Annotated in this window: 50 protein-coding genes (1 of these 50 cut by a window edge); 32 read left to right on the top strand and 18 right to left on the bottom strand. The window is 63.1% G+C overall.

Going from position 1 to position 56,488, the window contains the following annotated elements:
- From folK to pgi, 5 genes are all read left to right on the top strand, one after another.
- Window positions 1-76, top strand: partial view of a 2-amino-4-hydroxy-6-hydroxymethyldihydropteridine diphosphokinase gene (gene folK / locus ACVOLL_RS15635; RefSeq protein WP_481513721.1) — the 3' end only. 413 nt of this gene lie to the left of the window's left edge; the window shows 76 of its 489 coding nt (coding positions 414-489); its start codon lies off the left edge, out of view; its stop codon occupies window positions 74-76.
- Between the two features lie 31 nt (window positions 77-107).
- Window positions 108-923, top strand: a complete 816-nt coding sequence (panB, locus tag ACVOLL_RS15630; protein WP_481513720.1) for a 3-methyl-2-oxobutanoate hydroxymethyltransferase — start codon at window positions 108-110, stop codon at window positions 921-923.
- Window positions 920-1,762 carry a pantoate--beta-alanine ligase gene (panC, locus tag ACVOLL_RS15625; RefSeq protein WP_481513719.1) on the top strand — a complete coding sequence of 281 codons (843 nt, stop codon included), beginning with the start codon at window positions 920-922 and terminating at the stop codon, window positions 1,760-1,762. The genes panB and panC overlap by 4 nt, the downstream gene beginning before the upstream one ends.
- A gap of 195 nt (window positions 1,763-1,957) precedes the next feature.
- The gene (panD, locus tag ACVOLL_RS15620) at window positions 1,958-2,338 is read left to right on the top strand and encodes an aspartate 1-decarboxylase (RefSeq protein WP_481509636.1); all 381 of its coding nucleotides are present in this window, start codon (window positions 1,958-1,960) and stop codon (window positions 2,336-2,338) included.
- Window positions 2,335-3,846, top strand: coding sequence for a glucose-6-phosphate isomerase (pgi, locus tag ACVOLL_RS15615; protein ID WP_481513718.1), 1,512 nt, complete (start codon window positions 2,335-2,337; stop codon window positions 3,844-3,846). Before panD ends, pgi begins: the two co-directional genes overlap by 4 nt.
- A gap of 309 nt (window positions 3,847-4,155) precedes the next feature.
- Here pgi and ACVOLL_RS15610 read toward each other — a convergent pair whose 3' ends face one another.
- Complete coding sequence (locus ACVOLL_RS15610) at window positions 4,156-4,722, bottom strand: response regulator transcription factor (RefSeq protein ID WP_481513717.1); 567 nt, start codon at window positions 4,720-4,722, stop codon at window positions 4,156-4,158.
- Window positions 4,719-5,945 carry an ATP-binding protein gene (locus ACVOLL_RS15605; RefSeq protein ID WP_481513716.1) on the bottom strand — a complete coding sequence of 409 codons (1,227 nt, stop codon included), beginning with the start codon at window positions 5,943-5,945 and terminating at the stop codon, window positions 4,719-4,721. Before ACVOLL_RS15605 ends, ACVOLL_RS15610 begins: the two co-directional genes overlap by 4 nt.
- Window positions 5,946-6,027: 82 nt before the next feature.
- On the opposite strand from ACVOLL_RS15605, the gene ispG reads away from it, so the two are divergent.
- The 3 genes from ispG (at window position 6,028) to ACVOLL_RS15590 (ending at window position 8,927) form a co-directional block, all read left to right on the top strand.
- Complete coding sequence (gene ispG / locus ACVOLL_RS15600) at window positions 6,028-7,293, top strand: flavodoxin-dependent (E)-4-hydroxy-3-methylbut-2-enyl-diphosphate synthase (RefSeq protein WP_481513715.1); 1,266 nt, start codon at window positions 6,028-6,030, stop codon at window positions 7,291-7,293.
- Window positions 7,274-7,963, top strand: a complete 690-nt coding sequence (locus tag ACVOLL_RS15595; protein WP_481513714.1) for a phosphatase PAP2 family protein — start codon at window positions 7,274-7,276, stop codon at window positions 7,961-7,963. The genes ispG and ACVOLL_RS15595 overlap by 20 nt, the downstream gene beginning before the upstream one ends.
- Before the next feature lie 316 nt (window positions 7,964-8,279).
- Window positions 8,280-8,927 carry a response regulator gene (locus ACVOLL_RS15590; RefSeq protein WP_481513713.1) on the top strand — a complete coding sequence of 216 codons (648 nt, stop codon included), beginning with the start codon at window positions 8,280-8,282 and terminating at the stop codon, window positions 8,925-8,927.
- Between the two features lie 325 nt (window positions 8,928-9,252).
- Here the strand turns inward: ACVOLL_RS15590 and rne are convergent, their stop codons facing one another.
- Entirely contained in the window at window positions 9,253-12,453 is a 3,201-nt protein-coding gene (gene rne, locus ACVOLL_RS15585; RefSeq protein ID WP_481513712.1) for a ribonuclease E, read from the bottom strand.
- A gap of 411 nt (window positions 12,454-12,864) precedes the next feature.
- Here rne and ACVOLL_RS15580 point away from each other — a divergent pair, with 411 nt between their 5' ends.
- Window positions 12,865-13,836 carry an RluA family pseudouridine synthase gene (locus ACVOLL_RS15580; protein ID WP_481513711.1) on the top strand — a complete coding sequence of 324 codons (972 nt, stop codon included), beginning with the start codon at window positions 12,865-12,867 and terminating at the stop codon, window positions 13,834-13,836.
- 185 nt (window positions 13,837-14,021) lie between these two features.
- Here the strand turns inward: ACVOLL_RS15580 and zupT are convergent, their stop codons facing one another.
- Genes zupT through ACVOLL_RS15565 form a run of 3 tightly spaced genes read right to left on the bottom strand, consistent with a single transcriptional unit; the run spans window position 14,022 to window position 15,617 of the window.
- The gene (zupT, locus tag ACVOLL_RS15575; protein WP_481513710.1) at window positions 14,022-14,831 is read right to left on the bottom strand and encodes a zinc transporter ZupT; all 810 of its coding nucleotides are present in this window, start codon (window positions 14,829-14,831) and stop codon (window positions 14,022-14,024) included.
- A 20-nt stretch (window positions 14,832-14,851) separates the two neighbouring features.
- Window positions 14,852-15,268, bottom strand: coding sequence for an energy transducer TonB (locus ACVOLL_RS15570; RefSeq protein WP_481513709.1), 417 nt, complete (start codon window positions 15,266-15,268; stop codon window positions 14,852-14,854).
- Window position 15,269: 1 nt separating this feature from the next.
- Window positions 15,270-15,617 carry a 4a-hydroxytetrahydrobiopterin dehydratase gene (locus ACVOLL_RS15565; RefSeq protein WP_481513708.1) on the bottom strand — a complete coding sequence of 116 codons (348 nt, stop codon included), beginning with the start codon at window positions 15,615-15,617 and terminating at the stop codon, window positions 15,270-15,272.
- 88 nt (window positions 15,618-15,705) lie between these two features.
- Between ACVOLL_RS15565 and ACVOLL_RS15560 the strand changes: the two genes are divergently transcribed.
- Together ACVOLL_RS15560 and ACVOLL_RS15555 are read left to right on the top strand one after the other, a co-directional pair.
- A complete protein-coding gene (locus ACVOLL_RS15560; protein WP_481513707.1) occupies window positions 15,706-16,305 on the top strand; it encodes an NfuA family Fe-S biogenesis protein in 600 nt (199 codons plus the stop codon).
- 13 nt (window positions 16,306-16,318) lie between these two features.
- Window positions 16,319-18,091, top strand: coding sequence for a hypothetical protein (locus ACVOLL_RS15555; RefSeq protein ID WP_481513706.1), 1,773 nt, complete (start codon window positions 16,319-16,321; stop codon window positions 18,089-18,091).
- Between the two features lie 220 nt (window positions 18,092-18,311).
- Here the strand turns inward: ACVOLL_RS15555 and ACVOLL_RS15550 are convergent, their stop codons facing one another.
- Both ACVOLL_RS15550 and ACVOLL_RS15545 read right to left on the bottom strand, forming a co-directional pair.
- Complete coding sequence (locus tag ACVOLL_RS15550; protein ID WP_481513705.1) at window positions 18,312-18,773, bottom strand: c-type cytochrome; 462 nt, start codon at window positions 18,771-18,773, stop codon at window positions 18,312-18,314.
- A gap of 9 nt (window positions 18,774-18,782) precedes the next feature.
- Complete coding sequence (locus tag ACVOLL_RS15545; RefSeq protein WP_481513704.1) at window positions 18,783-19,160, bottom strand: c-type cytochrome; 378 nt, start codon at window positions 19,158-19,160, stop codon at window positions 18,783-18,785.
- 220 nt (window positions 19,161-19,380) lie between these two features.
- Here ACVOLL_RS15545 and ACVOLL_RS15540 point away from each other — a divergent pair, with 220 nt between their 5' ends.
- The 3 genes from ACVOLL_RS15540 to ACVOLL_RS15530 are packed head-to-tail and all read left to right on the top strand — an operon-like array spanning window position 19,381 to window position 27,057.
- Window positions 19,381-20,517, top strand: coding sequence for an efflux RND transporter periplasmic adaptor subunit (locus ACVOLL_RS15540; RefSeq protein WP_481513703.1), 1,137 nt, complete (start codon window positions 19,381-19,383; stop codon window positions 20,515-20,517).
- On the top strand, window positions 20,514-23,981 hold the full coding sequence (locus ACVOLL_RS15535; RefSeq protein WP_481513702.1) for an efflux RND transporter permease subunit: 3,468 nt from the start codon (window positions 20,514-20,516) through the stop codon (window positions 23,979-23,981). The genes ACVOLL_RS15540 and ACVOLL_RS15535 overlap by 4 nt, the downstream gene beginning before the upstream one ends.
- A 4-nt stretch (window positions 23,982-23,985) precedes the next feature.
- On the top strand, window positions 23,986-27,057 hold the full coding sequence (locus ACVOLL_RS15530) for an efflux RND transporter permease subunit (protein WP_481513731.1): 3,072 nt from the start codon (window positions 23,986-23,988) through the stop codon (window positions 27,055-27,057).
- Between the two features lie 358 nt (window positions 27,058-27,415).
- Here ACVOLL_RS15530 and ACVOLL_RS15525 read toward each other — a convergent pair whose 3' ends face one another.
- The 6 genes from ACVOLL_RS15525 to ykgO all read right to left on the bottom strand — a co-directional run bounded on the left by ACVOLL_RS15525 (window position 27,416) and on the right by ykgO (window position 32,034).
- Window positions 27,416-28,648, bottom strand: coding sequence for a TraB/GumN family protein (locus ACVOLL_RS15525; RefSeq protein WP_481513701.1), 1,233 nt, complete (start codon window positions 28,646-28,648; stop codon window positions 27,416-27,418).
- Window positions 28,641-29,171, bottom strand: coding sequence for an N-acetyltransferase family protein (locus ACVOLL_RS15520; RefSeq protein ID WP_481513700.1), 531 nt, complete (start codon window positions 29,169-29,171; stop codon window positions 28,641-28,643). Before ACVOLL_RS15520 ends, ACVOLL_RS15525 begins: the two co-directional genes overlap by 8 nt.
- Window positions 29,172-29,182: 11 nt before the next feature.
- Window positions 29,183-30,070, bottom strand: coding sequence for a carbon-nitrogen hydrolase (locus ACVOLL_RS15515; RefSeq protein WP_481513699.1), 888 nt, complete (start codon window positions 30,068-30,070; stop codon window positions 29,183-29,185).
- Window positions 30,071-30,274: 204 nt separating this feature from the next.
- Window positions 30,275-31,312, bottom strand: coding sequence for an agmatine deiminase family protein (locus tag ACVOLL_RS15510; RefSeq protein ID WP_481513698.1), 1,038 nt, complete (start codon window positions 31,310-31,312; stop codon window positions 30,275-30,277).
- Window positions 31,313-31,381: 69 nt separating this feature from the next.
- Window positions 31,382-31,711 (bottom strand): hypothetical protein, encoded by a 330-nt coding sequence (locus tag ACVOLL_RS15505; protein ID WP_481513697.1) that lies wholly within the window; start codon window positions 31,709-31,711, stop codon window positions 31,382-31,384.
- A 197-nt stretch (window positions 31,712-31,908) separates the two neighbouring features.
- Window positions 31,909-32,034: a type B 50S ribosomal protein L36 gene (gene ykgO, locus ACVOLL_RS15500; RefSeq protein WP_057628212.1), complete on the bottom strand. Its 126-nt coding sequence runs from the start codon at window positions 32,032-32,034 to the stop codon at window positions 31,909-31,911.
- Window positions 32,035-32,225: 191 nt separating this feature from the next.
- On the opposite strand from ykgO, the gene cmk reads away from it, so the two are divergent.
- From cmk to galU, 8 genes are all read left to right on the top strand, one after another.
- Window positions 32,226-32,900: a (d)CMP kinase gene (gene cmk / locus ACVOLL_RS15495; protein WP_481513696.1), complete on the top strand. Its 675-nt coding sequence runs from the start codon at window positions 32,226-32,228 to the stop codon at window positions 32,898-32,900.
- Between the two features lie 193 nt (window positions 32,901-33,093).
- Window positions 33,094-34,779: a 30S ribosomal protein S1 gene (gene rpsA / locus ACVOLL_RS15490; protein WP_481508286.1), complete on the top strand. Its 1,686-nt coding sequence runs from the start codon at window positions 33,094-33,096 to the stop codon at window positions 34,777-34,779.
- An 87-nt stretch (window positions 34,780-34,866) separates the two neighbouring features.
- Window positions 34,867-35,172: an integration host factor subunit beta gene (locus tag ACVOLL_RS15485; RefSeq protein ID WP_057628209.1), complete on the top strand. Its 306-nt coding sequence runs from the start codon at window positions 34,867-34,869 to the stop codon at window positions 35,170-35,172.
- A gap of 82 nt (window positions 35,173-35,254) precedes the next feature.
- Entirely contained in the window at window positions 35,255-35,551 is a 297-nt protein-coding gene (locus ACVOLL_RS15480; protein WP_481513695.1) for a lipopolysaccharide assembly protein LapA domain-containing protein, read from the top strand.
- Window positions 35,552-35,557: 6 nt separating this feature from the next.
- Window positions 35,558-36,736 carry a lipopolysaccharide assembly protein LapB gene (gene lapB, locus ACVOLL_RS15475; protein ID WP_481513694.1) on the top strand — a complete coding sequence of 393 codons (1,179 nt, stop codon included), beginning with the start codon at window positions 35,558-35,560 and terminating at the stop codon, window positions 36,734-36,736.
- On the top strand, window positions 36,737-37,711 hold the full coding sequence (locus tag ACVOLL_RS15470; RefSeq protein ID WP_481513693.1) for an MraY family glycosyltransferase: 975 nt from the start codon (window positions 36,737-36,739) through the stop codon (window positions 37,709-37,711).
- 14 nt (window positions 37,712-37,725) lie between these two features.
- Entirely contained in the window at window positions 37,726-39,642 is a 1,917-nt protein-coding gene (locus ACVOLL_RS15465; RefSeq protein ID WP_481513692.1) for a polysaccharide biosynthesis protein, read from the top strand.
- Window positions 39,642-40,520, top strand: a complete 879-nt coding sequence (gene galU, locus ACVOLL_RS15460) for a UTP--glucose-1-phosphate uridylyltransferase GalU (RefSeq protein ID WP_481513691.1) — start codon at window positions 39,642-39,644, stop codon at window positions 40,518-40,520. The genes ACVOLL_RS15465 and galU overlap by 1 nt, the downstream gene beginning before the upstream one ends.
- Window positions 40,521-40,694: 174 nt before the next feature.
- Here galU and ACVOLL_RS15455 read toward each other — a convergent pair whose 3' ends face one another.
- From ACVOLL_RS15455 to ACVOLL_RS15445, 3 genes are all read right to left on the bottom strand, one after another.
- Entirely contained in the window at window positions 40,695-41,903 is a 1,209-nt protein-coding gene (locus ACVOLL_RS15455; protein ID WP_481513690.1) for an acetyl-CoA C-acyltransferase, read from the bottom strand.
- 79 nt (window positions 41,904-41,982) lie between these two features.
- Window positions 41,983-44,355 (bottom strand): 3-hydroxyacyl-CoA dehydrogenase/enoyl-CoA hydratase family protein, encoded by a 2,373-nt coding sequence (locus ACVOLL_RS15450; RefSeq protein WP_481513689.1) that lies wholly within the window; start codon window positions 44,353-44,355, stop codon window positions 41,983-41,985.
- A gap of 34 nt (window positions 44,356-44,389) precedes the next feature.
- Window positions 44,390-45,043 carry a TetR/AcrR family transcriptional regulator gene (locus ACVOLL_RS15445; RefSeq protein ID WP_282267645.1) on the bottom strand — a complete coding sequence of 218 codons (654 nt, stop codon included), beginning with the start codon at window positions 45,041-45,043 and terminating at the stop codon, window positions 44,390-44,392.
- Window positions 45,044-45,253: 210 nt separating this feature from the next.
- On the opposite strand from ACVOLL_RS15445, the gene ndk reads away from it, so the two are divergent.
- From ndk to der, 7 genes are read left to right on the top strand one after another with little or no spacing between them, the layout of a single operon-like run.
- A complete protein-coding gene (ndk, locus tag ACVOLL_RS15440; protein WP_057628193.1) occupies window positions 45,254-45,679 on the top strand; it encodes a nucleoside-diphosphate kinase in 426 nt (141 codons plus the stop codon).
- A 15-nt stretch (window positions 45,680-45,694) separates the two neighbouring features.
- Window positions 45,695-46,900, top strand: coding sequence for a dual-specificity RNA methyltransferase RlmN (gene rlmN / locus ACVOLL_RS15435; RefSeq protein ID WP_481513688.1), 1,206 nt, complete (start codon window positions 45,695-45,697; stop codon window positions 46,898-46,900).
- A 7-nt stretch (window positions 46,901-46,907) separates the two neighbouring features.
- Window positions 46,908-47,678 (top strand): type IV pilus biogenesis/stability protein PilW, encoded by a 771-nt coding sequence (locus ACVOLL_RS15430; RefSeq protein WP_481513730.1) that lies wholly within the window; start codon window positions 46,908-46,910, stop codon window positions 47,676-47,678.
- 6 nt (window positions 47,679-47,684) lie between these two features.
- Window positions 47,685-48,521: a helix-turn-helix domain-containing protein gene (locus ACVOLL_RS15425; RefSeq protein ID WP_481513687.1), complete on the top strand. Its 837-nt coding sequence runs from the start codon at window positions 47,685-47,687 to the stop codon at window positions 48,519-48,521.
- A 55-nt stretch (window positions 48,522-48,576) separates the two neighbouring features.
- The gene (locus ACVOLL_RS15420; protein ID WP_481513686.1) at window positions 48,577-49,218 is read left to right on the top strand and encodes a YfgM family protein; all 642 of its coding nucleotides are present in this window, start codon (window positions 48,577-48,579) and stop codon (window positions 49,216-49,218) included.
- A complete protein-coding gene (gene bamB / locus ACVOLL_RS15415) occupies window positions 49,218-50,414 on the top strand; it encodes an outer membrane protein assembly factor BamB (protein ID WP_481513685.1) in 1,197 nt (398 codons plus the stop codon). Before ACVOLL_RS15420 ends, bamB begins: the two co-directional genes overlap by 1 nt.
- Before the next feature lie 12 nt (window positions 50,415-50,426).
- The gene (der, locus tag ACVOLL_RS15410; RefSeq protein WP_481513684.1) at window positions 50,427-51,827 is read left to right on the top strand and encodes a ribosome biogenesis GTPase Der; all 1,401 of its coding nucleotides are present in this window, start codon (window positions 50,427-50,429) and stop codon (window positions 51,825-51,827) included.
- 70 nt (window positions 51,828-51,897) lie between these two features.
- Here the strand turns inward: der and ACVOLL_RS15405 are convergent, their stop codons facing one another.
- On the bottom strand, window positions 51,898-52,257 hold the full coding sequence (locus tag ACVOLL_RS15405; protein WP_481513683.1) for a hypothetical protein: 360 nt from the start codon (window positions 52,255-52,257) through the stop codon (window positions 51,898-51,900).
- Here ACVOLL_RS15405 and moeB point away from each other — a divergent pair.
- The 3 genes from moeB to folD all read left to right on the top strand — a co-directional run bounded on the left by moeB (window position 52,250) and on the right by folD (window position 56,291).
- Window positions 52,250-53,389: a molybdopterin-synthase adenylyltransferase MoeB gene (gene moeB, locus ACVOLL_RS15400; protein ID WP_481513682.1), complete on the top strand. Its 1,140-nt coding sequence runs from the start codon at window positions 52,250-52,252 to the stop codon at window positions 53,387-53,389. The genes ACVOLL_RS15405 and moeB overlap by 8 nt on opposite strands.
- Window positions 53,390-53,469: 80 nt before the next feature.
- A complete protein-coding gene (locus ACVOLL_RS15395; RefSeq protein ID WP_481513681.1) occupies window positions 53,470-55,329 on the top strand; it encodes a monovalent cation:proton antiporter-2 (CPA2) family protein in 1,860 nt (619 codons plus the stop codon).
- Window positions 55,330-55,391: 62 nt separating this feature from the next.
- Window positions 55,392-56,291 (top strand): bifunctional methylenetetrahydrofolate dehydrogenase/methenyltetrahydrofolate cyclohydrolase FolD, encoded by a 900-nt coding sequence (folD, locus tag ACVOLL_RS15390; protein ID WP_481513680.1) that lies wholly within the window; start codon window positions 55,392-55,394, stop codon window positions 56,289-56,291.
- The last annotated feature ends 197 nt before the right edge of the window (window positions 56,292-56,488 follow it).

Genomic DNA, 56,488 nt, shown 5'->3' with positions numbered 1-56,488 from the left:
GATTCCGGGCCATGGAACAGTGCGGGACGTATTGGTAGGCATCAATACCTGCGGTATCGACCCGATAGGGGGATAATGGTCGGCTCATAAGCCACCGTTATGACCACATGAGCACACACGCAGATAGCAAGCCCTGGACCGTCCCCGCATTGGCCGAGGCCAAGCGCAATGGCCAGAAGCTGGTCATGTTGACCGCTTACGACGCCGGCTTTGCCCGTGCCTTCGACGCCAATGGCGTGGACCTGATCCTGGTCGGCGACTCGTTGGGCATGGTGGTGCAGGGGCACGATTCGACGCTGCCGGTCAGCGTTGACGATGTGGTCTATCACACCCGCGCGGTCGCTGGTGTACTGGAACGCGCACTGTTGATCTCTGATCTGCCGTTCGGCGCCGATGCCACCGCCGAGCGCGCGCTGGATGCCTCGCTCAAGCTGCTGCAGGCCGGCGCGGAGATGGTCAAGATTGAAGGTGCTGGCTTCAAGCTGGACATCATCCGTCACCTGGTCGAGCGCGAAATCCCGGTTTGCTCGCACCTGGGCCTGACCCCGCAGTCGGTGCTGCGCCTGGGCGGGTACCGCGTGCAGGGCCGTGGCGATGCTGCCAAGCAGCTGCTGGACGATTCCAAGGCCGTGGCCGAGGCCGGCGCCAGCCTGCTGGTGCTGGAGTGCGTGCCGACCCCGATTGCCGGCCGCGTCACCGCCGAAATCACGATTCCCACCATCGGTATTGGCGCCGGTCCGGATTGCGACGGACAGGTGCTGGTGCTGCATGACTTCCTCGGTCTGGACAGCGGTCACCGACGTCCCAAGTTCGTCAAGGATTTCCTTGCCGAAGGCGGCTCGGTGGCCGGTGCCGTCCGTGCCTATGCCGACGCCGTGCGCGCTGGCATCTTCCCCGACGCAGAACACGCTTACGCATCATGATCGAAACCGTTACCGAACTTTCCCGGCTGCGCGCCATTGTCAGCGGCTGGAAGCGCGAGGGCCTGCGCGTTGCGCTGGTGCCGACCATGGGCAATCTGCACGCTGGCCACTACTCGCTGGTGAAGCTGGCGCGTGAACACGCAGACAAGGTGGTCTCCAGCGTCTTCGTCAACCCGACCCAGTTCGGTCCGAACGAGGATTTCACCCGTTACCCGCGTACGCCCGAGGCTGACACCAGCGGCCTGGAGAAGGCCGGCTGTGACGTGCTGTGGCTGCCCACGGTGGAATCCATGTACCCGTTTGGCGTCGACTTGGCTGCCAACGTGCATGTGCCCGGTGTCAGTTCACTGCTGGAGGGCGCGCATCGCCCGGGGCACTTCGATGGCGTCTGCACGGTGGTGAGCCGGCTGTTCAACCAGGTGCAGCCGGATGTGGCCGCGTTTGGGCGCAAGGACTACCAGCAGCTGGCGGTTATCCAGCAGATGGTGGCCGACCTGGCGTTCCCGATCCAGATCCTCGGTGGCGAGATCGTGCGCGAGACCGATGGTCTGGCGATGAGCTCGCGCAACCAGTACCTGACCGCCGATGTACGGCCGCAGGCCACGCTGATTCGCAAGGTGTTGCTGGCCGCGCGTGATGCCTATCTGGGTGGTGCCGAGCGGGTGACGGTGGAGCAGCAGGCGGCGGCGCAGTTGGAAGCTGGTGGCTACCTGGTGGATTACGCAGTGGTGCGCATGCCCGATCTGAGCGAGCCCGGCGCAAGCCATGAAGGTGCCCGTGTGGCGCTGGTGGCGGCCAAGCTGGGCAATACCCGTTTGATCGACAACATTGAGTTCTGAATCCGCGGGTTCTGAATAGGGCAGCTGGCGGACTTTGTTTGTCCATCAGCAAGCCTCTGTATGACAGCCAATGGCGCCCTTGTGGCGCCATTGCTGTATCCGGGCAAACGCCACGGGAAAGGTCATGTTGCGGTGCGGGCAAGGGCGCGTGCCGGTGCTAGACTGCGCCCTTTCTCACGCAGTTTCGGCATTGTCATGCAACTCACCCTGCTCAAGACCAAGATTCACCGCGCCACCGTCACCCATTCGGAGCTGAACTACGAAGGCTCCATCGCGATCGACGACAACCTGCTGCAGGCCACCGGCATCCGCGAATTCGAACAGGTGCACATCTGGGACGTGACCAACGGTGCCCGTTTCACCACCTACGCTCTGCGCGCGGAAGCCGGCAGCGGCGTGATCTCGCTCAACGGTGGCGCTGCGCGCCACGTGCAGGTGGGCGACATCATCATCATCGCTGCCTTCGCCGGCATGAGCGAAGAAGAAGCCAGCACGTTCAAGCCCAAGCTTGTCTACGTTGACGGCGACAACCGCATTTCCCACACCAACGACAGTATCCCCACACAGGCCGCATGATCACCAACAACGGATTCGACGTATTGCACGCCCACGCCCAGCGTCTGCAGGGCACCGGCATTCCCTCGCTGATGGCCGCAGAGCCTGACCGGGTGCAGCGCTTGGCGCTGAAAGTCGGTCCGTTGTATGTGAACTTCGCGCGGCAGAAATACGACCGCGCGGCCTTGGCTGCCTTGTTGGAACTGGCCGCCGCGCGCGATGTCGCCGGCGGTTTCCAGCGTCTGTTCGCTGGCCAGAAGATCAACCACACCGAAGATCGCGCGGTGCTGCACAGCGCGCTGCGCGGCGATGCCAGCGATGCGTCGGTCGCTGTGGCTGCGCGCGCTGAAGCGGTGGCGGTACAGGCGCAGATGGGTGGCTTGATCAAGGCGCTGGAAGCCAGCAATGTCACCGACATCGTCAGTGTCGGCATCGGCGGTTCGGATCTGGGCCCGCGTCTTGTCGCCGATGCGCTGCGTCCGGCGTCCGGCGCACGTTTCCGTGTGCATTTCGTCTCCAATGTCGACGGCGCGGCAATGCAGCGCACCTTGGCGACGCTGGACCCGGCGACCACCGCCGGCATCCTGATTTCCAAGACTTTCGGTACCCAGGAAACCCTGCTCAACGGCCGCATCCTGTGTGATTGGCTGGGTGGCAGCGAGCGTCTATACGCCGTCAGTGCCAACCCCGAGCGCGCCGCCAAGGCCTTCGACATCGCCGCCGAGCGCGTGCTGCCGATGTGGGACTGGGTGGGCGGCCGTTACTCGCTGTGGTCGGCGGTGGGCTTCCCGATTGCCTTGGCAATCGGTTTCGAGCGCTTCGGCCAGCTGCTGGAGGGCGCTGCGCAGATGGACGCGCACGCGGCCAGTGCACCGCTGGCAAGCAACCTGCCGGTGCTGCACGCGCTGACCGATATCTGGAACCGCAATGTGCTGGGTTACGCCACCCATGCAGTGATGACCTACGACCAGCGCATGGCGCTGTTGCCGGCCTATCTGCAGCAGCTGGTGATGGAAAGCCTGGGCAAGCGGGTCAAGCGCGACGGCAGTCCGGTCGATGGCGACACCGTTTCGGTGTGGTGGGGTGGTGCTGGTACCGACGTGCAGCATAGCTTCTTCCAGGCGCTGCACCAGGGCACGAGCATCGTGCCGGCCGATTTCATCGGCTGCGTGCGCAATGATGATCCCTACGAGATCAACCACCAGGCCTTGTTGGCCAACCTGCTGGCGCAGACCGAAGCGCTGGCCAACGGTCAGGACAGCGAAGATCCGCACCGCCAGTATCCGGGCGGACGCCCGAGCACGATGATCCTGCTGGATGCGCTGACCCCGCAGTCGCTGGGCGCGTTGATCGCCATGTACGAACACGCGGTCTACGTGCAGTCGCTGATCTGGGACATCAACGCCTTCGATCAGTTCGGTGTTGAACTGGGCAAGCAGTTGGCCAGCCAGTTGTTGCCGGCAGTGCAGGGTGAGGCTGTGGAGATTGCTGACCCGATGACCCGGGAGTTGTTGGCGCGGCTGCGCTGAGAGCAGATTGTTGTTTGCAACAAAAAAAGCCGCGCAGAGATGCGCGGCTTTTGCTTTGCCCCCTCCCTTTGCCGAAGGCAAGGGGAGGGTTGGGGAGGGGTAGCTCTTGCTGTTCAAGCGAACGTCAACAGCTGCCCTCACCCCAACCCCTCTCCCGCAGGCGGGAGAGGGGCTCTGTTTTGCTCCCACCCTTTGCCGAAGTCAAGGGGAGGGTTGGGGAGGGGTGAGCCTTTGCTGTTCAAGCAAACGTCAGAAGCTGCCCTCACCCCAACCCCTCTCCCGCAGGCGGGAGAGGGGCTTCAAGCGGGGTTACCTGTTCGGGTCGCGTTCCGGGCTTGGCCGCTTGGTGAGCTTGCGCTGCAGCGAGCGCCTATGCATGCCGAGCAATCGTGCGGCTGCGGACACATTGCCGCCTGTTTCATGCAGCGCCTGCTGGATGTGCTCCCACTGCAGGCGGCTGATCGGCGTCATCGCATCCGGCGGTTCAACATCCTCGGGCTCCTCGCCGGCCTCATCTTCCTCGCCAAGCGCGCGCAGGATCATCTGCACGGTTGCCGGCTTCGGCAGGTAGTCATCGGCGCCCAGCTTGATCGCTTCCACCGCGGTGGCGATGGAGGCATAGCCGGTGACCAGCAGGATGCGCATGTCCTGACGCAGCTCGCGCAGCGGCTGGATCAGGTTCAAGCCGGATTCGCTGCCCAACTTCAGGTCGATCAATGCGAACGCTGGCGGCGTCTGTGTGGCCAGCTGCATGGCGCTGGAGATGTCGGTGGCGATGATGGTTTCAATGCCGCGGCGGGCCAGGGTGCGCTGCAGGGTGCGCAGATAGAGCGGGTCGTCATCGACCAGCAGGCCGTGGGTGGCAGCAGCATTCATGAACTTACCTCGATGTTGTTCAACGGCAGGCGAAAGCCGACGCGTGCTCCCTGGCCTTCGGCCGGGCGCATCCACAATTCGCCGTGCAGACGCTCAATGGTGGCATGCGACAGTGCCAGGCCGACACCCATGCCATTGCTTTTGCCGCTGTTGAACAAGGTGCCGGGCAGGGCGGCATCATTGGCGTTGAAGCCTGGGCCGTAGTCACGGACTTCGCCGTAAAGCTGGCCCTCGTGGATGCGGATGTCCAGATCTATCTGTGCACGGCCTGCGTGTTCGCCCGCGTCGGCGGCATTGTTCAGCAGTACCTGCAGCAGATGGCCGATGCCGGGGTCCAGCTTCAGGTGCAGCGGCGCATCCGGGTTGCGTCGCAACTGGATGGTCGGACGCACCAGTCGCCATTGTTCCAGCACGCTGGCGATGGATACCGGTGCGCGACTGCCTGCGCCTTCGGCGGGGGCGGCCAGCGCCAGCACCTTTTCCCGGCATTGCACCAGCAGCTCGCGCAGGGTTTCCAGGTCGTCGCGCATCTCAGGGGTGGCGGCGCCCTGCTCGACGATGTCGTCGGTGAGCAGGGTCATGGTCGCCAACGGCGTGTTGAGCTCATGGGCGACAGAGGCGGCGTGCGTGGCCAGCGCAACAATGCCTTCATTGCGGACGAAGCGCTCGCGCAGCATCGCCAGCTGGTTCTCTCGCTCGCGCAGTGCAGCCGCCAGGCGGGTCGAGAACACCAGGACCACCACGCTTGAAAGCAGGAAGTTGGCCGCTGCGCCCCACAGGTGCAGGCTCATGGTGTCGAAATAACCGCCTTCCAACGGCAGGCCGAATACCGCACTCAGCGCATAACCACCCACGCAGGCGGCGGCCACGGCATGTGTCCAGCGCAGCGGCAGCGCCAACGCGGCCAGGGCGATCAGGATCAGGAACAGCGAGCCGAACGGATTGGCGATGCCGCCGCTCCAGCCCACCATCCAGGTCAGTACCGTGACATCGACCAGGATGTGGCCGAAGGCGGTGACCGGGGCGGGATCGGTGTCATGCACACGCAGCTGCACGTACAGGTTGAACAGAGCCAGCACGGCGACGCCGGCCCATAGTGGTTCCTGCGGCAGTTCCAGTCCCAGCAGCCAGGTGGCTACAAGAATCGTGGCAGCCTGGCCTGCGGTGGCCAGCCAGCGCAGGCTGCACAGGGTGCGAAGAAAAGAGGTGTCTCGGGTTTCCATGGCGCAATCGTATGCTGTCGCGGCGGCTACCACGCAATCCAAGGTTCATGCCGTACGGGTGGCTGGCGCGCTAAAATGGGCAATGCATGACGCCGTGACCCGCCCAACACCGCCCACCGACGCTACCGCGTGGCCCCGCCGCATCACCCAATCCGTCGCCATCGGCGGTGTAAAGGTGGGCGGAGGCAATCCCGTGGTGGTGCAGTCGATGACCAATACCGATACCGCCGATGTGGCTGCCAGCGTCAAGCAGGTGGCTGAACTCTGGCGCGCGGGCTCGGAGATGGTGCGACTGACCGTCAACAATCCCGAATCGGCTGCGGCCATTCCGCGCATCGTCGAGAAGTTGGCGATGATGGGCATCGAGGTGCCGCTGATCGGTGACTTCCATTACAACGGCCATCAGTTGCTGACCGGCGAACCGGCCTGCGCCGAGGCACTGGCCAAGTACCGCATCAATCCGGGCAATGTCGGCTTCGGCAAGAAGAAAGACACCCAGTTCGCGCAGTTGATCGAATTCGCCATCAAGTACAACAAGCCGGTGCGCATTGGCGCCAACTGGGGCTCGTTGGACCAGGCGCTTGCCGCCAAGCTGATGGACGAGAACAGCCAGCGTTCGCAGCCTTGGGATGCCGGCCGCGTGCTGCGCGAGGCCTTGATCCGCTCGGCGCTGGATTCGGCCGAGACCGCGGTTGAGCTCGGCCTGCCGCGCGATCGCATCGTGCTGTCGGCCAAGGTCAGCGGCGTGCAGGAATTGATTGCCGTCTACCGCGATCTGGCGCTGCGCTCGGATTTCGCATTGCACCTTGGCCTGACCGAGGCCGGCATCGGCAGCAAGGGCATCGTCGCTTCGTCGGCGGCGCTGGCGGTGCTGATGCAGGAAGGCATCGGCGACACCATCCGCATCTCGCTGACACCCGAGCCGGGCCAGTCGCGCACGCAGGAAGTCATCGTCGCCCAGGAGTTGCTGCAGACCACCGGTCAGCGCGCCTTCACGCCGATGGTCACGGCTTGCCCGGGCTGCGGCCGTACCACCTCCGAGTTCTTCCAGGAGCTGGCCAAGGTGGTGCAGAACCACGTGCGCGAAAAGATGCCGGTGTGGCGCGTCAGCCATCCCGGTGCGGAGAACATGACGCTCGCGGTGATGGGCTGCATCGTCAACGGTCCGGGCGAGTCGCGTCACGCCAATATCGGTATTTCGCTGCCGGGTACCGGCGAAACCCCGGCAGCGCCGGTGTTTGTTGACGGTGAGAAGAAGATCACCTTGCGCGGTGACAACATCGCCCATGAGTTCGTCGCCTTGATTGATGACTATGTCGAGACCCGGTATGCCCGAAGCTCCGGTTGATTCCCGGAGCGAAGCTGCCGGTCTGCGCCGCTGGCTCGCCCACAATGCGTGGCGGCTGGTGGTGTTGTTCATCGGTGTGCTGCTGCCGCTGGCCGGCTTCGTGGCCTTGGCCGACGAGATCCATGAGGCTGAAGCCTTCCATTTCGACGCGGTTCTGCTGTTGCGCATGCATGCGATGGCCACGCCTGGCCTGAATGATTTCTTCGTGTTGATGTCCGAGCTGGGCTATCAGTGGGGCGTCATTCCCGTGGATATCCTTATCGTGGCCGTGCTGCTGTTGCAGCGACATTGGCGCAAGGCTGCATTCGCGGCGACGGCGTTCATCGGCTCGGCGCTGTTGAACCTGGGCAGCAAGCAGATCTTCCAGCGCGAACGCCCGAGTCTATGGGAGTCGATTGCACCGGAAAGCACGTTCAGCTTCCCCAGCGGGCACGCAATGGGCTCGATGACGCTCGCACTGACCCTGGTGTTTTTGACCTGGCGCACGCGCTGGCGGTGGCCGGTGGTGGCGGTTGTCAGCGGTTTTGTTGTTTCGGTCGGCCTGTCACGGGTCTACCTGGGGGTGCATTACCCCTCGGACATCCTTGGCGGCTGGTGTGCCGCAACGATCTGGGTAACAGGCGTGTATATGATGATGTTCCGTCGGCGCTGGTCCTTGCCCGCGCCTTGAGGTGCACTGCAATTGGTAGTGTCCAAAAGGTAAGAGAAGTCCTAAGTCATTGGACGAATTGACCTGATGGATACAGTATTGGCTGCGACGGCATAGTGAGCTCGCCAGCCGCAGGCACATAAACCGCATCATCCTGATGCTCAAAACAACAGATACATTTCCTGCGAGCGGGTGTCCGATAGAGCCCAGTTGGGTCACTTCTGCTTGATAATACACATGGCCTTGCCATGAGGGACGGGGGAGGGCCGTCGCCTCGCATGCTCGGATTTTGCCGCGCCCAAGGCTTCAACTGTCACCTCGCCGCGAGGAATCCTTCATGACCATCAGCGTTTTTCTTATCGATGACCACGCACTAGTGCGCACGGGCATTCGGATGATTCTTTCGGGGCAAACCGGGATAGAAGTCGTCGGCGAAGCGGACAGCGGCGATGTCGCGCTGCCGCAGATCCGCCGCCTCAAGCCTGACGTCGTACTGTGCGATCTGCATCTGCCGGGCCTGAGTGGGCTGGAGATCACCGAGCGCATCGTCAAGGGCGACCACGGCACCAAGGTAATCATTGTTTCCGTGCTGGAAGATGGGCCAATGCCCAAGCGCTTGTTGGAGGCTGGTGCTTCCGGCTACGTGGGCAAGGGTGGGGACTCGAAAGAGCTGATCCGTGCCGTGCATGACGTTGCCATCGGCAAGCGTTATCTGGCCACCAGCATTGCGCAGAATCTGGCGCTGTCCAATCTGGAAGGCGGCGAATCGCCGTTCGACCTGCTCTCGCCGCGTGAGCTGGAAGTGGCGTTGCTGTTGATCCAGGGCCACCGCCAGGAAGAGATCGCCCGTCGCCTGAGCCTCAGCGCCAAGACCGTGAACACCCACAAGGCGCGTCTGTTCCAGAAGTTGGGTGTGCAGGACAACATCGCGCTGGCCAGGCTTGCCGCGCAGTACGGCGTGGGCGATCCCAGCAAGGCGATCTGAGGCCAGAAGAGCTTCTGCCAGGCTTTTTCTGCAGAATGGGCCTTCGAGTGCAGTTGAATCAGAAGAGCGCAGCGGCAACGTTGCGCTCTTTTTGTTTTTTTGGCGTTGTGGGGCACGCCAGCCCAACCTTCGCCTGTGGGAGCGGCGTGAGCCGCGAAGCTGGCGTTGCTCAAGCCCCGGCGGCTGTGCCCTCTGATGATGTGCGTGTTTCGCGGCTGACGCCGCTCCCACAAGAAGCTTGAAGCGCAGCCGCTGCGGTTACGTGGTCCAGAAACGCAGAAAGCGGCCCGAAGGCCGCTTTCCGTTTTTGCACAAACTTGACGGATCAGCCGTTACGCGGCTGGTCGTCTTCCTGCTTCTCGGCCTCAGCTTCGGTCACGACGCTGTCGGCATGCACGGCCGGAGCCGCGACGACGACGGGTGCCGGCGCTACGGTCTCGACGACCGGCTTTTCAGCGCTTTCCTCAACAACCGCGGTCTGGGCGAACAACTGCCCGTTCTCCGGTGCTGCGGGCTCCGGTGCTGCAACTACGGCCGGTTCCGGCTGCAGGGTGCTGACGGGGGTCGGCACTGTGTTGACCGGTGCAACAGGCGCGGCCTGCTCGCTCGGTGCAGCGGCAACTACCGGTGCACTGACAACCACCGGAGCTTCGACCACAGCGACAACCGGGGCAGTGATGACCGCTTCGACGACAGCTTCTGCCGGGGCGGTGGTTGCCTGCTCGGCCTTGACCACTGCTGGTTCGGCGGTAGCAGGCACTTCGACGGCAGCGACCGGTGCAGGTGCGGCAACTTCGACAACGGTTGCTTCAACAGCAAGCACTTCGACATCAGCGGCAGGTGCTGCGGCAGCAACCGCAACAACGGCTGCAGCAGCTTGCACCGGTGCAGCAACAGCCGGCTTGGCTGCTACTGGAGCGGAAGCCGGAGCGGCCGGAGTTGCGGGTTCGTCATCGAACTCGAACTCGGGCTGGCTGCTGGCGGGCTTGGCCGAAGCTTCATTGACGTCGCCATCGGCGTCATCAAAAGCGTCCAGACCATCCTCGTCACCGCCCAGGTTTTCACCGCCGGCGGCACCTTCACCGTTGCCACGACGGCGGCGACGGCCGCCGCGGCGACCGCGACGACGACGACCACCGGCTTCGCCGGCACCGTCTTCGGCTGCTGCAACCGGGTTGCCGTTCTCGTCGACGACCACAGCCATTGCTGGCTGCTCCTCGGAGACGACCGCTGGCTTGGCGATCTCGGCAGCAATGGTGTTTTCCTTCACCACGGCATCGGTGTTGGCAACGGCTTCGTTTGCCACAATCGCTGCCGCGGCAACCACCGGTGCCGCAACGGCCGGTGCAGCTGCGCGAGCGGCTTCCTGCTGTGGCTGCTGCTGGCGTGCGGGTTTCTCGCCTTGCACGTTCTGCTGCTGGACCTGCTTGTCGCTGTCCTGCTGCGGCTTGGGCTGCTTGGGCTGCTTCGGCTGCTTGCCCTGCTGCTGCTCGTTGTTGCGCGGCTGCTTGGGCTGCTGCTGGGCCTGCTCACCGCGCTGCTGTTCATTGCGCTGCTTGGGCTGCTGCTGGGCGTTGTTCTGTGCCTGCTGCTGGCCCTGTTGCTGCGGCTTGTCAGCGTTCTGGCGGCGATCTTCGCGGCGCTGCTCATCACGGCGGTTGCCATTGGCGTTGCCGCCAGCATTTGCATTGGCGTTGCCGCCGCGGCCCTGCTGGCCGTTGCGGCCGTCACGGCGCTGGTTGCCGCGCTCGTTGCGGTTGTTGCGGCCGTTGTCCTGACGCTGCGGCTGTGCAGGCTGTGCGGCCGGGGTCGGCTCGCCGCCGAACACGCGCTTCAGCCAACCCATCACGCCGCCTGCGGCGGGCGCGACAGGTGCGGCAACCGGTGCCGGAGCCGGTGCGGCTTCGACGACTTCACGGATCGGCGCAGGCTGGCTGTGCTTGACGTGGGTTACGGCCGGTGCCGGGATGTTCAACTGTGCCTTGGTCAATGCATGCACCGGCAGCTTGCGCGGGGTGCCGCGCTGGTAGCTGGGCTTGTTCGACTCTTCACCCAGCTCGTTGTCGCGCAGGCGCGTGACTTCGTAGTGCGGGGTGTGCAGCTGCTCGTCGGCAACGATGACGATGGGTGCGTCATGGCGCTGCTCGATTTCACGCAGGGCGCTGCGCTTCTCGTTGAGCAGGTAGTTGGCGATCTCGACCGGGGCCTGGACCAACACCTGTCCGGTGTTCTCCTTCATCGCATGCTCTTCGGCAACGCGGATGATGGACAGCGACAGCGACTCGATGCTGCGCATGCGGCCCTGACCGTCACAACGCGGGCAGACGATCTGGCTGGATTCGCCCAGGCTCGGACGCAGGCGCTGACGGCTCATTTCCATCAGGCCGAAGCGCGAGATGCGGCCCAGCTGGACGCGGGCACGGTCGTACTTCAGCGCATTCTGCAGGCGGTTTTCGACTTCGCGCTGGTGCTTGCTGGAGGACATGTCGATGAAATCGATGACCACCAGGCCGCCCAGGTCGCGCAGGCGCAGCTGGCGGGCAACTTCTTCGGCCGCTTCCAGATTGGTCTGGAAGGCGGTGTCTTCGATGTCGCTGCCCTTGGTGGAGCGGGCGGAGTTGACGTCGACCGCGGTCAGCGCTTCGGTCTGGTCAACCACGATCGAGCCGCCGGACGGCAGGCGCACGTTGCGCTCGTAGATCGCCTCGATCTGCGATTCGATCTGGAAGCGGTTGAACAGCGGGATGTCGTCCTTGTAATGCTTGAGCTTGCGCAGGGTCTGCGGCATCACCTGCTGCATGAAGTCGCGTGCGGTCTCGTACAGCTCTTCGGTGTCGACCAGGATCTCGCCGACGTCCGAGCGCAGGTAGTCGCGCAGGGCGCGCACGATCAGGCGCGATTCCTGGTAGATCAGGAACGGGGCCGGCTTGGTCAGTGCGGCTTCGGCGATCGAGCGCCATACCTGCAACAGATAGTCCAGATCCCACTGCAGCTCTTCAGCATCGCGGCCGACGCCGGCGGTGCGGATGATCACGCCCATGTCGTCGGGGATGTTCAGCTTGTCCAGCGCTTCCTTCAGGGCGGCGCGGTCTTCACCCTCGATGCGACGGGACACGCCGCCGGCAGAGGGGGAGTTCGGCATCAGCACCATGTAGCGGCCGGCCAGGGAGATGAAGGTGGTCAGGGCCGCGCCCTTGTTGCCACGCTCTTCCTTGTCGACCTGCACGACGATTTCCTGGCCTTCGCGTAGGAGTTCCTTGATGCCGGCTTTGTTGTGGTCCACGCCCGCCTGGAAGTAATCGCGGGAGATTTCCTTGAGCGGCAGGAAGCCATGGCGGTCGCCGCCGTACTCGACAAAGGCAGCCTCGAGCGACGGCTCAAGGCGGGTGATGCGGCCCTTGTAGATGTTGGACTTCTTCTGTTCCTTGGACGGTTGCTCGATGTCGATGTCGTACAGGTTTTGCCCGTCGACGATGGCCACGCGCAGTTCTTCAGCCTGCGTGGCATTGATCAGCATTCGCTTCATTGTGCGTTCCTCGCGCGCTGCTACCGCGCGGAACGCCATGGGGTTTCGCCTCTGGACACGGTTCGCCGCCCATTCGCGCAGGCGCGGGCAGGGCGGCTTGGGTTTCCAGCGCTACGACACCACGGCAGGCCGCGGGAGCGCTTCTTTCTTGTTTTAGGTGTTTCAGGGCCGGCGGCCGCCCGCGGCCGTAGCCGATGGCGTCGCGCGGGACATGGGTTTCGTCCAGCTCGGATGCTTTTTTGGCATCCGGCGATGGCCGGGAACGCCGACGAGCCGCTAACATGGCCGCCCCGGGGGCGGTGGCCGCGCACTGTGCCGGATTCGTAGGGAGCGGGGCTTCTGGCCCTGACCAACTTCCAACGAAATCAAACCCTTATATCGCCCCCCGAGTGTAGCAGAATAAATAGGCCGATGACTGATTCCGACAAGCCCCAAGCACCGCCTGCCGCCAAGAGCAGCGTGCGCATGATCAAAGTGCCCGAAGACAGGGCAGGACAGCGACTGGACAACTTTTTGTTGGGTCAGCTGAAGGGCGCGCCACGCAGCCTGGTCTATAAATTGGTCCGCAGTGGCCAGGTCCGGGTGAATGGCGGCCGTGCCAAGGCCGACCGCAAGCTGGATGGTGGTGAAGAGGTCCGTATCCCGCCGGTCAATCTCAATGAGATTGGAGACAAGGCGCCGCCGCCGAGCAGCTTCCTGCAGCGTATGGAAGAAGCCATCGTCTTCGAGGACGCCAAGCTGTTGGTGATCAACAAGCCGACCGGCGTGGCAAGCCATGGTGGTAGCGGTATCAGCCACGGTGCGATCGAGACCATGCGTGCGCTGCGGCCGAACATGAACCTGGAACTGGTGCACCGGCTGGACCGGGACACCTCCGGCCTGCTGATCCTGGCCAAGAAGCGCTCAGCTCTGGTCGAGCTGCAGGCCTTGCTGCGTGAAGACCATGGCGGCATCCAGAAGCGCTACCTGACCTTGCTGGCCGGGCGCATGCCGGACGGTGTAATGAGTGTCGATGCACCGCTGCATGTCGGCCTGCGTCAGGGCGGCGAGCGCCATGTTCAGGTGAATGCGATCGGCAAGCCGTCGCTGAGTCATTTCAAGGTATTGGAGCGTCGCGGCGGGCAGTCGTACTGCGAAGTCCGGATTGAAACCGGCCGCACCCACCAGATCCGCGTACACGCCCAGCATATTGGCCATCCGGTCGCAGGTGACGACAAATACGGCGATCCTGTAGTCAACAAGCGCTTTCGCGAGCAGATCGGGCTTAAACGCCTGTTCCTGCACGCAGCCTCGCTGGAGTTCGCGCTGGATGGCGGCAAGACACCTTATGTATTGAATGCGCCGTTGCCGCAGGATCTGGTGGATGCGCTGAACAAGCTTTGAAGGTTTGAAGCCGGGAGTGGGGGTATGGTGATGCGGGGTTTGCTGGAGCGGCATAAGCCGCGAAGCTGACCTTGCTTGGGCCCTGCATCCCGGCCATCTGATGATGTGCGAGCTTCGCGGCTTACTCCGTTCCCACAAGGGATCCGATTTCTGGCTTGGCAGGGCAGGCTATCAGCCCGAGCTTCCTACCACTTGAACAGCACCAGGCTCACCGCAATCGTCGCCATGCCAATCACCAGCCCGTAAACGGTCTCGTGGCCTTGGGCGTAACGCTTGGCGGCGGGTAGCAGTTCATCCAATGCCAGAAACACCATGATGCCGGCGATCAGCCCGAACACGGCGCCAAAGGTGGCCGGGGACAGGGCGTCCGCCAGCAGGAAGTAGCCAATGGCCGCGCCTACCGGTTCGGCCAGGCCCGACAGCAGGCTGGCAGCGAAGGCGTAGGACTTGCGGCCAGTGGCCAGATACACCGGCACGGCGATGGCGATGCCTTCGGGGATGTTGTGGATGGCGATGGCGAAAGCCAGCGGCAGCCCGACCGAGGGACTTTCCAGGGTGGCGAAGAAGGTCGCCAGGCCTTCGGGGAAATTGTGTGCGGTGATGGCAATTGCACTGAGCAGGCCGACCCGACGAATCTGTTTGTGGCTGTGGTCGTGAAAGGCCGGGTCCTGCTTGTCCAGGCTGTCGTGCGGGTTCGGGACCAGGTGGTCGATCAGCACCACCAACAGCACGCCGCCCAGGAACCATAAGGTGCCGTAGGTATAGCCGAGGCGGTCGCCATAAGCCTGGGCGAACGAACCGATCGACTTGTTCAGGATCTCCGACAGCGAGACGTAGACCATCGCGCCGCCGGCAAAGGTGAGTCCGAACGCCAGCAGGCGCGGGTTCGGGCGCTTGGAGAACAGGACCAGCAGGCTGCCGACGGCGGTGGCCAGGCCGGCAGCGAAGGTCAGGCCGAACGCAAGCCAGAGGTTGTCAGTGGAGAACGCATGCATGCGTGCAGGCCGTTACCGGCTCAGCCGCCGCGGCGTGCGCGTTCTTCGATGGCAAAGCACTCGTTTGGCTTGGGATCCGGCGGGTTGAAGCTGACCGGTACCTGGATGGTGGTGGGCACCGGCTGGCCGTTGCGGGTGGCCGGGTTGAACTTCCACTCGCGCACGCGGCGCGCGGCGGAGTCGTCCAGCTGGCTGTTGCCGCTGCTGGTGACCAGCGAGACCTCGGTAGGCGTGCCCTGCGGGCCAACCACCACGCGCAGCACGCTCTTGCCGCCGACGCCGGTGCAGGCCAGTTCGGCCGGGTAGTCCGGCGGCGGGGTCTGCACGGCAGCCACTTCGGTCGGGGCGATGACCGGCGCATCGGGTTGATTGGAGGAGTTGCAGGCGCTCAGTGCAGCCACGGTACCCATTGCAGCGAACAGCAGACGCAGTTTCATGTCATTGCTCCGTTAGTGCGGATGCCTTGGCGGCACAGATGAAGTCGTTTTCGCTCAGCCCGCCCACATCGTGGGTGGAAAAGCGCACAACGGCGCGGTCGTAGTGCACGCCCAGGTCGGGATGGTGGTCTTCGCGATGCGCAACCCAGGCCAAAGCGTTCACGAACGCCATGGTGCCGTGGTAGTTGTCAAAGCGGAATGTACGGGTCAGGGCCTGGCCGTTCTCGGCCAGCTCCCAGCCCGGGATCTGCCGTAGCAGCTCGGCGACGCGGGCCTGACCGAGGCGATATTCGCTGCCCCGGCGCGGGCTGCAGTGCGCTTGTGCCAGCGGGATGAGATCAGGGGCCATGCATACCTCCATAACAGGTGACTGAACTGTGCCGACCTTGGAATCACTGTCCCATCGGTGGCAACCAAGACACGGCTAGAATACCCGCATGATCCAGATCTCAGATACCGCCCAAACGCATTTCCGCAAGTTGATCGAACGCGAGGCCGTGCCCGGGATGGGCGTGCGCCTGAGCGCGATGGACCCCGGAACCCCGAGCGCAGACGCGCGCCTTGAATTTGCCGAGCCCGCTGACCTGCTCGGTGATGAGTGGGCCGTGGACTGCGATGGCTTCACCTTGTACATCGCCGCCACCAGCGTGGCGTGGTTGGACGGCGCCGAGATCGACATCGTCACCCAGGCTGCCGGTACCCAGCAGCTGACCATCAAGGCGCCCAAGATCAAGGGCGAAGCCCCGGGTGATGCAGCGTCCATCGTCGAGCGTGTGCGTTGGGTGATTGAAAACGAAATCAATCCGCAGCTGGCTTCGCATGGCGGCCGCGTCGCCGTGCAGGAAGTGTCGGCCGACGGCGTGGTGTTGCTGCGTTTCGGCGGTGGCTGCCATGGTTGTGGCATGGCCGATGTGACCTTGAAGCAGGGGATCGAGAAGACCTTGATGGGCCGGGTGCCGGGCATCACCGCCGTGCGTGACGCCACCGACCACGAAACCGGTCAGGCCCCGTATATTCCGCGCGACGGCGCGGGCTGAGCCGCTACCACGCATGCCGGTGACATCGGTTACCGAGCTGATCAATCTGCTGGCCTCGCGCCGGCAGACCAGCATCCTGCACGATCGCCGCACCGGCATGCCGTACAGCTGGAGCAACTGGCTGCGCACGCGTGTGTCCAAAGGGCTGTCCGCCTTTGTTGATGCTGATGCCGCCGAAGCCATGGCGGCGCGGCCGCCGCGACCTCGCGAGGCTGCAGCTGCGCCCTTGCCTTTGTGGCAACACATCGTGTTGCTGTTCTGGAATGGTGGCGAAGCGCCGCCGCGCGATCAGCGTGGCCTGCGCTGGTTCGCGGGTTTCTTCAGTGCAGGCCTGCACGTGCTGTTCGCGCTGCTGTTGCTGTGGGTGGCGCTGGTGCGCAGCAATGTGCCGGAACAGGACGCCGAAGAAGGCGAGCGCGTGCAGGTGGAGTTCATTGGCGATGGCACCGCCAAGGATGAAGGCGGTGGTACACCGGATGCCGAGGCTGGTGCGGGCATTGCTGCTGCGGAGCCGGTTGCAGGCGCTGCGCAGACCCCGGCTTCTTTGCCCGCCGCAAGCGCAGCCGCTGCGCCCATCGAGCAGCAGGCCGAGCAACCCTCTGCGACGCAAGCGATGCAGGAAGTTCCTGCGCTGCCTGAGCCGGTAACACCCGAACCCGCGCCGCCTGTCGAACAGCCTTTGCAGGCCACCGAAACGACTCGGCCAACCACTGATTTCATCGTGCCGCCGGTCGCGGTGGCTGCGCCGACACTTCGCACGCGGGAAACCCAGGTGCGTGAGCGTACTGTCGAAACGGCGGTTGATCGTCCGCAGCCGACTCCTTCGCCGCACCAGCCGGCTGAGGTCACCGTACAGCTGCGCCCCTCCCAGGTGCAGGTGCGAGAGCGCCAGATCGAAGTCGCCGAGCAACAAACGGTCACGCTTCCTCAGCCACGCGTGCGCGACGCGCAGGTGCAGGTGCGCACGCCGCAGTTGGGTGTGCGTGAGCGGCAGATCGAAACCGCGCCGCAGGAGTCGGTAGCGATGGCCGCGTTGCCCACGCGCGATGCCGAAGTGCAGGTGAGGACGCCGACAACGGCGGTGCGTGAGCGCTCGGTAGCAGGCGTGCCGGACAAACCGGCTACATCGGCTTCGACTGCTCCCGCTGCAGCCCAGACATCAGCCAGTACGGCGCAGGCCGGCGCCTCGACGAGCGCGGCGCGCCAGGCTGCTGCCGCAAATCCGAATCCGCGCCCGGGTACAAGCCCGGGAGCTGGACCAAAACCTGCCGACCGCAGCGGCGGTTGGGCTGCACCGACGCGTGGCGATGATTGGGGTGCTTCCCAGCGTCAGGTTGCTGGCAGCGCCGGCGGCCAGGCTGACAAGGGAGCAGGGCTCTTCAATGCTGATGGCAGCGTGAAGCTTGGTGGCAACGAGGGGCAGGCGCAGGACGCGGCCAAGCGTGGCGCGCCGGGCGGTGACGCCGACACCTGGAGCCGCGAGCGCATCGCCGAATCCGGCACCTGGCTCAAGCGCCCGCCGTACGACTACACACCAACCTCCTTCGACAAGTACTGGGCGCCGAACGAGTCCCTGCTGGCCGAGTGGGTGCGCAGGGGTATCAAGAGCGTGGAGATTCCGATCCCCGGCTCAAAGAGCAAGATTTCCTGCGTGGTATCGATGCTGCAGTTCGGTGGCGGTTGCGGCCTGACCAACCCGAACATGCAGGAGCAGCCGGCAGAAGCAAGACCGCCACCGGATATCCCCTTCAAGAAAGAGCTGCAGGAAGACAACGGTAGCCGCTGATGGCGCGCCATATGATTGGGTTCTTTGTAGGAGCGGCGTAAGCCGCGAAGCTAGTACCGAATCAGATGACGCAATTGCCTGAGGTTTCGGTCATGTCAGCTTCGCGGCTTACGCCGCTCCCACAAACAGGGCAAGGCGCATCGCGTGATAACTGCGCAATACGAACAAAGCCGCCCAAGGGCGGCTTTGTTGTGTCAGTGCGGTGCTGCGACGGTTGTCTTCAGTCCACGCCGTGCAGGTCGCGCAACTGGCTGGGGCGCGAGCCGAAGTAGGCGGCCAGATCAGCAATGTCCTGATCGCTCAGGTTCTGCGCCTGCGGCGTCATCAGCATGTGGTCGCGGGTGCTTGCACGGTAGGCCTGCAGTGCGTGGGCGAGGTAGTCGCCGTACTGACCGCCGAGTTTGGGATAGGTGGGGTCGATCGGGTTGTTGCCGTCGGCACCGTGGCAGTCGATGCAGCTCTGCCCGGTGGCCTTGCCCTTGGCGGCGGCCAGGTGCTCCCCGGCGGCGATGCGCCCAGTGGGCAAGCCTGCTGAGGACCTAGAACCGTGTTCACCGCTGGCGTGGCCCGGGTCGGCCGCGGATTTGCTGCTGGACTCGACCTCCGACTGCGTACAGGCGGCCAGACCCATGGCGGCGAACAGGGCGATGGACAAACGCAGTGCGTGCGTGGCTTTCGTCATGGTCGGCGCTTATTTGAGGGTGGACAGGTAGGCGGAGAGATCAGCAATGTCCTGCGGGCTGAAACTCATCGATTGCGCCTGCATCGTTGGATGCTTGCGCTTGCCTTCGCGGTACTCGGTCAGCGCCTGGGTCAGGTATTGCGGCGACTGCCCGCCGATCTTCGGCACGCGGTAGCTGGGGTAGGCGTTCTTGTAGCCGGTGATGCCGTGGCAGCCCTGGCAGGTATAGGCCAGGGTTCGGCCGGTAGCGGCATTGCCTGTGCTGGCCGGCGCCGGTGTGGCGGCGGGGGCGACGGCGGGTGTAGCAGACTGCGGATCAGCTTGGGCGGCCCCGAAGGTCAGGGCAAAAGCCAGAGCGAAACAAGCGGCGAGCGGCTGCGAGCGCATGGTTTCCTTGTCCGGTGAGCGGGTCTGGGGTTCCGCCGTGGGATACGGAACGGGCCGAGTATAGCCCGCGTATTTACCCGTTCGGAACAGGCGCTTGGATGCTGCATTGCGGTAGCCCATACCTACTAGTGGTACCCATGACTTTCGGGGCATGGTGTTGATGTGGGGTGGTGCAATACTTTGCTACAACACCTGCCTACGCATCCCCAGGGACAAGACGATGTCGCGACTTTTCACTCTGCACGCCCGCACCGGAAGCTGCGCTGCTGCACTCCTGATCACCACTTCCCTGTTGCTCGGCGGCTGCAAGGCCGGCGGCGAGGAAGCCAAGGCCAAGACGCCGGATGAGCAGAAGGCCAGTGACGCCGTGCCGGTGGAAGTGGCCAAGGCCGAGCGCCGTGCCATTGCTGCCAGCTATACCGGTACCGCGGCGCTGGAGCCGCGCGCTGAATCGCAGGTGGTCGCAAAGACCTCCGGCGTGGCGCTGGCGGTGCTGGTCGAAGAAGGCCAACTGGTGCGCGCTGGCCAACCGCTGGTCCGGCTGGACCCGGACCGCGCGCGTCTGAGCGTGGCTCAGAGCGAGGCCCAGATGCGCAAGCTGGAGAACAGCTATCACCGCGCCGAGAAGCTGGTGCAGCAGCAGCTGGTCAGCGCTGCCGACGTGGACCAGCTGCGCTATGACCTGGAGAACGCGCGCGCGATGTACCGGATGGCGACGCTGGAGTTGTCCTACACAACGGTGGTTGCACCTATCTCTGGCGTGATCGCTTCGCGCGACATCAAGCCGGGCAACTTCGTGCAGATCAACTCGCCGATCATCCGCATCGTCGACAGTGGCCAGCTCGAAGCCACCCTCAATGTGCCCGAGCGCGAAATCGCCAAGCTCAAGCCGGGCCAGGCAGTGACCTTGCAGGTTGATGCATTGCCGGGCAAGCCCTTCACCGGCAGCGTGGACCGCGTTGCGCCGGTGGTCGACAACGGCACCGGCACCTTCCGCGTGGTCACCACCTTCACTGGCGAAGACGCATTGCAGGCCGGCATGTTCGGCCGCCTGAGCATCAACTACGACCAGCGCGCCGATGCGTTGGTGGTGCCGCGTACCGCGCTGTTGGAAGACGGTGGCAAGCCGGCGGTCTATGTGGTGCGTGACGGCAAGGCCGTGCGTACCGAATTGGCCCTGGGTTACGACGATGCCGGCTTCATCGAGGTGCGCAACGGTCTGAAGCAGGGTGATGAAGTCGTCATCGCCGGCAAGGCTGCACTGCGCGAAGGCAGTGCGGTGCAGGTGATCGGCAAGGAGAAGGCGGTCGCAGCGGCGGCCAAGGCGCCGGCAGCCGCACAGGCGACCAAACAATGAGTGACCACGGACCGTCGGCTTCCGGCGGTGGCTTCGATCTGATCGAGTTCGCCACCCGCCGCCGCGTCACCATCGCGATGATGACGCTGACCCTGGTGTTGTTTGGCCTGATCTCGCTGTCCAGCCTGAAGGTCGAACTGCTGCCGGACCTGAGTTATCCCACCCTGACCGTGCGTACCGATTACGAAGGTGCGGCGCCGGCCGAAGTGGAAACACTGATTTCGCAGCCAGCCGAAGAAGCGCTGGGCATCGTCAAGGGCCTGCGCAAACTCAAGTCGATTTCCCGCACCGGTCAAAGCGACGTGGTGCTGGAATTCGCCTGGGGCACGGACATGCAGCAGGCCGGGCTGGACGTGCGCGACAAGATGGAGACGCTGCAGCTGCCGCTGGAGGCCAAGCCGCCGGTACTGCTGCGCTTCAATCCCTCGACCCAGCCGATCATGCGGCTGGCACTGTCGTCCAAGCAGGAAGCCGGCAACGACGCCGATGCCGTGCGCCGCCTGATGGAGCTGCGTCGCTATGCCGACGAAGACCTCAAGCGCAAGCTCGAGCCGGTCAGCGGTGTGGCCGCGGTCAAGGTTGGCGGTGGTCTGGAAGATGAGATCCAGGTCGATATCGACCAGCGCAAGCTGGCTGCTCTGGGGCTGTCGTTGGACACGGTGATCCAGCGCCTGCAGCAGGAGAACGTCAATCTTTCCGGCGGTCGACTGGAAGAAGGCTCGCAGCGTTACCTGGTGCGTACCGTCAACCAGTTCGCCACCGTTGAACAGATGCGCGAGATGCTGCTGACCACGGCCAGTGGCTCCAGCACTGCAAGCTCGGCCGGCGAAAACCGCCAGCTGATGTCGGCCATCCTCGGCAGCAGCGATCCCAATGTGATCGCGGCGATGCGCAGCGATGGCAGCAGCAGCGCGCCCAGCGTGCGCCTGAAAGATGTAGCACAGGTAAGCCAAGGCTATAAGGAACGCGAGGCGGTGATCCGCGCTGGCGGTCACGAGGCTGTTGAGCTGGCGGTCTATAAGGAAGGCGACGCCAATACCGTTTCCACCGCCGATGCGTTGGAAGCCAAGCTCGAAACCATCCGCAAGGAGATGCCCAAGGACATCGAGATGACGATGGTGGAGGACCAGTCGGTCTTCATCCGCCACGCCATCAAGGACGTCAAGATCGATGCGGTGATCGGTGGCCTGCTGTCGGTGCTGATCATCTTCCTGTTCCTGCGTGATGGCTGGAGCACCTTCGTGATCTCGCTGTCGCTGCCGATCTCGATCATCGCCACATTCTTCTTCATGGGCCAGCTCGGCCTGAGCTTGAACGTGATGTCGCTGGGCGGCCTGGCGCTGGCCACTGGTCTGGTGGTGGATGACTCGATCGTGGTGTTGGAATCCATCGCCAAGGCGCGTGAGCGCGGCATGGGCATTCTGGAAGCGGCGATCAAGGGCACCCGTGAAGTGTTCATGGCAGTGGTTGCCTCGACCCTGACCACCATTGCGGTGTTCCTGCCGCTGGTATTCGTCGAAGGCATCGCCGGCCAGTTGTTCCGCGACCAGGCCTTGACCGTGTCGATCGCCATTGCGGTGTCGCTGGTGGTGTCGATGACCTTGATCCCGATGCTGAGCGCGCTGAAGGGCCGTCCGCCGCTGGAGTTCCCGGCCGAGGATCCGCGTGAGCCGTGGCGCCCGGAGAGCCGTTGGAAGAAGCCGGCGGCCTATGCCGGCCGTGGCATCGGCGCGATGTTCCGCTATGGCTTCTATTTCCTGGCCTGGGGCGTGGTGCGGATCTTCCGTGGCATCGCTGCGGTGGTCGGTCCGGTGATGCGCAAGGCCAGTGATCTGGCGATGGCGCCGTATGGCCGCGCCGAGGCTGGCTATCTGCGCGCGCTGCCGGCGGCATTGAAGCGCCCGTGGCCGATCCTGGGTTTTGCAACGTTGGCCTTTGGCCTGACCCTGGCGGCGTTGCCGCTGCTGGGTGTGGACCTGCTGCCGCAGTTGGCCCAGGACCGCTTCGAGATGACCGCCAAGCTGCCGCCCGGCACGCCGCTGGCGCAGACCGATGCGCTGGTGCGCGAAGTGCAGCGCAAGCATGCGGACGAAGAAGGTGTGCGTCTGCTGTACGGCGTCTCCGGCACCGGTACGCGACTGGATGCCAGCCCTACCGAGAGCGGTGAGAACATCGGCAAGCTGTCGGTGGTGATGAATGACACCAAGCTCGAGCCGGCACTGACCGAGAAGCTGCGTGAAACCATGAAGGCCTGGCCGTCGGCGCAGGTGGATTTTGCCCGCCCGGAGCTGTTCGCGCTGTCGCCGCCGCTGGAAATCGAAATCGAGGGCAATAATCTCGAAGACATCCGTGTCGCCGGCAATCGTCTGGCCGGCATGCTGCGCGAGAATCCGCACTATGCTGACGTCAAGTCGACGGTGGAGCAGGGCTTCCCGGAAATCCAGGTGGTGTTCGACCAGGACCGCGCTGCAGCACTGGGCCTGACCACGCGTCAGATCGCCGATGCGGTGGTCAACAAGGTCAAGGGCAATGTCGCCACCCGCTACAGCTTCCGTGATCGCAAGATCGACGTGCTGGTGCGTGTGCAGGAGTCGGAGCGTTCTTCGGTGAACGACATCCGCCGCCTGATCGTCAACCCGACCGGCGCCAAGGCGATCGAACTGGGCTCGGTGGCTGACGTGATCGCCACCACCGGCCCGAGCGAAATCCACCGCGCCAACCAGCGCCGCGTGGCGATTGTCTCGGCCAACCTGCGCGATATCGACCTGGGCAAGGCCATCACCGAAGTGCAGAACATGGTGGCCAAGAACCCGCTGGGCACCGACGTAGGGATGCACATCGGTGGCCAGGGCCAGGAGCTGGGCGAATCGATCCGCTCGCTGCTGTTTGCCTTCGCCTTGGCGGTGTTCCTGGTCTACCTGGTGATGGCATCGCAGTTCGAATCGCTGCTGCATCCCTTCGTGATTCTGTTCACCATTCCGCTGGCGTTGGTTGGCGCGGTTGCGGCCTTGCTGCTGGCGCGTTCACCTGTCTCGGTGGTGGTGTTCATCGGCTTGATTCTATTGGTCGGTCTGGTGGTGAAGAACGCCATCATCCTGATCGACAAGGTCAACCAGCTGCGCGAGGAGGGTGTGGCCAAGCGTGAGGCCCTGGTTGAAGGCGCACGTTCGCGTCTGCGTCCGATCATGATGACCACGCTGTGCGCGGTGTTTGGCTTCCTGCCGCTGGCCCTGGCCTTCGGTGAAGGTGCCGAAGTGCGCTCGCCGATGGCGATCACCGTGATCGGCGGCTTGTTGGTCTCGACCATGCTGACCTTGCTGGTGATCCCGGTGGTGTACGACCTGTTGGACCGCAAGCCGGACGAGTACTACGCCGAGCGTGGCCGTCGTGCGCGTCAGGCGATGGCTCAGGCCGAGCAGGTGCTGAGCCATGAGCAGGACCCCATCGGCGGCATCAAGGACTGAGCGGATGAACATCACCGAGCTGTCCATCCGCCGCCCCGTCACCACCATCATGCTGTTCGTGTCGATGGTGGTGATCGGCCTGATTGCTGCGTTCAAGCTACCGCTGGAGTCGGAGCCGGAAGCATCGATTCCGTTCTTCTTCATTGCACTGCCGTACCCGGGGTCGACCCCGGAAGAAGTGGAGCGCAACCTGCTGCGGCCGGTTGAAGAGGCCATCGCCACGATGCCCGGCATCAAGACGATGAACTCGCGCGCCAACGCCGAGGGCGGCCAGATCCAGGTCGAATTCAGCGATTGGAACCGCGACATCGCCATGGCCGCATCCGAAGCGCGTGAGCGCATCGACGCGGTGCGTGACGAGTTGCCGGACGACTTCCGCCGCTATTACGTGCAGCGCTGGAGCACCAGCGACCAGGAAGCGATCAGCCTGCGCCTGAACAGTGCCGAGGACCTGACCGCGCGCGCTGACATGATCGAGCGCGCCATCAAGCAGCGGCTGGAGCGCCTGCCCGGCGTGGCCCGCGTCGAAGTGGAAGGCGTTGCCAAGCAGGAAGTGCTGATCGCGCTGGACAAGGATCGGATCAGTGCCCACGGCGTGGCCTTGAATGACCTTGTGCAGAAGCTGCAGGCGGCCAACTTCGCGGTATCGGCTGGACAGATCACCGAGGACGGCCGCCGCCTGCGCGTGCAACCCAGGGGTGAGCTGCTGGAAGTGCAGGAGCTGCGCGACCTGCCGGTCAACAACCGCGGTACCCGCCTGTCCGATATCGCCGAGGTCAGCCTGCAGCCGCAGCGCATGAGCTATGTGCGGCGCATGGAAGGCAAGCCCAGCGTGGGCGTGGACATCTATAAGGAGCGCTCGGCGAACCTGGTGGACCTGTCGCGCGCTGTGACCAAGGAAGTCGCGTTGTTGGGCGAGGATCCGGCCCTGCGCGGTGTCGATATCGAGATTGCGTGGGATTCCGGCAAAGCGGTCACCAGTTCGCTGCTGGCCCTGGCTGAGGCCGGTGCGATCGGTCTGCTGCTGTCGGTGATCGTGCTGTACGCCTTCCTGCGCCATTGGCCATCGACGCTGATGGTGTCGATGGCGATCCCGATCTGTTTCATCATGACCTTGGGCTTCATGTACTTCACCGGCATCAGCCTGAACATCATCTCGATGATGGGCTTGTTGCTGGCGGTGGGCATGTTGGTGGACAACGCCGTGGTGGTGGTGGAGAGCATCTACCAGGAGCGCGAGAAATACCCCGGCAAACCGGAGATGGCATCCATCATCGGTACCCGCCATGTGGCGATCGCACTGTCGGCCGGCACCTTGTGCCACTGCGTGGTGTTCCTGCCGATGATGTTCGGCGAGAAGAACATCATCACCATCTACCTGACCCAGCTGGCGTTGACCATCTCGTTCTCGTTGCTGGCCTCGTGGCTGGTGGCGGTGAGCCTGATTCCGATGCTGTCTGCGCGGATGAAGACGCCGCCGGCCTTGAAGTCGCCGTTCATCAGCCGTCTGCAGGAGCGTTATGCGCGGATACTGCGCTGGACCCTGCAGAACCGTGGCTGGAGCGTGGCCGGTATCGTGCTGGTGTCGGTGCTCAGCGTGTGGCCGATGACCCACACCACCGGCGGCGGTGACGACAACGATCCGGACGAGATCAATATCTTCTACCAATGGAAGGGTTCCTATTCCAAGGAAGAGATGGGCAAGGAAGTGCAGCGGGTCGAGGACTTCGTCAACGCCAACCGCGACGAGTTCAAGATCAAGCGCGTCTACAGCCGCTTTGCTGAGCAGGGCTGGGCGCAGACGCGCCTGTACCTGACCGTGGACGACCGCGAGCAGAGCAAGAAGATCGAGGAAGAGGTGCGCAAGGGGCTGCCGCAGTCGGCGCGCGCCAAGATCGGTATTGGCTGGCCGGGTGGCATGGGCAGCGAGGGGGGAGGACTGCGTTTCAGTCTGGTGGGTGATTCAAGCCAGACCTTGCGCGAGCTTGCCGATGACATCGTGCCGATCCTTGCGCGTGACCCCAAGCTGCGCGACGTGCGTGTGGACGTGGGTGATGCCAATGCCGAGCTGGCGGTGCGGGTCAACCGCGAACGAGCAGCTTCGTATGGCTTCAGTGCCCAGCAGGTGGCGCAGTTCGTGGGCATGGCGCTGCGTGGTTCATCGCTGCGTGACTTCCACCGTGATGACGTTGAGATCCCGGTCAACGTGCGCTTCTCAGGCTCGGAGAACTACAGCATCGAGGACTTGTCTTCGTTCATGGTGCGCAGCTCCAGTGGCAAGGAGATTCCGTTGCTGGCGATGGTGGACGTGAACGTCAATCCGGCGGCCAACTCCATCCAGCGCTTGAACCGGCAGACCATGTTGCGTATCGAGGCCGGCCTGGCCAAGGACGTGCCGATGGATCAGGCCCGCAAGTCGGTCGAGGAGACCCTGGACCGCGTGCAGTTCCCGCCGGGCTATGGCTATACGTTCAATGGTGCGGGTTTCAACATCAACTTCGATGGCATGGACCAGATGGTGACGGCGATCTTCATTGCCCTGATCTTGATGGTGGTGATCATGGCGGCGGTGTTCGAGTCGTTGTTGTTCCCGGCGGCGATCATGTCCTGCGTGCTGTTCTCGATCTATGGCGTGTACTGGCTGTTCTGGCTGACCGGCACCGAGATGAACATCATGGCGGTAATCGGCATCCTGGTGCTGATGGGCGTGGTGGTGAACAACGGCATCGTGATGATCGAGCACATCAACAATCTGCGCCGACGCGGCGTGTCGCGTACCGAGGCTTTGATCGAGGGTAGTCGCGAGCGTCTGCGGCCGATCATGATGACGATGGGTACGGCGATCCTGGCGATGGTGCCGATTGCCTTGAACACGACCACGGCCGATGGCATGCCGCCGTACTACCCGATGGCGCGTGCGATTGCGGGTGGATTGGCGTTCTCCACCGTGGTGAGCTTGCTGTTCCTGCCGACCATCTACGCGCTGCTGGATGATCTGCGTACTGGAACGGCGCGGTTGGTGCGGCGCGCGCGTGGGCTGCCTGCGTTGGAGCGGGGCGCCGTTGCAGAGAGTTGATCAGTTGGAGGGCAGGGCTGCTGTAGCTGCGTCGACGACCAGCAGCGAAGGCAAGAGCAACAGCTGAAGCAAGAGCTGCCCTCACCCCTACCCCTCTCCCGCATGCGGGAGAGGGGACAGCTGGAGCAAGGGCGGAAGCCGAAGCCAAAACCGAGGCTAAAGCCAAAACCGAGGCCAAAACCGAAGCACAAGCTAGTGCTTGAGATATGGCTTTGGCTACCGCAAGCCGGGGAGGCTGCAGTAGAAGAAAATGCATGAAATCAAATCCCCTCTCCCGCTTGCGGGAGAGGGGTAGGGGTGAGGGCGCTTCTACGCTTTTTGCGCTCTACAGCCTCAAAGCTTCAAAGCCCCAAAGGCCTCACCCAGCCAACTTCCCATAAACACTGAAGCCGGTAAGCCACAGCCCCAACATGCTGCCCAGATTGGTCAGCATGAAAGTCAGCACGATGCGGGTGACACGATTCCGGTACCAACCTTTCACGCTCTGCGCATCGTCACGCAGTTGCAGGAAGTCCTGATACGTGGGCTTGCGCAGCCGCGTCTCTACCAGCGCCGAAAACGCACCGGTGGGAATGCTCAAACGGAAGGGCTTGAACGGCGCAACCACAATCGCGGTCAGAATGCTCAGCGGATGGCTGGCAGCGAGCAGCGCGCCCAAGCCAGCCAGGCCGCCGGTGAACATCGCCCAGGTCAGCAGCATGTCGGCACCCATGCCCATGCCGCCCTTCCAGAAGCCAAAGCCAATGCCGCCCAGCACGATGGCCAGGATGCCCAGAGTGATCCACGGGATGTTGCGCTTCTTCGGCACCGACTCCAACTGCTCGCGAAGCGGGCCGGGTGCCTCGGTATCGGTTTCCAGATAGCGGGCCAACCCCGCAAGGTGACCCGCGCCAACAACTGCCAGCACATTGCGTTGCTCGCTGTTGTGTTCCTCCCGCAGACGCGTGGCCATGTAGCGGTCGCGCTCGCCGATGATGGCCTGGTACAGCGCCGGGCTTTCGTTGGCGAACTCGCCGAAGCTCGATTCCAGCATGTCGCCTTGCTTGAGCTTCTCGATTTCTTCTTCGCCCACATCCTCGGACGAGAACAGGCCGGCACCCAGACCCATCACCAGCTTGACCTTGCCGAAGAAGCCAAGGCTCTGCGAAGCGCGGCGGAAGGTGAGGCCGACATCGCGGTCGATCAGGTGTACCGGCAGATCATTGGCCTTGGCCAGTTCCACCGCGCGCTTCAGCTCAGCACCGGGTTCGATGCCCAGTTGCTCGGCAAGGCGACGCTGATAGGCGGCCAGCGCGAGGTTGGCGGCGAACAGCGCCACGCGACCCTTGCGGATCACTTCGACCAGATCCAGCTGGGCAAGCGCTTTGGGATTGGTCAGTGCCTGCAGGCGCTGCGGGTCCAGCTCAACCGCGACCGCGTCGTACTGACCGCTGGCGATAGCCTGCTCAACCGCTTGTACGCTGGCTGCAGAGACATGGGCAGTACCCAGCAAGGTGTAACGCACGCCGTCGCGTTCAACCACGCGCACGGGCTGACCGGCCAGCAGGTCGCCGCCGGTTTCAATAGAGGAGTCAGTCATTGCTTCATTCATTGGAAGGAGTGCTGTCGGCACCGTCGCCGAGTGCGCGTTGCATCTGTACCGTGTCCAGCCAGCGCCCGTGCTTGCGGCCAAGGCCGCGGAAAACGCCAACCAGCTCGAAGCCAAAGCGTTCGTGCAGCTTGATCGAAGCGGTATTGGTCGGCTCGCCGATCACCGCGATCATCTGCCGGTAACCGCGCGCGGTGCATTCATCGATCAAGGCCTGCATCAAGGCCTTGCCAACGCCTTGGCCCTGGAAACGACCATCGACATAGACCGAGTTCTCCACGGTCCATTGATAGGCGATGCGGGCACGGTAACTGTTGGCATAGGCGTAACCGGCTACCTCGTCGTCAATGGTGGCGACGAGGTAGGGAAAGCCGCGTGCAGTGATGTCCTGCATGCGCTGCGCCATGTCCGCTGCGCTGGGCACCTCGTATTCGTAGGTGTTGACCAGCTCGCGCACCTCCACCGCGTAGATCGCGGTGATGGCCGGGATATCAGCAGGTGTTGCGGGGCGCAGTTGCAGGCTCATGTCAGGTCCGGTCAGTCGATGTAGCGCTTGAGCAGGTCGCCGTAAGCATCGATGCGGCGGTCACGCAGGAACGGCCAGATGCGGCGCACGTGCTCACTGCGCTGCAGGTCGACGTCGCAGACCAGCAGGGTTGCATCGGTGCCGGCTTCGGCAATGAACTCGCCCTGCGGGCCCAGCACGTGGCTGTTGCCCCAGAAGTTGATGCCGGACGCGCCCAGCGGCGAGGCTTCGTGGCCGACGCGGTTGCAGCTCAGCACCGGCACGCCGTTGGCAACGGCGTGACCGCGGTGGCTGAGTACCCAGGCATCGCGCTGGCGGTTCTTCTCGTCCTGCACGTCGTCCGGGTCCCAGCCGATCGCGGTCGGGTAGAGCAGTAGTTCGGCACCGGCCAGCGCCATCAGGCGGGCGGCTTCCGGATACCACTGGTCCCAGCAGACCAGCACACCGAGGCGACCTACCGAAGTCTCGATCGGCTTGAAGCCGATGTCGCCCGGGGTGAAGTAGAACTTCTCGTAGAAGCCCGGGTCGTCGGGGATGTGCATCTTGCGGTACTTGCCCAGCAAGCTGCCGTCTTTCTCGAAGACCACGGCGGTGTTGTGGTACAGGCCGGCGGCGCGGCGTTCGAACAGCGAGCCGACGATGACCACACCATGCTTCTTGGCCAGTGCGCCGAGGTGTTCGGTGCTGGGGCCGGGAATCGGCTCGGCCAGGTCGAATTCGTCCACCGATTCGTGCTGGCAGAAATACGCGCCGTTATGCAGTTCCTGCAGCAGCACCAGTTTCGCGCCCTGCGCGGCAGCCTCGGCTACGCGTGCGTCGATCACGGCCAGGTTGGCGGCGGCATCACCATGGTTTCGTTCCTGCACCAGGGCGACGGTAAGAGGGCTGCGCGAGTTCATGCTGCGATCCTGCGGGGGAAAACGCGCATGTTAACGCGGATGCGCGTTGACAATGCGGTCTGGGCTGAACGGAGGGGCTGCGGAGATGGCGCCTTTCCGGTAGAGCCGAGCCATGCTCGGCTGCTGTTCGTTCCGGCGCCATGAAGCACGGATACGCGACGTGCTGCTCAGCCGAGCATGGCTCGGCTCTACAGGCGAATCAGCTCAGTTCTTCAGCAGGCCGGCGGGCAGCTGCATGGTGATGCAATGCAGGCTGCCGTTCTGCCAGATCAGCGAGCGGCAGGGGACCTGCACGATTTCGCGGCCAGGGAAGGCCTGTGCCAGTACGTCACGTGCAGCGTCATCGGCGGCGTCGCCATAGGCCGGCATCAGCACCGCGCCGTTGACGATCAGGAAGTTGGCATACGAGGCTGCCAGGCGGCGGCCTTCATCCAGGACCGGTTCGGCCCACGGCAACGGGAACAGGCGATAAGGCTTGCCCTCGCTGGTGCGCAGCGCGGCCAGTTCGGCGCCCATGGCCTGCAGCTCGGCGTAATGTGAGTCCTGTGGATCGTCGCAGTTCTGGTAGACGATGCTGTCGACCGAGGCAAAGCGGGCGAGGGTATCGATATGAGCGTCGGTGTCGTCGCCTTCCAGATAGCCGTGGTCCAGCCACAGCACGCGGTCCTGCTGCATCCAGGCGGCCATGTCGGCGCTGAGGGATTCGCGGTCGCGTTCCGGGTGGCGTTCGTGCAGGCACTTCCAGGTGGTCAGCAAGGTGCCGGCACCGTCGGTGTCGATGGCGCCGCCTTCCAATGCGAACGGAATGCTGCGGACCTGCGCGTTGTTGAACACCTGCGCCTGGTCGAGCACGCCAACCAGTTGGTCATCAAGGCTGGCCTCGAACTTGCCGCCCCAGCCGGTGAAACGGAAGTCCAGCAGCTGGAAGCTGCCGTCGGCGCGCTTGAGGGTGATCGGGCCGGAGTCGCGCAGCCAGGTGTCGTCGTAAGGCGCGGTGACGAACTGCACGCGATCCATGTCCACGCGATTCGAGCGCAGGCGCATTTCCGCGTAGGTCTCGATGTCGTCATCGGCCACGCAGATCAGCACAGGCTGGTAGCGGGTGATGGCGCTGACCAGCGCGATGTAGGTTTCCTCAACCTCAGCCAGGCGCTCGGCCCAGTCGGTGTCGGCGTTAGGCCAGGCGATCAATACGCCGGACTGGGTTTCCCATTCGGCTGGAAAGCGGAGCGTTTCGTTCATTCTTCTCGGATACATTCGGCCCGTCAGGGCGTTGGTGCAGCAGGCCGGGGCCTGCTGCCTGGAAAGGGTTCAGCGGATCGGCGGCTTGGGCCCGACTTCATCCGGGCTGGCCTGGCGGGCCACCACATCGATCACGCGCTGCTTTTCGAAGTACACGGTAAACGCCGGGTAGACCCAGCGGTTGATGGTCGGCCATTGACGCTTCTGGCCGCCGCGCGGGTCCATGCGTTCGCTGGGCGCACCGAAGCGAGCTTCCACCTCGGCCATGCTCTGGCCGCGGGCCGGAATGGCTTGGGCTGGCTTTTCCTGTGCGCGTTCAATCAACAAGGTGTCAGCGTGCACTGCCGGTGCGCTAGCCAGAACGGCGATCAGGCTCAAAATCTTGAATGCGTGCTTCATGGTCACATCTCCCCAGAGGACAGGCTGCGATTACAGCAAAAAATGGCGACGAAAGTGCAGTCCTGCGCCGTTATTGCTGCACGCAGTCAGCAATGCATCATCACGGCGCTTGGCCCGGTACGCAAAAAGCCGCCCAAGGGCGGCTTTTTGGCGTTGCTCGATCCTCGCGGACCAAGCGCTGGCTTGCGCCAGTTGGCTCAGCGCTGGCGAGCCTTGAAGCGCGGGTTCGACTTGCAGATCACGAAGATCTTGCCGCGACGGCGCACAACTTTGCAATCACGGTGACGGGTCTTCGCCGACTTCAGGGAGGACAGAACTTTCATGACATACCTCGGCGGATACTGGTAAGGAGATCTTAGGAGCGTGGCCGCGGATATGCAGGATAACGCCCGTTCAAGCCCGCCATTCTACTGGGTATTTCTGCGCCAGTTCAAGTGCTTGCATGCAAACGGGTGCAGGCAGGGCGGTGCGGGGCGTTAGAATAGCCCGATTCTCGTTCCAGACAGGCCTTTAAATGAGCCAGCTGCCCCCCGTTCTTACCATTGATGGCCCGTCCGGGGCCGGCAAGGGTACCGTCAGTCGCATCGTTGCCCGCCAGCTGGGCTGGCACTATCTGGACTCTGGTGCGCTGTATCGCGCGGTGGGCGTAGCTGCCAGTTGGGCCGACATCGATACCTCCGATGCCTCGGCGCTGGTGCGCTGCACTTTTGATACCAAGGTGCAGTTCGTGGAGCAGGGTGAGAGCCTGCGGGTGCTGGTCAATGGTACCGATGCCACCGATGAGTTGCGCTTGGAGACCACGGGTGCCCTGGCCTCGGCCATTGCGGCCATCCCTGAGGTCCGCGCCGCGCTGAAGGAGCGTCAGCGCGCATTCAGGGTTTTGCCCGGATTGGTGGCCGACGGTCGCGACATGGGCACCGTCATCTTCCCTGACGCCCCATTCAAGGTTTTCCTGACTGCGAGCGCCGAGGAGCGGGCCGAGCGGCGGCATAAACAGTTGAAAGAAAAAGGGGTTTCGGTTAACTTTGAAGACCTCCTGCGTGAGATCATGGCCCGCGACGCCCGTGATGCACAGCGCGCAGTGGCGCCCCTGAGGCCGGCCGATGACGCCATCCTCATCGACACCAGCGGTATTGGCATCGACGACGTCGTTGCCAAGGTGCTGGATCTGGCTTCCAAGGAAGCCTGATCCTCGCGGCGTTGAGTGCGATCAGTTGATCGGTCGCAGTCGTAGCAAAGATGTTGCAACAACCCGCTGCGCAATGGTGCGTGGTGGGCTTTTTCATTCACATTCGGCCGCTGCCATGGGGTCGTCCAACAGGCTGGACAGTACGGGTTTTCGCAACAGATCCGCTGTCCATATGTTCAACTGAGTAAATCTAATGACCGAATCATTTGCAGAACTGTTTGAAGCCAGTCAGGCCAATCTGGCCAAGCTGAAGCCCGGTGCCATCGTTATCGGTACCGTCGTTGAAGTCCGCGGCGACGTGGTCGTGATCAACGCCGGCCTGAAGTCCGAAGGCATCGTGCCGATCGAACAGTTCCGTAACGACGCTGGTGAAATCGACGTGGGCGTGGGCGACCAGGTAAAGGTTGCACTGGACTCGATCGAAAACGGCTTCGGCGAAACCATCCTGTCGCGCGAGAAGGCAAAGCGCGCCATGGTGTGGGACGAGCTGGAAGAAGCGTTGGAAAAGAACGAAACCATCACCGGCCGCATCAGCGGCAAGGTCAAGGGTGGTTTCACCGTGGACATCAAGGATGTCCGCGCATTCCTGCCCGGTTCGCTGGTCGATGTGCGCCCCGTGCGCGACCCGGCCTACCTGGAAGGCAAGGAGCTGGAATTCAAGCTCATCAAGCTGGACCGCAAGCGTAACAACGTGGTCGTGTCGCGTCGTGCAGTTGTCGAGAGCGAGCACTCGGAAGAGCGCGAGCAGCTGATGGACAAGCTGCAGGAAGGCGCAATCCTGAAGGGTGTCGTCAAGAACCTGACCGATTACGGCGCATTCGTGGACCTGGGCGGTATCGACGGCCTGCTGCACATCACCGACATGGCATGGAAGCGCGTGCGCCATCCGTCCGAAGTCGTGAACGTCGGCGACGAGCTGGACGTGCGCGTGCTGAAGTTCGACCGCGAGCGCAACCGCGTTTCGCTGGGCCTGAAGCAGCTGGGCGAAGATCCGTGGGACAACATCGCACGTCGTTACCCGGCCAACAGCCGCGTGTTCGGCAAGGTCTCCAACGTGACCGATTACGGCGCGTTCGTTGAGATCGAGCCGGGCGTTGAAGGCCTGGTGCACGTGTCCGAGATGGATTGGACCAACAAGAACGTCAACCCGTCCAAGGTTGTCCAGGTTGGTGATGAAGTCGAAGTGATGGTGCTGGACGTTGATGAAGAGCGTCGTCGTATCTCGCTGGGCATGAAGCAGGTTGCTGCCAACCCGTGGGAAACCTTCGCCGCCATCTTCAAGAAGGGCGACAAGGTTTCCGGTCAGATCAAGTCGATCACCGATTTCGGTATCTTCATCGGTCTGGACGGCGGCATCGACGGCCTGGTTCACCTGTCGGACATCAGCTGGAACACCACCGGCGAAGACGTGGTTCGCAACTTCAAGAAGGGCGACACCCTGGACGCAGTGGTCCTGGCCGTCGATCCGGAGCGCGAGCGCATCTCGCTGGGCGTCAAGCAGCTTGAGCAGGACCCGTTCGGCCAGTACATGGCTGCCAACCCGAAGGGTTCGAAGGTCGAAGGCGTTGTCAAGGAAGTGGATGCCAAGGGCGCAACCATCGAGCTGGCTGACGGCATCGAAGGCTACGTCTCGGCACGTGACGTTGCCAACGAGCGCGTCGACGACGCGACCCAGTTCCTGAAGGTCGGCGACAAGGTCGAAGCCAAGTTCGTGGGCATGGACCGTAAGGGCCGTACCCTGCAGCTGTCGATCAAGGCCAAGGATGATGCCGAAATGCGCGAAGTGCTGGAGGAATACCAGTCCTCTTCGGCATCCAGCGGCACCACCCAGCTGGGCGCACTGCTGCGTGCACAGCTGAACGGCAACAAGTCCGAGTAATCGGCTTCCTGTTGTAGATTTGACCTGGCGGCCCGGACAACAGTCCGGGCCGTTTCAGGGTAAGACCCTGCCATTGACGAGTACGCAATGACCAAATCCGAATTGATCGAAATCCTCGCGCGCCATCAGGCGCACCTGAAGGCTGATGATGTCGATCTGGCGGTGAAGTCGTTGCTGGAAATGATGGGTGGGGCGCTGTCCTCCGGTGACCGCATCGAGATCCGCGGTTTCGGTAGTTTTTCCTTGCATTACCGCCCGCCGCGCTTGGGCCGTAACCCGAAGACGGGTGAGTCGGTTGCGCTGCCGGGCAAGCATGTGCCGCATTTCAAGCCGGGCAAGGAGCTGCGCGAGCGCGTGAGCTCGGTGGTTCCGCTGGAAAGCGACCCCGCCTGAGTGTTGCGCAGCGGATTGACTGCTGCCATTTTTTCCGCCGAACGGTAAGCTACGGGCTCTTGTAACAGGAGTAAGCCGGCGCATGAAGACCGTTCGATTAGTGATTCTGCTGGCGGTGTTGATAGGCGGCCTGGTGATCGGCTCGCTCAACTCGCAGCCCATCGAAATCAGCCTTGCGTTCTGGGTGCTCAAGACCACCTCGGGTATCGCAATCATTGCATCGCTGTTGCTCGGCGCCCTGGTAGGCGGTGGCATGGTGATGGCGGCGCTGGTGATCCCTATGTACACCAAGCTGCGTCGCGCCAATAAAGCCGCCATAACGGCATCCGAGCCTGCAGCGCCTGCCGCGCAGACACCTTCTCCTTTTGACGGACGCTGAGCAACGATGGCCTTCATCAGTGAGTGGTTCTGGTTCTTCCTGTGCCTGCCGGTTGCCGCGATCGGTGGCTGGGTGATTGGTCGCCGCAGTGGTCAACGCCATAGTGAGAATCAGGTCACCCGTCTTTCCAGTACCTATTTCCGTGGCTTGAACTATCTGCTCAACGAGCAGCCGGACAAGGCCATCGAGTTGTTCCTGCATATTGCAGAGCTGGACAAGGAAACCTTCGAGACACAGGTAGCGCTGGGGCATCTGTTCCGTCGTCGTGGCGAAGTGGATCGTGCGATCCGCCTGCATCAGGGCTTGGTCAATCGCAACGATCTGAGTGACGCGCAGCGGGTGCAGGCATTGCTGGCGCTGGGCGAGGACTATATGAAGTCCGGGCTGCTGGATCGCGCCGAAACCGTATTCACCGAGTTGGCGCAGCTCGACCAGCGTGCGCCGCAGGCCTTGAAGCACCTGATCGGGATCTATCAGGCTGAGCGCGATTGGGAAAAGGCCATCGAGAACGCGACGCGCTACGAAGCGGTCACCGACGAGCCGATGGGTAAATTGATTGGTCAGTTCGAATGCGAGTTGGCTGAACGTTATCGCGCAGCAGGGCGATTGGACGATGCGCGTGCAGCGATCAATCGAGCCAATGCCGCTGATGCGATGAGCGTACGTGCGGGCATTATTGAAGGCCGCCTGGAAAGCGATTTCGGCAATGACGAAGCGGCGGTGCGCGCGTTTGAACGTGCCGCACGCAACGACCCGGACTACCTGCCCGAGATCCTGCCGCAGCTGCTGAAGAACTATCGCAATGTCGGTGATCTCGCCGGCGCGCGCGCGTTCCTCGCTGAAATGACCGAGCACTACCGAGGCATCGCGCCGGTACTGGCGCTGACGCGTTTGATGGAAGAGCAGGAGGGGCCGGCGCCTGCGCGTGCCTATCTGGGGCGCCAGCTCAAGGACAGGCCATCGGTACGCGGCGAGTCCGCCTTGATCGACCTGACCTTGGCTGAAGGTGCCGATCCGGTTGCGACTTTGCAGGACCTGAAGCACATCACCGATCAGCTGCTGGTTCGCAACCCGGCCTATCGCTGCACGCGTTGCGGCTTTGGTGCACGCACGCACCACTGGCAATGCCCGAGTTGCAAGGAGTGGGGTACGGTCAAGCCGCTATTGAATTTCGCGGTGCTCTGAGTGCTGGAGCCGTATTACTGGGTGGTGCTGCTGGTATTGGCCACCGCAGCGGTGGTGACCTGGCTGGCGATCCGCTATGCGCGCTGGCAGCAGTTGATCGATCAGCCGGGCGAGCGACGCAGTCATTGTGTGTCGACGCCGCGCGGAGGCGGCATTGGCATCGTGGTCTCGCAAGTGCTGGCCTGCGTGTTGGGCGCTGTGCTGATGCCGGACCATGCTGTTGTACTGCTGGTGTTCGGGCTGGGCCTGTTGCTGGTGGCGGGGATTGGCTGGTGGGATGATCACCGCTCGCTGCCCGCGTTGCCGCGTCTATGTGTTCATCTTTTGGCTGGGCTGATGCTCGCGGTATTGGTGTGGTCAGGCAGTGGTAGCCTGATAAAGGCGGTGTTCTGTTTCGGGTTGGCCGTGTCGTTGGTGAACATCTGGAATTTCATGGATGGCATCAATGGGCTTGCCAGCACCCAGGCCATTCTGGTTGGAGTAGGTGCCGCGTGGTTGTTGCCTGCGCCTTTTGCGTTGGCGGGCTGGGTGCTGGCGGCTGGCTGCGCGGGGTTCTTGCCGTTCAATTTCCCCCGGGCTCGGATTTTCATGGGCGACGTCGGCAGCGGCGCGCTGGGTTATCTGGTGGCGGGCCTGCTGGCGCTCGGGCTGAGTGTTACCGATACCGTACCGGTACTGTGGCTGATGCTGCCCGCCGCGTTCCTGGCTGATTCGGGTTTCACGCTGCTGTCACGAATGCTCAAAGGTGAGCCTTGGATGCAGCCGCATACCCAGCACCTTTATCAGCGCTTCGTGAAACGTGAATACAGTCACGCGGTTGTTACGCTGGGCTATTCGCTCTTCGGCCTTGTGGGGCTTACACTTGCAGCGCAATTTTCAAGGCTTCCCCTAGGTTGGGGGTGGGCAGGGGGCGTTACCTGGCTAACTGCTACGGCAGTGGCTTGGATGTTCCTGCGTGCTAGGGCACTTAATTAAGGACAGAGTTTTCTATGGCGTCTTGGTTCGCGCGCTTTGTAGGCGGTGGTCCCCGCTACGCGGTAATGCTGCACGACCTGGTCATGGTGTGGTTGTGCTGGCAGTTGCTGCTGATGGCGCGCTTTGCGTTATTGGATGCCGGCCCGGTTCATCCGTGGTTCTCGCTTGATGTTGCGGTTGTCGTCGCAATACAGGCGCTCGCATTCTGGAAGGTTGGGTTGTACCGGGGGCTGTGGAGATTCGCTTCGGTTGCCGATCTGATCAATATCTTCAAGGCCAGTTTCATTGGGCTGCTTGCGATAGTTGTGGTTTTCTCCTCTCGCCGACTGGAAGGCATTCCTATTTCCGTACTTGTGGTCTACCCGTTTGCGCTGTCCGCGTTGTTGGGTGGTCCACGGTTGCTTTACCGTGCCTGGAAGGATTATCAGGCCCAGCACTCGGACGCCCGGGCGCGGCGCGTGCTGGTGCTTGGGGCAGGCCAAGCCGCCGAATCGCTGATCAAGGATCTGCGCCGTTCTGGAGACTATGAACCGGTGGGTTTGCTGGATGACTCACCGCATCTGCAGGGTGCCTGGTTGCATGGAGCGGCAATTCTCGGGACCTTGGACGAGGTTGCAGTTGTTGCCAGAGAGACGAGCGCAAAGCTGCTGGTGATTGCCATTCCTACGCTGGATGCGGCAGGAATGCAGCGTGTGGTTGCTTTGTGTGAAAGCACGGGCCTGCCATTTCGCACGGTACCGCGCCTGACCGACATCCTGGAGGGCAGTTCGCTGCCCGGCCAACTCAAGGAAGTGGCGATCGAAGACCTGCTTGGCCGTAAGCCAATCCTGCCGGACTGGGAGTTGCTGCGCAGTTGGTTGCGTGGGCGTACGGTGCTGGTTACAGGTGGTGGTGGTTCGATTGGCTCGGAATTGTGCCGGCAGTGCGCGCGGCATGGCATATCGCGCATTGTGGTGCTGGAGATCAGCGAATTGCTGATGATCAACATCCAGTCCGAGTTGCGCCGGAGCTTTCCAGACCTTGAGGTCCATGGGGTGTTGGGTGATTGTGGTGATCCGGCGGTGATTCGTCACGCGCTGCGCAGTTACAAGCCCGATACCGTGTTTCATGCGGCGGCCTACAAGCAGGTACCACTGCTGGAGGCGCAGTTGCGCGAAGCTGTGCGCAACAACACGTTGTCGACGGAGTGCGTCGCTACGGCCTGTATCGAATCGAGTGTTGAGAACTTCGTCTTCATCTCCACCGACAAGGCGGTTGACCCGGCCAACGCGCTTGGCGCGACCAAGCGCTATGCCGAGATGATCTGCCAGAGTCTGAACCGGCGCAGCGCCAAAACGCGGTTTGTCACCGTCAGATTCGGCAATGTACTGGGCTCGGTGGGTAGCGTGGTGCCGATGTTCCGCGAGCAGATCCGCAAGGGCGGCCCGATTACCGTCACTCATCCAGATGTAAGTCGCTATTTCATGACGATTCCGGAGGCCTGCCTTTTGATTCTGCAGGCGGCGGCATCGTCTTCACGCGGTGCCATCTACATGTTGGACATGGGTGAGCCGGTATTCATCCGCCACCTGGCCGAGCAGATGATCCGACTGGCAGGCAAGCAGCCGGGGATCGATATCCCGATCATCTACACCGGCCTGCGTCCGGGTGAGAAGTTGCACGAAAGCCTGTTCTACGCTGATGAGAATTGCCAGCCAACCGCACATCCGAAGGTGATGGCCGCCGGTGTTCGTGAGTTCTCTCCCGAACTGGTTTTGAACAATGTGGCGGCACTCAGGAAAGCTGTTGCCGCCTACGACGTAGAGACGATGCGCAATATCTTGGGGGCTACCATTCCCGAATTCATGCCTGCCAAGGATGTGGCGGCGCAGACGGGTACGGCTAACATCGTACCGTTCCCCACCTCCAAAGAAGCTGGAAGAAGCCACTGATGCAAGGTCGAATCAAGAAGGCAGTATTTCCCGTCGCTGGTCTTGGAACACGGTTCCTGCCTGCGACCAAGACCGTGCCGAAGGAAATGCTGCCGATCATTGATCGTCCGCTGATCCAGTACGCGGTGGATGAGGCGATCGAGGCGGGCTGCGACACGCTGATCTTCATCACCAACCGTTACAAGCATGCAGTGGCCGACTACTTCGACAAGGCCTACGAGCTGGAGCAGAAGCTCGAGCGTGCCGGTAAGCTCGAGCAGCTGGAGCTGATCCGCCACGTGCTACCCAAGGGCGTACGCGCGGTATTTGTGACCCAGACCGAAGCGCTGGGACTTGGTCATGCGGTGCTGTGCGCCAAGGCTATTGTCGGTAACGAGCCGTTTGCAGTGTTGTTGCCGGACGACCTGATCTGGAATCGTGGCGAGAGCGCGCTCAAGCAGATGGCCGACCTCAACCAGGCCAGTGGTGCCAGCGTCATTGCGGTGGAGGACGTGCCGCATGAGAAGACAGGTAGCTACGGCATTGTTGCCACCGACAAGTTCGATGGTCGCAAGGGGCATATCACACAGATCGTCGAGAAGCCCAAGCCGGAAGACGCGCCAAGTGATCTCGCTGTAGTGGGCCGCTACGTGCTCAGCCCGAAGATTTTTGAGTTGCTGGAGGCTACCGGAACCGGTGCCGGTGGCGAGATCCAGCTGACCGATGCGATCGCGCAGCTTCTCAAGACCGAGCAGGTTGATGCGTATCGCTTCGAAGGCACCCGTTTTGACTGCGGTACGCATCTGGGGCTGGTGGAGGCCACCGTGCGCTTTGCGCTGGAAAACGAGAAGCTGGCTGCGCCCGCGCGCGAGATGATGCAGAAGATGCTGGCCGAGTAAGCGCCGGGAGACATTCCAGAAGCTGATGTTGTCTGTCAGCTGTTTGGGGAGGAAAGGCAGCCGCAAGGCTGCTTTTCTGTTTCTGGCGGCAAAGGGCTCGCTCTTCGCCGTGAAAGTGGCAGAAAGAAGGCGGCCTCGCGGCCGCCTTGTTCCATCAACGCTACGACGAACCGCTTACAGCGATTCGAAAATGCCTGCAGCGCCCATGCCGGTGCCGATGCACATGGTGACCATGCCGTACTTCTGCTGGCGACGGCGCAGCCCGTGCAGCAGGGTAGCGGTACGGATCGCGCCGGTGGCGCCCAGCGGGTGACCCAGGGCGATGGCGCCGCCCAGCGGGTTGACCTTGGACGGGTCCAGGCCGCAATCACGGATGACCGCCAGCGACTGCGCGGCAAAGGCTTCGTTGAGCTCGATCCAGTCCAGCTGGTCCTGGCTCAGGCCAGCCTGCTTCAGCGCCTTCGGGATCGCCGCGATCGGACCGATGCCCATCACTTCCGGGCGCACACCGGCGACCGAGAAGCTGACGAAGCGGGCCAGCGGGGTCAGGCCGTAGTCCTTGATCGCCTGCTCCGAGGCCAGCAGCACCGCACCGGCGCCATCGCTCATCTGCGAGGAGTTGCCAGCGGTGACCGAGCCGCCGAACTGGCCGTTGCGGAACACCGGGCGCAGCTTGGCCAGGCCTTCAGCCGACGAATCCAGGCGCGGGCCTTCGTCGGTATCGGCCAGCTTGTTGCGGGTGATGATGCGCTTGCCATCAGCCAGGTCAGGCAGGTGCGAGACGATGTCGTAGGGGCTGATCTCGTCCTTGAACTCGCCGTTCTGGATCGCGGCGATGGCCTTCTGGTGCGAGGCCAGGGCGAAGGCGTCCTGTTCTTCGCGCGAGACCTTCCATTCTTCGGCGACTTTCTCGGCGGTGATGCCCATGCCGTAGGCAATGGCGACGTGGTCGTTGTCGAACACGCTCGGTGCCATTGCGATCTTGTTGCCCATCATCGGCACCATCGACATCGACTCGGTGCCGCCGGCGAGCATCAGGTCGCTGTTGCCCAGACGGATCTGGTCGGCAGCCATCGCAACGGCTTGCAGGCCGGACGAGCAGAAGCGGTTCACCGTCTGCGCGGCAATGGTGTTGGGCAGGCCGGCCAGCAGCACGCCGATGCGCGCCACGTTCATGCCTTGCTCGGCTTCGGGCATGGCGCAGCCGATGATGGCGTCGTCGATGCGGTTGACGTCCACGCCCGGGGCCTGTGCGACCACGGAACGGAGCACGTGGGCGAGCATGTCGTCCGGGCGGATGTTGCGGAACATGCCCTTGGGCGCCTTGCCAACCGGGGTGCGGGTGGCGGCGACGATGTAGGCGTCCTGGATTTGCTTGGTCATTGCAGTGATCTCTTCAATAGGTGTGAGCGTGAGGGCGGGCGAGGGCAGCGCTTGCAGCGCTGCCCCGAGGCACGCTCACTCAGTTCCGCAGCGGCTTGCCGGTGGTCAGCATGTGCGCGATGCGGGCCTGGGTCTTTTCCTGCTGGGCCAGTTCGACGAAGTGCTTGCGCTCCAACGTCAGCAGCCACTCTTCGTCGACCACGGTGTTGCGATCAACCTTGCCGCCGCACAGCACGGTGGCGATGCGCTCGGCGATCTCGTAGTCGTAGGGGCTGATGAAGCGGCCTTCCAGCATGTTGACCAGCATCATCTTGAAGGTGGCGATGCCAACGTCACCGGCCACGCGGATGCGGCGTGCCGGCATCGGCGGACGGTAGCCGCCTTCGGCCAGCGCGGTGACTTCGGCCTTGGCGATGTGCAGCAGCTCGAAGCTGTTGAACACGACCTTGTCGGTGCCGCGCATCAGGCCCAGTTCCTTGGCGTTGACCGCCGAGTTGGAGACCTTGGCCATGGCCACGGTTTCGAAGGTCTTCTTCAGCTCTGCGAACACGTCGCCGTCCGGGCCGGCCGCCTGCGAGGCACGCACGGCGATTTCCTTCAGGCCGCCACCGGCCGGCAGCAGGCCGACGCCGGCTTCCACCAGGCCGATATAGCTTTCCAGTGCCGCAACCGACTTGGCTGCATGCATCTGGAATTCGCAGCCGCCGCCCAAAGCCAGGCCGCGCACCGCGGTGACAACCGGCACGGTGGCGTACTTGATGCGCTGGCTGGTGCGCTGGAAGTTGGCAACCATCGCTTCGAACTCGGCGAACTTACCGGCCTTCAACGCGCCCAGTGCGCCGGACAGATCGGCGCCTGCGGAGAAGGGCTCCTTGTTCTGCCAGATCACCACGCCCTTGAACTGCTTCTCGGACAAGGCAATCGCGTGCTGGATTCCGTCCAGGACCTGATCGGAAACGGTGTTCATCTTGGTCTTGAAGCTGATGACGCCGATGCCGTCACCGTCGGTCCACAGGCGGATGCCGTCGTTCTCGAACACGGTTTCGCCCTGCGCGAACTTCTCGCCCAGCAGTGCGTCCGGGAAGCGCTGGCGCTGGTACACCGGCAGTGACGAGCGCGGCACCAGTGCATTCTGCGACGGGCTGTAGCTGCCTTCGGCGGCATGCACGCCATCACGGCCGTCCAGCACCCAGGCCGGCAACGGCGCATTGCTCATGCTCTTGCCGGCGGCGATGTCGTCGGCGATCCACTGCGCCACCTGCTTCCAACCGGCAGCCTGCCAGGTCTCGAACGGGCCCAGCGACCAGCCGTAGCCCCAGCGGATCGCCAGGTCGACGTCGCGCGCGGTTTCGGCGATGTCGGCCAGGTGGTAGGCGCTGTAATGGAACAGGTCGCGGAAGGTCGCCCACAGGAACTGCGCATGCGGGTGCTGGCTCTCGCGCAGCTTGGCGAACTTCTCGGCCGGGTTCTTGATCTTCAGGATCTCGACCACTTCCGGTGCGGCGACGCGGTCGGCCGGACGGTAGTCCTGCTTCTCAAGGTCGACGACCATGATGTCCTTGCCGACCTTGCGGAAGATGCCGGCGCCGGTCTTCTGGCCCAGTGCACCCTTGCTGATCAGCGCGCCCAGCCATGCCGGCGCGTTGAAGTACTTGTGCCACGGGTCGTCGGGCAGGGTGTCGCCCATGGTCTTGATGACGTGGGCCATGGTGTCCAGGCCGACCACGTCGGAGGTGCGGTAGGTCGCTGACTTCGGGCGGCCGACCAGCGGGCCGGTCAGACCATCCACTTCGTCAAAGCCCAGGCCGAACTGCTGGGTGTGGTGGATGGTCGACAGGATCGAAAACACGCCGATGCGGTTGCCGATGAAGTTCGGGGTGTCCTTGGCGTACACCACGCCCTTGCCCAGGTTGGTGGTCAGGAAGGTTTCCAGGCCTTCCAGCACCGACTTGTCGGTGGTTTTGGCCGGGATCAGCTCGGCCAGGTGCATGTAGCGCGGCGGGTTGAAGAAATGCACGCCGCTGAAGCGATGGCGCAGTTCTTCCGGCAGCACGTCGGCCAGCTTGTTGATGCCCAGGCCCGAAGTGTTGGAAGCCAGTACCGCGTGTTCGTTCACGAACGGCGCGATCTTCTTGTACAGGTCCTGCTTCCAGTCCATCCGTTCAGCGATGGCTTCGATGATCAGGTCGCAGCCGCGCAACTGCTCCAGACCGGAGTCGTAATTGGCCGGGGTGATGGCTTCAGCCAGTGCCTTGCTGGCCAGCGGGGCCGGGCTCAGCTTGCCGAGGTTGGCAATGGCCTTGAGCACGATGCCGTCGGCAGGACCTTCCTTGGCGGCCAGGTCGAACAGCACGGTGTCGACGCCGGCATTGGTCAGGTGGGCGGCGATCTGCGCACCCATGACGCCTGCGCCAAGAACGGCGGCGCGGCGGACAAGCAGGGAATTGGACATATCGATAAACCTTTGGTCTGCGATGACGGTTGGATCAGGGAACGACGGGGGAGGTCGGATTACGCACGCTGGCGCGGAACCCGGCTTCGGCGAAATGGATCAATTCCTGCGCGGCCTTGCTGCGGTGCTCGGCCTCGCTGATGTTGTGTGGACGCTTGATCAGCCCGAAATCGGCCATGGCATAGGTCAGCGAACCGGCGAGGAAGTCCAGGCGCCAGTACAGCTCTTCCTTGCTCAGGCCCGGGATGCAGGCGTCGATGGCCTTGCCGAACTCACGCAGCACATGGCCGTAGTGGTCGGACAGGAACTTGCGCAGGTTGTCGTTCTTCTCCGCATAGGCGCGGGCGATGACGCGGACGAAGGCGCCGCCGCTCTGGCGGTCCTGGGCCAAGGCCAGCGCCGGTTCGACGAAGGCTGCCAATACCGCGCGCAGGTCGCCGGGCTGGCTGCTGCGTGCCAACTGCAGCTGGCCCAGGCGGGCGGCGGTCATCTCGTCCATGCGGCGGCGGAACACTTCATTAACCAGGTTGTCCTTGGACCCGAAGTGGTAGTTGACCGCAGCAATGTTTACATCGGCGTGACTGGTCACCTGACGCAGGGAGGTGCCGGCAAAGCCGTACTGGGCGAACAGTTCCTCGGCCGCGCCGAGGATGCGGTCCTTGGTGGAGAAGCTGGCGGGTTTGCCCATGGCTGGCTCAATCAATCAAACGATTGTTTGGATCCTACGCCCGGCCGGCCGTCCGGGTCATGTTGCGGTGCAGCATCATTCATCTGCCGCTGTGCAAAGGCCGGGGTCACCCGGTAGAATTAGCCACCGCAATTCAGGCTAAGCCCGCGTCCGCACGCGGGTTTTTTCATGTACCCTCGGGCCGACCGGCCCAAATACCGGAGAATTCCCATGGCGCTCGAGCGCACTCTTTCCATCATCAAGCCCGACGCCGTTGCCAAGAACGTGATCGGCGAAATCTACGCCCGCTTCGAAAAGGCCGGCCTGAAGGTTGTCGCTGCCAAGTACAAGCAGCTGTCGCGCCGTGAAGCCGAAGGCTTCTACGCCGTGCACCGCGAGCGTCCGTTCTTCAACGCGCTGGTCGAGTTCATGATCTCCGGCCCGGTGATGATCCAGGCCCTGGAAGGCGAGAACGCCGTTCTGGCCCACCGCGACCTGCTGGGCGCCACCAATCCGAAGGACGCAGCGCCGGGCACCATCCGCGCTGATTTCGCTGATTCGATCGATGCCAACGCCGCCCACGGTTCGGATTCGGTCGAGAACGCAGCCAATGAAGTGGCTTACTTCTTTGCTGCTACCGAAGTTGTTTCGCGTTAATTAGAGGTTGAAGTCGTGAACGAGGTCGTACAGACACCCGCCATCCAGCCGTTGCCGAAAACGGCAGCCAAAGCTGGCAAGCAGAACCTGCTCGACCTCGATCGCGCGGGCCTGGAGCATTTCTTCGTCGATATCCTCGGCGAGCAGAAGTTCCGTGCCCATCAGGTGATGAAGTGGATTCACCATCGCTACGTCACCGATTTCGATCAGATGACCGACCTCGGCAAGTCGCTGCGCGCCAAGCTGCAGCAACATGCCGAGGTCGTCGTCCCGAATATCGTGTTCGACAAGCCCTCGGTCGACGGCACCCACAAGTGGCTGCTGGCGATGGGCGTGGATGGCAAGAACGCCATCGAAACCGTCTACATCCCCGACAAGACCCGCGGCACGCTGTGCGTGTCCTCGCAGGTCGGCTGCGGTTTGAACTGCACCTTCTGTTCAACCGCCACCCAGGGTTTCAATCGCAACCTGAGCACCGCCGAGATCATCGGTCAGGTGTGGATCGCTGCGCGTCACCTGGGCAATGTGCCGCACCAGATGCGTCGTCTCACCAACGTGGTGATGATGGGCATGGGCGAGCCGTTGATGAATTTCGACAACGTCATTCGCGCCATGAGCATCATGCGCGATGACCTGGGCTACGGCCTGGCCAACAAGCGTGTGACCTTGTCCACCTCGGGTCTGGTGCCACAGATTGATCGCCTCTCGGTAGAGAGCGATGTGTCGCTGGCAGTGTCGCTGCATGCGCCGAACGACGAGCTGCGCGAGACGCTGGTGCCGCTCAACAAGAAATACCCGATTGCCGAGCTGATGGCTTCCTGCGCGCGTTACCTGCGCGGCAACAAGAAGCGCGATTCGGTGACCTTCGAATACACGCTGATGAAGGGCATCAACGATCAGCCCGAGCACGCCCGCCAGCTGGCGCGGCTGATGCGCCAGTTCGACAACGCGGTGCAGGCCAAGGATTCGGGCAAGGTCAACCTTATTCCGTTCAATCCGTTCCCGGGGACGCGCTACGAGCGTTCGGACGAAGAGCAGATCCGCGCCTTCCAGAAGATCCTGCTCGACTCGCAGGTACTGACGATGGTGCGCCGTACCCGTGGCGACGACATCGACGCTGCCTGCGGTCAGCTCAAGGGCCAGGTGATGGACCGTACCCGCCGTCAGGCTGAGTTCAATCGTCTGCTGCAGGAACAGGAAGGCGGGGATGCGGTCGCCTGATCGCTGGCTGCTGCTGTTGGTCCTGCTCCCGTTCATTGCGGGGTGCGGGCGGGACAATCTCAAGATCGGTCGCCCGCAGATAGTGGCGCCGGACTACAGCATCAAGCAGGACAAGGCTGCGCACAAGCGGATGCGTTACCAGGAATTCCTGAGGTTGTCTGGTGACCGTTTTGGCCGCGGCCAATTGGACGAGGCGCTGCAGTTTGCGCGCTCAGCACAGAAGCTGGAGTCCGGATTGCCTGATGCCTACACCATGCAAGCGGTGATCGAGGGGCATAAAGGCAACGCCGAGGCGGCCGGTGCGCTTTACCGCAAGGCAGCTGAGCTGGCTCCGCAACAGGGTGACGTACTCAATAACTACGGTGCCTGGCTGTGTGGCAACGGCCACCCGGCAGAGGCCTTGGTCTGGTTTGATCGTGCCTTGGCCGACCCGGCCTATGGGGGGCGTGCCGATGCTTTGGCCAATGCCGGCGGCTGTGCACTGGATGCCGGACAGCTCGAGCGGGCCGAAGATAATCTTCGCCAGGCGCTGGTGTTGGCGCCGGGCAATGCCTATGCACTGGAGTCCATGACCCGTAATGAAGTGCTGCACGGTCGTTATTTTGAAGCCAGAGCCTTCTACCAGCGGCGTTTGGCGGCTGCGCCGGCCACGGTTTCCGTGTTACAACTTGCCATTCAGATTGAAGAGCGACTCGGCGACAGGACGGCTGCCGGTCGGTTCCAACAGCGGTTGCGCGAAGAGTTTCCTTCGCCAGCAACCTCGAATCCCCAAGGCTGACGCATTGTGATCAATGATCCGGGTGTAAATGCTTTAGATGGTGTGGTGGGTTGCGGTGAGCAGCTGCGCAGGGCGCGGGAGGCCGCCGGGTTGTCCCTGGATCAGGTCGCCGCTCAGTTGCGCATGCCGCAGCAGGTAGTTGTTGCGCTGGAAGCTGAGCAATGGTCGCGCCTGGGTGCAGCGGTATTTGTGCGTGGTCAGCTGCGCAGTTACGCGCGCCTGTTGAAGGTCGACCTTGGGGGCTTGTTGGAACAGGCGCGGATAGCGCCGGTCGAGCCGCCCAAGCTGGTCAGTCATACCCATACCCCGCGACTGCGGCGGGCGGCTGAGAATATCGGGCGCCGCGCGGTCTATGTGGTGATCACGGCAGTGCTGGCGGTGCCGGTCTGGTATGTGATCAGTGGCAATTCCAATAACGCCCCGCCCAGTACGGCTTCGTTGGACGTGGTGCCAGCACCGGCGCCGGCAGTTGCCGGGCAGACGATCGCACCTGTTCAGGCGGCGGCCGCTGCGCCAGTCGCAGATGCCGGCCCTTACATCGCCTCGATGGCGCCCATGGCGCGTCCGGCTGCCGCTCCGTCGGCATTGACCCTGAGTTTCAAGGGCGACAGCTGGGTGGATATCACTGCTCCAGACGGCACAACCGTCGAAAAGGCCCTGATACGCGCAGGTGAAAGCCGTAGCTTCACAGCCGGTCAGGTGGGGCGCATGGTGCTGGGCAATGCGGCCGAGGTTGAGGTTCAGCAGGCGGCGGGTAACGTCGACCTGGGTCCTTACAAGCGCGGCAATGTGGCCCGCTTTACGGTATCCTCTGACGGCTCCGTGGCGCCGGTTTCACACTGAAACCAGGCGTCTATCAAAACAACAAGGCTCCCCGCCAGGGTGAGCGAGAGTACGCATGGCGATTGACGACCTGCTCGACGAGCACGAACAAAGCGAACGTGTCCGCACGTGGCTGCGCAAGAATGGCGCCGGAATTCTCGGCGGAGTAGTTCTCGGCATTGGCGCTATTGCCGGTTGGCAGTGGTGGCAGAAAGAGCAGGTCGGCAAGCTTGCCGAGGCCAACGTCCGTTACGAAGCCGTCTCTCGCAGCCTGCAGTCCAAGAATCTGGACGAGGCGGCCAAGGAGGTTGCGGCGCTGGGTGGTGGCAAGGCCAGCATCTACGCCGATCTGGCATCGTTGGAACTGGCCAAGGCCCAGGTCGAAGCGGGCAAGTACGAGGACGCGATCAAGACCTTGCGCGCGCTCAAGACCGAGGGTGAATTCAAGGCCTTGATCGACCAGCGCATTGCACGTCTGCTGATTGAAACGGGCAAGCCGCAGGACGCAGTGGCCCTGTTGGGCAAGGCTGACGACAGCGCGGGTCTGGAAATCCGTGCCGACGCCCTGATGGCGCAGAACAAGCGTGATGAAGCGCGCGAGCTGTACACCCAAGCGCTGGCCAAGCTGGACGTGGCTGCACCGCAGCGCCGCTTGCTGGAAACCAAATTGATGGACGCCGGCGGCACCGTGGCTGATCCTGCAGCGGAGAAGAATTGATGAAGTTCAAGCAAGTTGCAGGCATTGCCTTGATGGCAATGGCATTGACCGGCTGTTCCACCGTCAAGGGTTGGTTCGCAGGCAAGGACGCGGCGGCCAAGAAGGCGCTGGAGCCGGCTGAACTGACCAAGTTCGAGCCGACTGCCAAGGTCAACAAGATCTGGTCGGCAAACGTTGGCAAGGGCGAGGGTCGTATCGGCCTGCGTCAGGCGCCGGTGGTTGCCGATGGTCGCGTATACGCGGCGGCGGTGCAGGGCGGCGTGCATGCGCTGGACCTGCAGACCGGTAAGGAAATCTGGGAATACAGCCCGGCCAAGGAAAAGAAGAAGCCCAAGCTGCGTCTTTCCGGTGGTCCGGGCGTTGGCGATGGTCTGGTGGTGATCGGTACGCTGGACGGTCAGGTGATTGCGCTGGACGCGGCCAATGGCAGCGAAAAGTGGAAGTCCAAGGTTACCGGCGAAGTGATTGCCGCGCCGGCCGTGGCCCAGGGCCTGGTGTTCGTGCGCAGCAACGATGGCCGCACCACCGCACTGGATGCCGCCACTGGCGAGCAGCGTTGGTTCAATTCGCAGGAACTGCCGTCCTTGACCGTACGTGGCAACGCCCCGGTCGTGGCTGGTCCGGGTGTATTGTTCATCGGTAACGACGACGGCACCGTTGCCGCGTTGGCAATGCAGGATGGCCGCCCGTTGTGGGAGCAGATGGTGGGTACGCCGGAAGGCCGTACCGAGCTGGAGCGCATGGCTGACATCGACGGCGCGCCGGTGCTGGAAGGCAACACGCTGTTCGTAACCAGCTTCAAGAACGAAACCATGGCCATTGAAGGCCCGACCGGTCGTCCAATGTGGTCGCGTGACCACGGCGGTGGCGGTGGTGTTGCGGTGTCCTCGGGCAATGTCGTGGTCGCCGATGGCAAGGGTGTGGTGTACGGGCTGGATAAGACCTCCGGCTCGGCAATGTGGTCACAGCAGGCGCTGGCGCGCCGCTCGCTGACCGGTGCCGCCATCCAAGGCGACTATGCCGTGGTGGGGGACTACAAGGGATATCTGCATTGGCTGCGGTTGAGCGATGGCGAATTGGCAGCGCGTGAGAAGAGCGGTGGTGATGCTCTGCTGGCGCAGCCGGTCGTCGCTGACGGCATCCTGCTGGTGCAGAACGTTGATGGAAAGCTGACCGCATTCCGGTTGGCCCAATAAGGAGTTATAGCGATGCTGCCTTTGGTCGCCCTGGTTGGACGACCGAACGTCGGTAAGTCCACCATTTTCAATCTGTTGACCCGTACGCGCGATGCGCTGGTGCATGACCAGCCGGGTGTTACCCGCGATCGCAATTACGGTGTTTGCCGTCTAGATGAGGACAATCCCTTCCTGATCGTCGATACCGGTGGTATCGCCGGTGAAGAGGAAGGGCTGGCTGGCGCCACTGCGCGCCAAGCCCGTGCCGCCGCCGGTGAGGCGGATCTGATCGTATTTGTTGTTGACGCGCGTGATGGCACGTCGGCCCTGGATGACGAGATCCTGTCTTGGCTGCGCAAGCTTGCGCGGCCTACCTTGCTGTTGATCAACAAGATCGACGGTACGGACGAACATGCCGTTCGTTCGGAGTTTTCCCGTTATGGCTTCAGCGAGATGTTGACTGTCTCTGCCGCACATCGGCAGGGCATCGATGATCTGGTTGAAGAGGTTGTCGGACGCCTGCCGGAAGAAGGCACGGCCGAGACCTTGGACAACGATCCGAACCGCATCCGTATTGCTTTCGTTGGCCGCCCCAATGTGGGCAAGTCGACGCTGGTGAACCGCATCCTCGGTGAGGAGCGGATGATCGCTTCGGAAGTGCCCGGTACCACCCGCGATTCGATTGCAGTGGATCTGGAGCGCGACGATCAGCTGTACCGTTTGATCGACACCGCTGGTCTGCGCCGCAAGTCGCGCGTGGACGAAGTGGTCGAGAAGTTCAGCGTGGTCAAGACGCTGCGCTCGATCGAGCAGTGTCAGGTGGCGGTGCTGATGCTGGACGCCCATGAAGGCGTGACCGATCAGGACGCCAGCGTGCTGGGTGCAGTGCTGGATGCCGGTCGCGCTCTGGTGATTGCGATCAACAAGTGGGACGGCCTGAGCGAGTATGACAAGCAGCAGGCTGAAACCCTGTTGTCGCTGAAGCTGGGCTTCGTGCCGTGGGCTGAGAATGTGCGGATTTCCGCGCTGCACGGCTCGGGCCTGCGCGAGTTGTTCAAGGCGATTCACCGGGCGCATGCCTCGGCGACGCATGAGTTCAGCACCTCCGAGGTCAACAAGGCGCTGGAAGTGGCGTATGAGACCAATCCGCCGCCGAGTATCCGTGGTCATGTCTCCAAGCTGCGGTATGTGCATCCGGGCGGCAGCAATCCGCCGACCTTCATCGTGCACGGTACGCGCCTTAAGGAGCTGCCGGATTCGTATAAGCGCTATCTGGAAAACTTCTTCCGCAAGCGTTTCAAGCTGGTGGGTACGCCGGTGACCTTCCTGTTCCGTGAGGGTGCCAACCCATACGAGGGCAAGAAGAACGTGTTGACGGACCGCCAGGTCAAGGCCAAGCGGCGCCTGATGAAGCACGTCAAGGGCAGGAAGTGATTCAGGGCTGGGGCGCGGTTCAAGCGGACTGAATGACAAAAACAAAAGCGGCCGAAAGGCCGCTTTTTTTTTATTTTGTTTTTTTTTGGGGCTTTCGAGTCGGGGGCTTGATGCTTCGTGCTTCGTGCTTCGTGCTTCGTGCTCGGGGCTTGGTGCTTTGGAATTGCATGGTTTGTCCGGCATTGAAAAAAGATTTCGTCATTCCCGCGTAGGCGGGAATCGCTCTGGCTCTTGCTTGGCAAAGCAGTGGTGCGGAGGCGCAGGCCAGAGCCAGAGGCAGAGCAAGGGCAAGGGCGATTCCCGCCTGCGCGGGAATGACGAGCTCAAAGGGCGAAAAGCCAAAAGCCAAAAGCCAAAAGCCAAAAGCCAAAAAAGAGCCGTTCCCTCCCTCCCTTCTCTCCCGTTTGGCCGATAATCCGGTCATGAGCATTCGCGAACTGACTCCGGAACAGGCCCGTGCCCGCCACGCAGATGGCGCATTGTTGATCGACGTGCGTGAGGCGCACGAGCGGGCAGGGGGTATGGCGGAGGGCGCAATCGGCATTGCCAAGGCCGAGCTGCTGGCCGAGCCCTCCCAGCACCTGCCCGCGTACGAGCGCGAAATCCTGCTGATCTGCCAGAGCGGCAAGCGTTCAGCCGATGCCGCAATCGGGTTGCAGGAGGCGGGCTATACAAGCCTGTCCTCGGTGAGTGGCGGCACGGTTGCCTGGCGGACTGCGGGTTTGCCTTTGGTCCAGCCCATGCTGGATGCAGGAGAGCGCGACTTCTACGACCGCTACTCGCGCCATCTGTTGCTGCCGCAGGTGGGCGAAGCTGGCCAGCGCCGTTTGCAGCAATCCAGGGTGCTGGTGTTGGGTGCGGGTGGGCTTGGCGCTCCGGCCGCGTTCTATCTCGCCGCAGCAGGGGTGGGCAGGCTGCGTATCGTCGACGACGATGTGGTCGAGCGCAGCAACCTGCAGCGGCAGATCATCCACACCGAAGCGGCCTTGGGCACAGCCAAGGTAGACTCGGCACGGCAGCGCCTGTTGGCCTTGAATCCGCACATCGACGTCGAGGCGATCACCGAGCGCGTCACCTCGGCCAATATCGATGTCTTGCTACAGGACGTGGATGTGGTGCTGGATGGCTCGGACAATTTTCCGCTGCGCTACCTGCTCAACGATGCCTGCATCAAGCACGCCAAGCCCTTGGTCTACGCCGCCATCGAGCGCTTCGACGGGCAGGTGAGTGTGTTCGATGCCGGTCGTCAGCGCGGTGTGGCGCCGTGCTACCGCTGCCTGTTCCCGGAGCCGCCACCGCCTGAATTCGCCCCCAACTGTTCCGAGGCTGGCGTGCTGGGTGTACTGCCTGGGCTGGCCGGGGTGATGCAGGCAACCGAGGTATTGAAGCTGCTGCTGGATATCGGCGAGCCGTTGACCGGGCGTCTGCTGCGTTTCGATGCCCTGCAGATGCGCTTCCGCGAAACCCGTGTGCATGCCGATCCGGCCTGTCCGTTGTGCGCCCCTGGCGTCCCATTTCCAGGGTACATCGACTACGCAGCGTTCTGTTCGCATTCTCCATGAGTTGAGAAGCGGCAGATGCTGACCGGTTCTGCACGTTTTTTGCTTTATCGTGCACCTGGACGATTACAAGGTGATGCGGCATGGCAGCGGAATCCTCGCAGGAACTGGTAAAGGTAGTTGCCCTGTTGGGTGCTGCGGTGGTGGCCGTGCCCTTGTTCAGGCGGCTCGGTCTGGGCTCGGTGCTGGGCTATTTCGTCGCCGGCTTGGCGATCGGTCCGTTCGGCTTCGGCTGGTTCTCCGATCCGCAGGCCATCCTGCATGTCGCCGAGCTCGGCGTGGTGATGTTCCTGTTCGTGATCGGCCTGGAAATGCGGCCCTCGCATCTATGGAACCTGCGCGGCGAAATATTTGGTCTCGGCACGGCGCAGATCGTGACCTGTGCCGTGATCCTTACCGGTGTCGCAATCCTGTTCGGCTACCGCCCGCAGATTGCCTTCATTGCCGCCGCAGGTTTCGTGCTGACCTCGACCGCAGTGGTGATGCAGCTGCTGGGTGAGCGTGGCGACCTGACTCTGCCTTCCGGGCAGAAGATCGTTTCCATCCTGTTGTTCGAAGACCTGTTGATCGTGCCGCTGTTGGCGGTGGTGGCGTGGATGGCGCCGACGCAGATTGGTGTGCACGAAGGCTCGCGTTGGACGAGCATCGCCATCGGCGCAGGCGCTATCGTTGGTCTGGTGCTGGTCGGGCGCTACCTGCTCAATCCCTTGTTCCGCATCCTCGCTGCCGCCAAGGCGCGTGAGGTGATGACCGCAGCTGCATTGCTGGTGGTGTTGGGCGCGGCCTTGCTGATGCAGCTCGGCGGACTGTCGATGGCGATGGGCGCTTTCCTGGCTGGCGTGCTGCTGTCCGAATCCACCTTCCGTCATCAGATCGAAGCCGATATCGAGCCCTTCCGCGGCATCCTGTTGGGCTTGTTCTTCCTCAGTGTTGGCATGGCGCTGGATCTTTCGGTGGTGGCGGCCAACTGGAAAGTGATCGCGCTGCTGGTGCCGGCGATGATGCTGGCCAAGGCCATCTGCATCTACGGCGTAGCGCGGGTGATGGGCAGTGATCATCGTCAGGCGCTGGACCGCGGCGTGCTGATGGCGCAGGGCGGAGAGTTCGCCTTCGTGTTGTTTGCCGCCGCTGCGACCACTGGGGTGATCGATGCCAAGGTCAACGCCAACCTCACCGCAGTGGTTGTGCTATCGATGGCGCTGACGCCGCTGTGCATGCTGGTGTACCGGCTGCTGGTGAAGGAAGGGCAGGTCTCCACCGATGGCGTGGACGCAGCCGATGGGCTCACCGGCAGCGTGTTGGTGATCGGCTTCGGGCGCTTCGGCCAGGTGTCCAGTCAGTCGCTGCTGGCGCGCGATGTAGACGTGACCATCATCGACAACGATATCGAGATGATCCGCAGTGCCACCCGGTTCGGCTTCAAGATCTATTACGGTGATGGCACGCGGTTGGATGTACTGCGCGCCTCCGGTGCCGAAACCGCACGCGCGATTGCCGTTTGCGTGGATGACCGCGCAGCTGCTGATCGCATTGTCGAGTTGGTGCGGCATGAGTTCCCGCTGGCCAAGCTGCTGGTGCGTTCGTTTGACCGCGAGCATTCGCTGTCCTTGATACACGCGGGGGTGGATTTCCAGATCCGCGAGACCTTCGAGTCGGCGGTGGAGTTTGGTCGTGCGGCGCTGATGCAGCTGGGCGTGGATGAGGACGAGGCCGATGTGGTCGCGCGCGAAATCCGCCGGCGCGATGCCGAACGTTTCGAGCTGGAAATGGCCGGCGGCGGGCTGCAGGCCGACACCGGTCTGATGTACCGCAATACGCCGGGAGCACCAACGCCAACGCCGTTCACCACGCCGCGGCGTGAAGCGCGTCCGCTCAATCCTGACGCCATTGCTGGGGCAGGGGAGCCGGCCGCCGCCGATTCAGGCGGGGCGCCGGGGCCATGACAAGGTGTGGCGCTGGCCGGAATCAGGGACAATAGCCGCCCCCGTGTTCACCGCCATACCCCATGACTGTCCTCGCCGACGCCTCCACCCAGACCTCCCGCATCCTTGATGGCCGCCGTATCGCCGAGGAACTGCTCGACGATTTGAAGGTGCGCGTCGACGCCCGCCTGGCCGCTGGCGGCGCCCGGCCCGGTCTGGCAGTGGTGCTGGTGGGCGGCGACCCGGCGTCTTCTGTGTATGTGCGCAACAAGCGTCGCGCTGCCGAAAAGGTCGGTATCGAAGCGTTTGACTACGACTTGCCGGAAGGCACCAGCGAGGCGCAGTTGCTGGAGCTGATTGATCAGCTCAACGCTGATCCGAAGGTTCACGGCATCCTGATCCAGCTGCCGCTGCCGGGCATCCCCGACGCCAACCGCCTGATCCAGCGCATCGACCCGCGCAAGGACGTGGATGGCTTCCACCCGCAGAACGTGGGTCATCTGGTGCTGCGCGAGTTCGGCCTGCGTCCGTGCACGCCGCGAGGCATCACCACGCTGCTCGGTCATACCGACCAGCCGGTACGCGGCCGCAACGCCACCATCGTCGGTGTCAGCAACCATGTCGGTCGGCCGATGGGCTTGGAACTGTTGATCGCCGGGTGCACGGTGACCAGCTGCCACAAATTCACCCCGAAGGATGTGCTGGAACAGGCTGTGCGCAATGCCGACATCCTGGTCGTCGCAGTGGGTATTCCGCAGCTGATTCCGGGTGAATGGGTGAAGCCGGGCGCAGTGGTGATCGACGTCGGCATCAACCGCCTGGACGACGGCCGCCTGGTTGGCGATGTCGGCTTCGAGGCAGCAGCGCAGCGGGCCAGCTGGATCACCCCGGTGCCGGGTGGCGTTGGCCCGATGACGGTGGCCACGCTGATGCAGAACACCATCGAGGCGGCCGAGGCCAGCGCCGAGGGTTTGAAGTTCTGAGGATCCGTAGTGCCGAGCCATGCTCGGCAGTGGCCTTCCCGGCACAGCGTCAATGTAGTGCCGAGCCATGCTCGGCATGGGCTTTCCCGGCACAGCATCCAATGTAGTGGGGGGGCCCCCCCCGGGCCAGCCATGGAAAAATGGACACAAGACAGGAAGGGGAGGGGCGGCAGCCCGTAGGAGGAGGCCACCCCCCC

The sequence above is a fragment of the Stenotrophomonas sp. STEN035 genome, assembly GCF_056759935.1.
Note: the sequence above shows the minus strand (reverse complement) of the source record. Positions and strands in the feature narration are given on the sequence as shown.

Excerpts from the sequence above, each read along its gene's own strand:
- ACVOLL_RS15450 (WP_481513689.1), bottom strand. The coding sequence starts at position 44,355 with ATGTCCAATTCCCTGCTTGTCCGCCGCGCCGCCGTTCTTGGCGCAGGC.
- ACVOLL_RS15570 (WP_481513709.1), bottom strand. The coding sequence starts at position 15,268 with ATGAAACTGCGTCTGCTGTTCGCTGCAATGGGTACCGTGGCTGCACTG.
- ACVOLL_RS15535 (WP_481513702.1), top strand. The coding sequence starts at position 20,514 with ATGAGTGACCACGGACCGTCGGCTTCCGGCGGTGGCTTCGATCTGATC.
- galU (WP_481513691.1), top strand. The coding sequence starts at position 39,642 with ATGCAAGGTCGAATCAAGAAGGCAGTATTTCCCGTCGCTGGTCTTGGA.
- ACVOLL_RS15610 (WP_481513717.1), bottom strand. The coding sequence starts at position 4,722 with ATGAATGCTGCTGCCACCCACGGCCTGCTGGTCGATGACGACCCGCTC.
- ispG (WP_481513715.1), top strand. The coding sequence starts at position 6,028 with ATGCATGACGCCGTGACCCGCCCAACACCGCCCACCGACGCTACCGCG.
- ACVOLL_RS15420 (WP_481513686.1), top strand. The coding sequence starts at position 48,577 with ATGGCGATTGACGACCTGCTCGACGAGCACGAACAAAGCGAACGTGTC.
- ndk (WP_057628193.1), top strand. The coding sequence starts at position 45,254 with ATGGCGCTCGAGCGCACTCTTTCCATCATCAAGCCCGACGCCGTTGCC.
- panD (WP_481509636.1), top strand. The coding sequence starts at position 1,958 with ATGCAACTCACCCTGCTCAAGACCAAGATTCACCGCGCCACCGTCACC.
- ACVOLL_RS15465 (WP_481513692.1), top strand. The coding sequence starts at position 37,726 with ATGGCGTCTTGGTTCGCGCGCTTTGTAGGCGGTGGTCCCCGCTACGCG.
- ACVOLL_RS15485 (WP_057628209.1), top strand. The coding sequence starts at position 34,867 with ATGACCAAATCCGAATTGATCGAAATCCTCGCGCGCCATCAGGCGCAC.
- zupT (WP_481513710.1), bottom strand. The coding sequence starts at position 14,831 with ATGCATGCGTTCTCCACTGACAACCTCTGGCTTGCGTTCGGCCTGACC.
- cmk (WP_481513696.1), top strand. The coding sequence starts at position 32,226 with ATGAGCCAGCTGCCCCCCGTTCTTACCATTGATGGCCCGTCCGGGGCC.
- ACVOLL_RS15525 (WP_481513701.1), bottom strand. The coding sequence starts at position 28,648 with ATGAATGAAGCAATGACTGACTCCTCTATTGAAACCGGCGGCGACCTG.
- ACVOLL_RS15605 (WP_481513716.1), bottom strand. The coding sequence starts at position 5,945 with ATGGAAACCCGAGACACCTCTTTTCTTCGCACCCTGTGCAGCCTGCGC.
- ACVOLL_RS15550 (WP_481513705.1), bottom strand. The coding sequence starts at position 18,773 with ATGACGAAAGCCACGCACGCACTGCGTTTGTCCATCGCCCTGTTCGCC.
- ACVOLL_RS15540 (WP_481513703.1), top strand. The coding sequence starts at position 19,381 with ATGTCGCGACTTTTCACTCTGCACGCCCGCACCGGAAGCTGCGCTGCT.
- lapB (WP_481513694.1), top strand. The coding sequence starts at position 35,558 with ATGGCCTTCATCAGTGAGTGGTTCTGGTTCTTCCTGTGCCTGCCGGTT.
- ACVOLL_RS15560 (WP_481513707.1), top strand. The coding sequence starts at position 15,706 with ATGATCCAGATCTCAGATACCGCCCAAACGCATTTCCGCAAGTTGATC.
- rpsA (WP_481508286.1), top strand. The coding sequence starts at position 33,094 with ATGACCGAATCATTTGCAGAACTGTTTGAAGCCAGTCAGGCCAATCTG.
- ACVOLL_RS15445 (WP_282267645.1), bottom strand. The coding sequence starts at position 45,043 with ATGGGCAAACCCGCCAGCTTCTCCACCAAGGACCGCATCCTCGGCGCG.
- rne (WP_481513712.1), bottom strand. The coding sequence starts at position 12,453 with ATGAAGCGAATGCTGATCAATGCCACGCAGGCTGAAGAACTGCGCGTG.
- moeB (WP_481513682.1), top strand. The coding sequence starts at position 52,250 with ATGAGCATTCGCGAACTGACTCCGGAACAGGCCCGTGCCCGCCACGCA.
- ACVOLL_RS15520 (WP_481513700.1), bottom strand. The coding sequence starts at position 29,171 with ATGAGCCTGCAACTGCGCCCCGCAACACCTGCTGATATCCCGGCCATC.
- ACVOLL_RS15580 (WP_481513711.1), top strand. The coding sequence starts at position 12,865 with ATGACTGATTCCGACAAGCCCCAAGCACCGCCTGCCGCCAAGAGCAGC.
- ACVOLL_RS15590 (WP_481513713.1), top strand. The coding sequence starts at position 8,280 with ATGACCATCAGCGTTTTTCTTATCGATGACCACGCACTAGTGCGCACG.
- bamB (WP_481513685.1), top strand. The coding sequence starts at position 49,218 with ATGAAGTTCAAGCAAGTTGCAGGCATTGCCTTGATGGCAATGGCATTG.
- ACVOLL_RS15595 (WP_481513714.1), top strand. The coding sequence starts at position 7,274 with ATGCCCGAAGCTCCGGTTGATTCCCGGAGCGAAGCTGCCGGTCTGCGC.
- ACVOLL_RS15565 (WP_481513708.1), bottom strand. The coding sequence starts at position 15,617 with ATGGCCCCTGATCTCATCCCGCTGGCACAAGCGCACTGCAGCCCGCGC.
- ACVOLL_RS15530 (WP_481513731.1), top strand. The coding sequence starts at position 23,986 with ATGAACATCACCGAGCTGTCCATCCGCCGCCCCGTCACCACCATCATG.
- ACVOLL_RS15555 (WP_481513706.1), top strand. The coding sequence starts at position 16,319 with ATGCCGGTGACATCGGTTACCGAGCTGATCAATCTGCTGGCCTCGCGC.
- ACVOLL_RS15480 (WP_481513695.1), top strand. The coding sequence starts at position 35,255 with ATGAAGACCGTTCGATTAGTGATTCTGCTGGCGGTGTTGATAGGCGGC.
- der (WP_481513684.1), top strand. The coding sequence starts at position 50,427 with ATGCTGCCTTTGGTCGCCCTGGTTGGACGACCGAACGTCGGTAAGTCC.
- ACVOLL_RS15395 (WP_481513681.1), top strand. The coding sequence starts at position 53,470 with ATGGCAGCGGAATCCTCGCAGGAACTGGTAAAGGTAGTTGCCCTGTTG.
- panC (WP_481513719.1), top strand. The coding sequence starts at position 920 with ATGATCGAAACCGTTACCGAACTTTCCCGGCTGCGCGCCATTGTCAGC.
- folD (WP_481513680.1), top strand. The coding sequence starts at position 55,392 with ATGACTGTCCTCGCCGACGCCTCCACCCAGACCTCCCGCATCCTTGAT.
- ykgO (WP_057628212.1), bottom strand. The coding sequence starts at position 32,034 with ATGAAAGTTCTGTCCTCCCTGAAGTCGGCGAAGACCCGTCACCGTGAT.
- ACVOLL_RS15505 (WP_481513697.1), bottom strand. The coding sequence starts at position 31,711 with ATGAAGCACGCATTCAAGATTTTGAGCCTGATCGCCGTTCTGGCTAGC.
- ACVOLL_RS15515 (WP_481513699.1), bottom strand. The coding sequence starts at position 30,070 with ATGAACTCGCGCAGCCCTCTTACCGTCGCCCTGGTGCAGGAACGAAAC.
- ACVOLL_RS15510 (WP_481513698.1), bottom strand. The coding sequence starts at position 31,312 with ATGAACGAAACGCTCCGCTTTCCAGCCGAATGGGAAACCCAGTCCGGC.
- ACVOLL_RS15455 (WP_481513690.1), bottom strand. The coding sequence starts at position 41,903 with ATGACCAAGCAAATCCAGGACGCCTACATCGTCGCCGCCACCCGCACC.
- pgi (WP_481513718.1), top strand. The coding sequence starts at position 2,335 with ATGATCACCAACAACGGATTCGACGTATTGCACGCCCACGCCCAGCGT.
- ACVOLL_RS15405 (WP_481513683.1), bottom strand. The coding sequence starts at position 52,257 with ATGCTCATGACCGGATTATCGGCCAAACGGGAGAGAAGGGAGGGAGGG.
- panB (WP_481513720.1), top strand. The coding sequence starts at position 108 with ATGAGCACACACGCAGATAGCAAGCCCTGGACCGTCCCCGCATTGGCC.
- ACVOLL_RS15545 (WP_481513704.1), bottom strand. The coding sequence starts at position 19,160 with ATGCGCTCGCAGCCGCTCGCCGCTTGTTTCGCTCTGGCTTTTGCCCTG.